General features: G+C 71.3%; 51 protein-coding genes and 4 tRNA genes (2 of these 55 only partly in view). 20 read left to right on the top strand and 35 right to left on the bottom strand.

What is annotated here, in order from left to right:
• The 3 genes from NRP21_RS04865 to NRP21_RS04855 form a co-directional block, all read left to right on the top strand.
• On the top strand, positions 1-408 hold the end of the coding sequence (locus NRP21_RS04865) for an MFS transporter (protein WP_257715046.1). Its footprint begins 864 nt before the window's first position; the window shows 408 of its 1,272 coding nt (coding positions 865-1,272); its start codon lies beyond the left edge, outside the window; its stop codon occupies positions 406-408.
• A gap of 77 nt (positions 409-485) precedes the next feature.
• The gene (locus tag NRP21_RS04860) at positions 486-836 is read left to right on the top strand and encodes a RidA family protein (protein ID WP_209372814.1); all 351 of its coding nucleotides are present in this window, start codon (positions 486-488) and stop codon (positions 834-836) included.
• A 332-nt stretch (positions 837-1,168) separates the two neighbouring features.
• The gene (locus NRP21_RS04855; protein WP_257715045.1) at positions 1,169-1,900 is read left to right on the top strand and encodes a CHAP domain-containing protein; all 732 of its coding nucleotides are present in this window, start codon (positions 1,169-1,171) and stop codon (positions 1,898-1,900) included.
• A 165-nt stretch (positions 1,901-2,065) separates the two neighbouring features.
• Here the strand turns inward: NRP21_RS04855 and NRP21_RS04850 are convergent, their stop codons facing one another.
• Together NRP21_RS04850 and NRP21_RS04845 are read right to left on the bottom strand one after the other, a co-directional pair.
• Positions 2,066-3,436 (bottom strand): PleD family two-component system response regulator, encoded by a 1,371-nt coding sequence (locus NRP21_RS04850; protein ID WP_257715044.1) that lies wholly within the window; start codon positions 3,434-3,436, stop codon positions 2,066-2,068.
• 326 nt (positions 3,437-3,762) lie between these two features.
• Positions 3,763-4,947 carry a pyridoxal-phosphate-dependent aminotransferase family protein gene (locus NRP21_RS04845; RefSeq protein WP_257715043.1) on the bottom strand — a complete coding sequence of 395 codons (1,185 nt, stop codon included), beginning with the start codon at positions 4,945-4,947 and terminating at the stop codon, positions 3,763-3,765.
• A gap of 137 nt (positions 4,948-5,084) precedes the next feature.
• Between NRP21_RS04845 and NRP21_RS04840 the strand changes: the two genes are divergently transcribed.
• The 6 genes from NRP21_RS04840 (at position 5,085) to NRP21_RS04815 (ending at position 13,385) form a co-directional block, all read left to right on the top strand.
• Positions 5,085-8,006, top strand: coding sequence for an FAD-binding and (Fe-S)-binding domain-containing protein (locus NRP21_RS04840; protein ID WP_257715042.1), 2,922 nt, complete (start codon positions 5,085-5,087; stop codon positions 8,004-8,006).
• Positions 8,003-8,581, top strand: a complete 579-nt coding sequence (locus NRP21_RS04835; protein ID WP_257715041.1) for a DUF924 family protein — start codon at positions 8,003-8,005, stop codon at positions 8,579-8,581. The genes NRP21_RS04840 and NRP21_RS04835 overlap by 4 nt, the downstream gene beginning before the upstream one ends.
• Before the next feature lie 149 nt (positions 8,582-8,730).
• Complete coding sequence (locus tag NRP21_RS04830; RefSeq protein WP_257715040.1) at positions 8,731-9,861, top strand: OmpA family protein; 1,131 nt, start codon at positions 8,731-8,733, stop codon at positions 9,859-9,861.
• Positions 9,862-10,086: 225 nt separating this feature from the next.
• The gene (locus NRP21_RS04825) at positions 10,087-11,232 is read left to right on the top strand and encodes an OmpA family protein (protein ID WP_257715039.1); all 1,146 of its coding nucleotides are present in this window, start codon (positions 10,087-10,089) and stop codon (positions 11,230-11,232) included.
• A gap of 92 nt (positions 11,233-11,324) precedes the next feature.
• Positions 11,325-11,600 (top strand): DUF3253 domain-containing protein, encoded by a 276-nt coding sequence (locus NRP21_RS04820; RefSeq protein ID WP_257715038.1) that lies wholly within the window; start codon positions 11,325-11,327, stop codon positions 11,598-11,600.
• Positions 11,601-11,657: 57 nt separating this feature from the next.
• The gene (locus tag NRP21_RS04815; protein ID WP_257715037.1) at positions 11,658-13,385 is read left to right on the top strand and encodes an ABC transporter ATP-binding protein/permease; all 1,728 of its coding nucleotides are present in this window, start codon (positions 11,658-11,660) and stop codon (positions 13,383-13,385) included.
• Between the two features lie 133 nt (positions 13,386-13,518).
• Here NRP21_RS04815 and bfr read toward each other — a convergent pair whose 3' ends face one another.
• The 5 genes from bfr to cydD all read right to left on the bottom strand — a co-directional run bounded on the left by bfr (position 13,519) and on the right by cydD (position 19,717).
• On the bottom strand, positions 13,519-14,007 hold the full coding sequence (gene bfr / locus NRP21_RS04810; protein ID WP_257715036.1) for a bacterioferritin: 489 nt from the start codon (positions 14,005-14,007) through the stop codon (positions 13,519-13,521).
• An 81-nt stretch (positions 14,008-14,088) separates the two neighbouring features.
• Entirely contained in the window at positions 14,089-14,295 is a 207-nt protein-coding gene (locus NRP21_RS04805; RefSeq protein WP_257715035.1) for a (2Fe-2S)-binding protein, read from the bottom strand.
• 118 nt (positions 14,296-14,413) lie between these two features.
• Complete coding sequence (gene recQ, locus NRP21_RS04800; RefSeq protein ID WP_257715034.1) at positions 14,414-16,243, bottom strand: DNA helicase RecQ; 1,830 nt, start codon at positions 16,241-16,243, stop codon at positions 14,414-14,416.
• A 139-nt stretch (positions 16,244-16,382) separates the two neighbouring features.
• Complete coding sequence (gene cydC, locus NRP21_RS04795; protein WP_257715033.1) at positions 16,383-18,038, bottom strand: thiol reductant ABC exporter subunit CydC; 1,656 nt, start codon at positions 18,036-18,038, stop codon at positions 16,383-16,385.
• Positions 18,035-19,717, bottom strand: coding sequence for a thiol reductant ABC exporter subunit CydD (cydD, locus tag NRP21_RS04790; RefSeq protein WP_257715032.1), 1,683 nt, complete (start codon positions 19,715-19,717; stop codon positions 18,035-18,037). The genes cydC and cydD overlap by 4 nt, the downstream gene beginning before the upstream one ends.
• A gap of 141 nt (positions 19,718-19,858) precedes the next feature.
• On the opposite strand from cydD, the gene NRP21_RS04785 reads away from it, so the two are divergent.
• A complete protein-coding gene (locus NRP21_RS04785; RefSeq protein WP_257715031.1) occupies positions 19,859-20,764 on the top strand; it encodes a polysaccharide deacetylase family protein in 906 nt (301 codons plus the stop codon).
• Here the strand turns inward: NRP21_RS04785 and NRP21_RS04780 are convergent, their stop codons facing one another.
• Both NRP21_RS04780 and NRP21_RS04775 read right to left on the bottom strand, forming a co-directional pair.
• Positions 20,765-21,916: a 2-methylaconitate cis-trans isomerase PrpF family protein gene (locus NRP21_RS04780; RefSeq protein ID WP_257715030.1), complete on the bottom strand. Its 1,152-nt coding sequence runs from the start codon at positions 21,914-21,916 to the stop codon at positions 20,765-20,767. It lies immediately after the preceding gene.
• A gap of 17 nt (positions 21,917-21,933) precedes the next feature.
• A complete protein-coding gene (locus NRP21_RS04775; protein ID WP_257715029.1) occupies positions 21,934-23,052 on the bottom strand; it encodes an S-(hydroxymethyl)glutathione dehydrogenase/class III alcohol dehydrogenase in 1,119 nt (372 codons plus the stop codon).
• Positions 23,053-23,126: 74 nt separating this feature from the next.
• On the opposite strand from NRP21_RS04775, the gene NRP21_RS04770 reads away from it, so the two are divergent.
• Together NRP21_RS04770 and NRP21_RS04765 are read left to right on the top strand one after the other, a co-directional pair.
• Positions 23,127-23,540, top strand: a complete 414-nt coding sequence (locus NRP21_RS04770) for a PaaI family thioesterase (protein WP_257715028.1) — start codon at positions 23,127-23,129, stop codon at positions 23,538-23,540.
• A gap of 239 nt (positions 23,541-23,779) precedes the next feature.
• Positions 23,780-24,286, top strand: coding sequence for a YciE/YciF ferroxidase family protein (locus tag NRP21_RS04765; RefSeq protein ID WP_257715027.1), 507 nt, complete (start codon positions 23,780-23,782; stop codon positions 24,284-24,286).
• A 29-nt stretch (positions 24,287-24,315) separates the two neighbouring features.
• Here NRP21_RS04765 and NRP21_RS04760 read toward each other — a convergent pair.
• From NRP21_RS04760 to NRP21_RS04700, 13 genes are all read right to left on the bottom strand, one after another.
• A tRNA-Arg gene (locus NRP21_RS04760) sits at positions 24,316-24,392 on the bottom strand.
• Between the two features lie 21 nt (positions 24,393-24,413).
• Positions 24,414-24,725 (bottom strand): ETC complex I subunit, encoded by a 312-nt coding sequence (locus NRP21_RS04755; protein ID WP_257715026.1) that lies wholly within the window; start codon positions 24,723-24,725, stop codon positions 24,414-24,416.
• Positions 24,726-24,772: 47 nt separating this feature from the next.
• Positions 24,773-24,846 (bottom strand) — tRNA-Pro (locus NRP21_RS04750).
• A 50-nt stretch (positions 24,847-24,896) separates the two neighbouring features.
• Positions 24,897-26,171: a serine--tRNA ligase gene (gene serS / locus NRP21_RS04745; protein ID WP_257715025.1), complete on the bottom strand. Its 1,275-nt coding sequence runs from the start codon at positions 26,169-26,171 to the stop codon at positions 24,897-24,899.
• A 10-nt stretch (positions 26,172-26,181) separates the two neighbouring features.
• Positions 26,182-26,970, bottom strand: a complete 789-nt coding sequence (tatC, locus tag NRP21_RS04740) for a twin-arginine translocase subunit TatC (protein ID WP_257715024.1) — start codon at positions 26,968-26,970, stop codon at positions 26,182-26,184.
• 21 nt (positions 26,971-26,991) lie between these two features.
• Positions 26,992-27,600, bottom strand: a complete 609-nt coding sequence (gene tatB, locus NRP21_RS04735) for a Sec-independent protein translocase protein TatB (RefSeq protein WP_257715023.1) — start codon at positions 27,598-27,600, stop codon at positions 26,992-26,994.
• Positions 27,601-27,748: 148 nt separating this feature from the next.
• Entirely contained in the window at positions 27,749-28,612 is an 864-nt protein-coding gene (scpB, locus tag NRP21_RS04730) for an SMC-Scp complex subunit ScpB (protein WP_408639594.1), read from the bottom strand.
• Positions 28,602-29,363 (bottom strand): segregation and condensation protein A, encoded by a 762-nt coding sequence (locus NRP21_RS04725; RefSeq protein WP_257715022.1) that lies wholly within the window; start codon positions 29,361-29,363, stop codon positions 28,602-28,604. Before NRP21_RS04725 ends, scpB begins: the two co-directional genes overlap by 11 nt.
• Positions 29,360-30,049, bottom strand: coding sequence for a site-2 protease family protein (locus NRP21_RS04720; RefSeq protein ID WP_257715021.1), 690 nt, complete (start codon positions 30,047-30,049; stop codon positions 29,360-29,362). Before NRP21_RS04720 ends, NRP21_RS04725 begins: the two co-directional genes overlap by 4 nt.
• 31 nt (positions 30,050-30,080) lie before the next feature.
• Entirely contained in the window at positions 30,081-31,094 is a 1,014-nt protein-coding gene (gene nagZ / locus NRP21_RS04715; RefSeq protein ID WP_257715020.1) for a beta-N-acetylhexosaminidase, read from the bottom strand.
• Positions 31,091-32,026, bottom strand: a complete 936-nt coding sequence (locus NRP21_RS04710) for an SPOR domain-containing protein (RefSeq protein WP_257715019.1) — start codon at positions 32,024-32,026, stop codon at positions 31,091-31,093. The genes nagZ and NRP21_RS04710 overlap by 4 nt, the downstream gene beginning before the upstream one ends.
• On the bottom strand, positions 32,023-33,792 hold the full coding sequence (gene argS / locus NRP21_RS04705) for an arginine--tRNA ligase (protein WP_257715018.1): 1,770 nt from the start codon (positions 33,790-33,792) through the stop codon (positions 32,023-32,025). Before argS ends, NRP21_RS04710 begins: the two co-directional genes overlap by 4 nt.
• Before the next feature lie 8 nt (positions 33,793-33,800).
• A complete protein-coding gene (locus tag NRP21_RS04700; protein ID WP_257715017.1) occupies positions 33,801-35,036 on the bottom strand; it encodes a deoxyguanosinetriphosphate triphosphohydrolase in 1,236 nt (411 codons plus the stop codon).
• Between the two features lie 87 nt (positions 35,037-35,123).
• On the opposite strand from NRP21_RS04700, the gene NRP21_RS04695 reads away from it, so the two are divergent.
• Both NRP21_RS04695 and NRP21_RS04690 read left to right on the top strand, forming a co-directional pair.
• Positions 35,124-35,492: a HesB/IscA family protein gene (locus NRP21_RS04695; protein ID WP_408639593.1), complete on the top strand. Its 369-nt coding sequence runs from the start codon at positions 35,124-35,126 to the stop codon at positions 35,490-35,492.
• An 8-nt stretch (positions 35,493-35,500) separates the two neighbouring features.
• Positions 35,501-36,271 carry an exodeoxyribonuclease III gene (locus tag NRP21_RS04690; protein WP_257715016.1) on the top strand — a complete coding sequence of 257 codons (771 nt, stop codon included), beginning with the start codon at positions 35,501-35,503 and terminating at the stop codon, positions 36,269-36,271.
• Positions 36,272-36,289: 18 nt separating this feature from the next.
• Here the strand turns inward: NRP21_RS04690 and NRP21_RS04685 are convergent, their stop codons facing one another.
• The 11 genes from NRP21_RS04685 to NRP21_RS04635 all read right to left on the bottom strand — a co-directional run bounded on the left by NRP21_RS04685 (position 36,290) and on the right by NRP21_RS04635 (position 48,476).
• On the bottom strand, positions 36,290-37,000 hold the full coding sequence (locus NRP21_RS04685; protein ID WP_257715015.1) for a 2OG-Fe dioxygenase family protein: 711 nt from the start codon (positions 36,998-37,000) through the stop codon (positions 36,290-36,292).
• Entirely contained in the window at positions 36,997-37,728 is a 732-nt protein-coding gene (locus tag NRP21_RS04680; protein ID WP_257715014.1) for a pyridoxine 5'-phosphate synthase, read from the bottom strand. The genes NRP21_RS04685 and NRP21_RS04680 overlap by 4 nt, the downstream gene beginning before the upstream one ends.
• Positions 37,725-38,735, bottom strand: coding sequence for a 4-hydroxythreonine-4-phosphate dehydrogenase PdxA (gene pdxA, locus NRP21_RS04675; protein ID WP_257715013.1), 1,011 nt, complete (start codon positions 38,733-38,735; stop codon positions 37,725-37,727). The genes NRP21_RS04680 and pdxA overlap by 4 nt, the downstream gene beginning before the upstream one ends.
• Positions 38,736-38,804: 69 nt before the next feature.
• Positions 38,805-40,529 carry a dihydroxy-acid dehydratase gene (gene ilvD / locus NRP21_RS04670; RefSeq protein WP_257715012.1) on the bottom strand — a complete coding sequence of 575 codons (1,725 nt, stop codon included), beginning with the start codon at positions 40,527-40,529 and terminating at the stop codon, positions 38,805-38,807.
• Between the two features lie 95 nt (positions 40,530-40,624).
• Positions 40,625-41,185: a 3'-5' exonuclease gene (locus NRP21_RS04665; RefSeq protein WP_257715011.1), complete on the bottom strand. Its 561-nt coding sequence runs from the start codon at positions 41,183-41,185 to the stop codon at positions 40,625-40,627.
• Positions 41,182-42,507: an MFS family transporter gene (locus NRP21_RS04660; protein WP_257715010.1), complete on the bottom strand. Its 1,326-nt coding sequence runs from the start codon at positions 42,505-42,507 to the stop codon at positions 41,182-41,184. Before NRP21_RS04660 ends, NRP21_RS04665 begins: the two co-directional genes overlap by 4 nt.
• 143 nt (positions 42,508-42,650) lie before the next feature.
• Positions 42,651-42,836, bottom strand: a complete 186-nt coding sequence (locus NRP21_RS04655) for a hypothetical protein (protein ID WP_257715009.1) — start codon at positions 42,834-42,836, stop codon at positions 42,651-42,653.
• A complete protein-coding gene (locus NRP21_RS04650; RefSeq protein WP_257715103.1) occupies positions 42,836-45,532 on the bottom strand; it encodes a valine--tRNA ligase in 2,697 nt (898 codons plus the stop codon). Before NRP21_RS04650 ends, NRP21_RS04655 begins: the two co-directional genes overlap by 1 nt.
• A 108-nt stretch (positions 45,533-45,640) precedes the next feature.
• Positions 45,641-46,192, bottom strand: coding sequence for a DUF2497 domain-containing protein (locus NRP21_RS04645; RefSeq protein ID WP_257715008.1), 552 nt, complete (start codon positions 46,190-46,192; stop codon positions 45,641-45,643).
• 8 nt (positions 46,193-46,200) lie between these two features.
• Positions 46,201-47,664, bottom strand: a complete 1,464-nt coding sequence (locus NRP21_RS04640; protein ID WP_257715007.1) for a TolC family outer membrane protein — start codon at positions 47,662-47,664, stop codon at positions 46,201-46,203.
• Positions 47,665-47,813: 149 nt separating this feature from the next.
• Positions 47,814-48,476: a protein-L-isoaspartate O-methyltransferase family protein gene (locus NRP21_RS04635; protein ID WP_257715006.1), complete on the bottom strand. Its 663-nt coding sequence runs from the start codon at positions 48,474-48,476 to the stop codon at positions 47,814-47,816.
• Between the two features lie 150 nt (positions 48,477-48,626).
• On the opposite strand from NRP21_RS04635, the gene NRP21_RS04630 reads away from it, so the two are divergent.
• Together NRP21_RS04630 and NRP21_RS04625 are read left to right on the top strand one after the other, a co-directional pair.
• A tRNA-Cys gene (locus NRP21_RS04630) sits at positions 48,627-48,700 on the top strand.
• A gap of 110 nt (positions 48,701-48,810) precedes the next feature.
• Positions 48,811-48,886, top strand: a tRNA-Asn gene (locus NRP21_RS04625).
• A gap of 59 nt (positions 48,887-48,945) precedes the next feature.
• Here NRP21_RS04625 and phnF read toward each other — a convergent pair.
• Positions 48,946-49,692, bottom strand: a complete 747-nt coding sequence (phnF, locus tag NRP21_RS04620; RefSeq protein ID WP_257715005.1) for a phosphonate metabolism transcriptional regulator PhnF — start codon at positions 49,690-49,692, stop codon at positions 48,946-48,948.
• Between the two features lie 99 nt (positions 49,693-49,791).
• On the opposite strand from phnF, the gene NRP21_RS04615 reads away from it, so the two are divergent.
• The 4 genes from NRP21_RS04615 to NRP21_RS04600 all read left to right on the top strand — a co-directional run bounded on the left by NRP21_RS04615 (position 49,792) and on the right by NRP21_RS04600 (position 54,211).
• On the top strand, positions 49,792-50,931 hold the full coding sequence (locus NRP21_RS04615) for an alpha-D-ribose 1-methylphosphonate 5-triphosphate diphosphatase (RefSeq protein WP_257715004.1): 1,140 nt from the start codon (positions 49,792-49,794) through the stop codon (positions 50,929-50,931).
• Positions 50,928-51,626 carry a DUF1045 domain-containing protein gene (locus tag NRP21_RS04610; RefSeq protein ID WP_257715003.1) on the top strand — a complete coding sequence of 233 codons (699 nt, stop codon included), beginning with the start codon at positions 50,928-50,930 and terminating at the stop codon, positions 51,624-51,626. Before NRP21_RS04615 ends, NRP21_RS04610 begins: the two co-directional genes overlap by 4 nt.
• Positions 51,627-51,720: 94 nt before the next feature.
• Positions 51,721-52,500, top strand: coding sequence for an HpcH/HpaI aldolase/citrate lyase family protein (locus NRP21_RS04605; RefSeq protein ID WP_257715002.1), 780 nt, complete (start codon positions 51,721-51,723; stop codon positions 52,498-52,500).
• 121 nt (positions 52,501-52,621) lie between these two features.
• Positions 52,622-54,211, top strand: a complete 1,590-nt coding sequence (locus NRP21_RS04600) for an ABC transporter substrate-binding protein (RefSeq protein ID WP_257715001.1) — start codon at positions 52,622-52,624, stop codon at positions 54,209-54,211.
• A 187-nt stretch (positions 54,212-54,398) separates the two neighbouring features.
• Here NRP21_RS04600 and NRP21_RS04595 read toward each other — a convergent pair whose 3' ends face one another.
• A protein-coding gene (locus NRP21_RS04595) for a thiamine pyrophosphate-dependent enzyme (protein WP_257715000.1) crosses the window boundary here: on the bottom strand, positions 54,399-55,943 show its 3' portion. 144 nt of this gene lie beyond the right edge of the window; only the last 1,545 of its 1,689 coding nucleotides appear in the window; the start codon falls outside the window, past its right edge; the stop codon is at positions 54,399-54,401.

The raw sequence follows: 55,943 nt of genomic DNA, 5'->3' as shown, positions 1-55,943 counted from the left end.
TCCCGCGGGCGGCTGACGGGAACGACGCGGATCGCGGTCTTCGCCATCCTCGCCCAGGCCGTGGCCACCGGCCTCTTCGTCTCGACCGGCTACTTCCCCTTCGCGCTGCTCTGCGGGGCCGCCATCGGGGCCAGCGCCTCGGCGCACGGCATCTCCGTGCAGGTCCTCGCGCAGACTGCGGCCTCCCCGGCCATGCGGGGGCGGATCATGTCGCTCTGGGCGCTTGTCTCCCGCGCCTGCCCGGCTATCGGGGCGCTGGCCCTCGGAACGGCCGGCGAGGCCTTCGGGCTACGCCTGCCCACCTTCGCCGCCGTCATGCTCGCGCTGGCCGTCTTTGCCTGGGGCCTCTCGCGCATGCGCCGGATCTCCGCGGCGCTGGAGCGGCCGGAGGCACGCCCGGCGGAGTGAGGCCGGAGGGCCGGCGCTTCCGCCCCGGCTGATCCCGCTCTAGATGTCCAGCGCCATACCGGCCGAGAGGAACCTCTATGAGCGCGATCATCCGCAAGGGTGCCAACCCCGTCCTGTCCAACACCGTGGAGTACCACGGCTTCGTCTACGTCGCCGGCGTGACCGCGGACGACCTGTCCCAGGACGTTTCCGGCCAGACCCAGCAGATCCTGGCCAAGATCGACGCCGCGCTGGAGGAGCACGGCACCGACAAGACCCGCCTGCTTCAGGCCCAGGTATGGCTGAAGGACATCCGGGACCGTGACGCGCTGAACAAGCTCTGGGTGAACTGGCTGCCCCAGGGCGGCGCCCCCGTGCGCGCCTGCGTGGAGGCCAACATGGCCGATCCGCGCCATCTCGTTGAGATCATGGTCACGGCCTGCCGCTGAAGCCGCCTGGCGGAGGCCCGGAATCCCCCGGTGCCTCCGCCGCACGCCTGTGTCGCCCATGCCGCAACACTGTGGCATCGTTTGCAGACAGACCGTTTTCTAGGAAAACCGTCCCTATCGCCTCCGCCCGAGACCCCGGGGATGGCCGAATCACACCTCGTTGCGCCGCGAAACATAGGTAAGCGTTGTCCCGGTTTCCTGCCTGCGGGTAACACCTCCGTGACGACGCCATCACGGCGGGGCCGGATCACCGGCCTGGGGGACAAGGCTTGATCCTGGGGGTTCACATGCAGGCAAGAAGCGCTGCCGCCGCGATTATCGCGGTTTGCGGGATGATGCTGGCTCCGGAGCTGAGCTCGACCGCCGAGGCCGCTTCCCCGCAGCGGGGTGGTGCCAAGCACGTGTCCGCCCGCAGCACCCCCGCCACCGTCAACCGCGCCGTCGCCGTGCGCGCGGTCCGCGGCACCTCCGCCAAGGCCGCTACCCGCCACGGGGGCCGCAGCGAGGCCACGCGCGAGTACGCCACCTACGGCGGCTATATTTCCTGCGTGCCCTATGCTCGCATGGTGACCGGCATGAACGTCAGCGGGAATGGCGGCACTTGGTGGAACAACGCTGCGGGCAGCTACGCCCGCGGCAACCGGCCGGAGGCCGGCTCCGTCCTCGTCTTCCGCTCCTCGGGCGGCATGCGCTCCGGCCACGTCGCCGTGGTGGAGCGGCAGGTGAGCGCGCGGGAGATCACGATCCACCACGCGAACTGGGAAGGGCCGGGCATCCGCAAGGGCACCGTGACGCGGAATATCTCCGTCATCGACGTTTCCGGCGCGAACGACTGGACGGCGGTGCGGGTACAGGTCGGTCACGACTCCAGCACCTATGGCCGGACCTACGCAACCTACGGCTTCATCTTCAACCGGCCGGATGGCGCCCCGGCGCCGCGCGGGCCGATCATGGTCCGCAACGGTAGCGGGATGCAGGAGGTGGCGGAGGCGCCGGCCCCCAGCTCGCACCTGCGCTTCATCAACACCTCGGTCGGCGGCCTGGGGGTCGAGGGCAGCCGCTGAGGCACCCCTTCCGGGAAACCGGACGGGTCTCTGGGAAGGGGTGGCGGATAGGGGGTCCGCCACCCCTTTCGTGATTCCTGCGCTGGTGCTTCTGCCGGCTTGGATGGGCAGCGGCGAGCCGGGAGAGAGATGCAGTAGGCCCGGGGACAGTGCAGCCGGGCGCTCTCAGGCCTCGTGCCGCGCCCAGTCCTCGGCCTCGGCGATCTCCACACGGTTCCGGCCATTCGCCTTGGCGCGGTAGAGGGCCACGTCCGCGGCCGCTGCCAGCTCGTCGACGTTGCAGTCGGGTATGCCAACGGCCACGCCGATGCTGATCGTCACCTGCAGGGCCTTGTCGCCGGCGGTGACGGGCGTCTCGCACACGGCGGCCCTCAGGCGCTCGGCCACCATGCTGGCATCATCGGCCGGCTGTGGCGCCATGGCGACGAGGAACTCCTCCCCGCCGAACCGGGCCACCACGTCCACGGCCCGCACGTGCAGGCGCAACCGCTCGGCCACTTCCTTCAGCACCACGTCGCCGACCGCGTGGCCGTAGGTGTCGTTCACGGACTTGAAGCGGTCCACGTCGATCAGGAGCACGGTCGCGCCGCCGGCGCGCAGCAACCCTTCGAGGTGGCGCACGACGTAGCGGCGGTTCCGCAGCCCCGTCAGGCTGTCCGTCACCGCCATCTCCAGGCTGCGCTGCAGGTCGGCGCGCAGCCGCTCCTGGTAGCGCTTGCGGCGGATCTGGTTGCGGGCGCGGGCACGTAGCTCGTTCGCGTCCACCGGGCGCAGCACGTGGTCGTTGGCGCCCAGGTCGAAGCCGCGCAGCACTTGGTTCCGCTGATCGGTATCAGCCACCAGCAGCACGGGTACCTCCCGCATGGAGGACTGGGCGCGCATGCGCGAGGCCAGGCGCAGCCCCTCCCCGTCATCCAGCCAGAGGCTGAGCACGGCGAGGTCGAAGTCCTCGTGCAGCAGCCGGTCCCAGGCGATGTTCACGTCCGCCGCCCGCGTCACCACCACCCCATCCTGCGCGAGGATGGAGGAGAGCGCGATTGCTTCCGAGTTATCCTCCGTGGCCAGCAGCGCGCGGGCGCCGGCGACACTGCGCGAGGGGTCCGGCATCGGCTCGAAGCCCAGGTCCCGTGCCGTCTCGGCGCGCAGGCGGAAGGCGTCCAGCACCTGCTTCGTCCGCAGCAGCGCGCGCAGCCGCGCGAAGAGCGTGGCGTGATCCACCGGCTTGGAGAGGAAGTCGTCCGCCCCGGCCTCCAGCCCTCTGACCCGCTCTGTCTGGTCAACCAGGGCGGTGATCATCACCACGGGGATATGGGCCGTGGTGGGGGAGGCCTTGAGGAGCTTGCACACCTCGTAGCCGTCCATGCCCGGCATCATCACGTCCAGCAGGATGACGTCGGGGCCCCAGGACTGGGCCAGGCGCAACGCCTCGGTCCCGGAACTGGCGAGCGACACCTCGTAGTACTCGGCGTTCAGCCGGGCTTCGAGGAGCTTCAGGTTCGCGGCGATGTCGTCGACGACCAGGACTCGCGCGGTCATGACGCCGATCCTTCCCTACCGGGCCCGGCCATCCCCTCGAACCCCGTCAGGAGCAAGCGGTGAATCATTGCTTCAGCGGCTGGACCATGGGTTCGGAGCCATCGATGTCCAGAAGACTCCTGCCGTTTGACCTACTGAGGCGACACCCTGTTCTGCCCGGCCCTGTCGCGCAAGCCATCCCCGCCAATAAAGGAGCCGGGCGACATCTTCGCCACGTTTGGCGCAATTCGGAAGATCCGCCAGGCGCACCCGACACTCCCTCGCCGATACATCCGGCAACAACTGCGCGGCGGGTGAAAGGTTGTCGCCCGCCGCGCCGGGGTTGTTCAGGCGTTGCCGGAGAGCAGGTCCATAGCGGCCTTCACCCCTCCCGCATCGTGCGGCACCCCGGCCACGCGCAGGCCCATCTCCACCCCGCCCAGCGTGCCGAGGAGGGAGAGGTCGTTCAGCGCGCCGAGATGGCCGATGCGGAACACCCGGTCGTTCAGCCGACCGAGCCCGTTCCCGAGCGACATATCGAACCTCTCCAGGATGGCCGCCCGCAACGCGTTCGCCGAATGCCCCTCCGGCACGCGCACGGCCGTCAGCACGGGGGAGAAGTGGCGGGGGTCCTCGCACTGGATCTCGAGCCCCCAGGCCCGCACGGCACGGCGGGTGGCCTCCGCGTGGCGCTCGTGCCGGGCGAAGACGTTCGCCAGCCCCTCGTTCATCAGCAGGTCCAGCGCGGTGTCCAGCGCGTAGAGCATGTTGGTGGCCGGGGTATAGGGGAAGTAGCCCGTGGCGTTGGAGGCCAGCATCGACTTCCAGTCCCAGTAGGCGCGGGGCAGCCGCGCCGTCTCGCTCGCGCGCAGGGCCTTTTCCGACACGGCGTTGAAGGAGATGCCGGGCGGCAGCATCAGTCCCTTCTGGCTGCCGGAGATCGTCACGTCCACGCCCCACGCATCGTGCCGGAACTCCACGGAGCCGAGGGAGGAGATCGTGTCCACCATCAGCAGGGCCGGGTGGCCGGCCGCGTCCATGGCGCGGCGCACCTCGTCGATGCGGGAGGTGCAGCCCGTGCTCGTCTCGTTGTGGACGACGCAGACGGCCTTGATCTCGTGCCCCTTGTCCGCCCGCAGCGCGGCCTCGATCGCCGGCACGTCCGCGGCGCGGCGCCAGTCCGTCTCAAGCAGGCGCGGCTTCAGGCCCAGGCGCCCGGCCAGCTCCTGCCAGAGGTGGGCGAACCAGCCCGTCTCGCACATCAGCACCGTGTCGCCGGGCGAGAGGGTGTTCACCAGCGCGGCCTCCCAGGCGCCGGTTCCGGAGGCCGGGAAGATGATCACGGGCTGGGTGGTGCCGAAGACCGGCCCCAGCTTCTCCAGCACCTTCTTGCCCAGCAGGCCGAAATCCGGGCCGCGATGGTCCATGGTGGGATTGTCGAGCGCCCGCAGCACGCGGTCCGGCACGTTGCTCGGGCCGGGGATCTGCAGGAAATGCCGGCCGTTCTCGGTCCGGGTGGTGAAATAGGCCATGGGCGCCCTCCGCTCTTCCCGGCGGTCTAGCCGCCTGCCCCGCGCCGCGCCAATGAGTTCGGCGCGTTCGATTGATGAGCATTATGGATGCGACGCGCCCGCCCAGCGCCGCTAGTTTGCCGGCAGGAGACGCCCGCATGAATGCCATCACCCGTTCCCGCATCACGCCCGGCGACAGCCGCCTGGCCGCCCGACTGAAGCGGGAGACCGAGGGCGAGGTGCTGTTCGGCGCTGGGGACCGGGGCCGCTACGCGACCGATGCAAGCATCTACCAGGTGGAACCCATCGGCGTGCTGATCCCCCGCACGGTGGAGGACGTGGCCGCCGCCATGGCGATCTGCCGGGAGGAGGGCGTGCCGGTGCTGCCCCGCGGCGGCGGCACCAGCCAGTGCGGGCAGACGGTGAACCGGGCGCTGGTGCTGGATTGCAGCAAGCACCTGCGGAACGTCACCTCGGTGGACGCGGCGGGGATGCGGGCAGCGGTGCAGCCGGGCATCGCCCTCGGGGCGCTGAACGACGCGCTGAAGAAGGACGGGCTGTTCTTTCCCGTCGATCCCTCCACCTGGGCGCGCTGCACGATCGGCGGGATGGCGGCCAACAACTCCTGCGGCTCCAAGTCGATCCGCTACGGGCTGATGGCGGACAACGTGACGGCCATCGATGCCATCCTGCCGGGCGGAGAGCGCTTTACCTTCGGGGAGCTGCCGGACAACCTCGGCGAGGGCGTGCCGGGGACGGCGGCCGAGCTGGTCAACCGCCTGCGCGCCCTGGGCGCGGCGGAGGCGGCGGAGATCGCGGCGCGCTTCCCGAAGGTACTCCGTAAGGTCGGCGGCTATGACCTTGAATCTCTTACCCCGGAAGCTCGCGCGAATGGCCGTGGCAACCTCGCCCGCATCCTCGTCGGCAGCGAGGGCACCCTCGCCTTCTCCGCCGGGCTCGAGCTGAAGCTCTGGCCGATCAAGCCGCGCAAGGCGCTAGGCATCTGCCAGTTCCCGACCTTCCGCGCGGCGATGGCGGCCTCGCAGCACCTCGTCACCCTCGACCCGGAGGCGGTGGAGCTGGTGGACAGGACGATGATCGACCTCGGCCGCTCCATCGACATCTACCGGCCCACCATCGACCGCATGGTCCGGGGCGAGCCGGACAGCCTGCTGATCGTTGAATTCCACGGGCATGAGGATGCGGTGCTCGCGCGCGGCTTGAAGCGGCTGGACGAGATGATGGCCGATCTGGGCTACCCCGGCGCCGTCGTGGAATGCATCGATCCCGGCTTCCAGGCCGCGGTGGCCGAGGTGCGCGAGGCCGGGCTCAACATCATGATGTCCATGAAGGGTGACGGTAAGCCGGTCTCCTTCATCGAGGATACGGCCGTGCCGCTGGAGGATCTGGCCGACTACACGGAGCGGCTGAACGAGGTTTTCGAGCGCCACGGCACCAAGGGCACCTGGTACGCCCATGCCAGCGTGGGCTGCCTGCATGTCCGCCCCGTGCTGAACATGAAGGACGGCGGCGACGTCAGGCGGATGCGCCAGATCGCCGAGGAGTGCTTCGCCCTGGTGCGCGAGTACAAGGGCAGCCATTCCGGCGAGCACGGGGACGGCATCGTCCGCTCCGAGTTCCACGAGGAGATGTACGGCCCGCGCATCGTGCGCGCCTTCGAGGCGGTGAAGGACGCCTTCGACCCGGCAGGCATGATGAACCCCGGCCGCGTGGTGCGCCCGCCGCGGATGGATGATCGCAGCCTCTTCCGCTACCCGCCTGAATATGCAGCAGATCCTGCCGTAGCGCCGGTGCTGGACTGGTCGGCCTGGCCGGGCCTGCAGGGCGGTTTCCTCGGCGCCGTGGAGATGTGCAACAACAACGGCACTTGCCGGAAGTTCGACGCCAACGTCATGTGCCCATCCTTCCGCGCCACGCGGAACGAGCGGGACCTGACGCGCGGCCGCGCCAACACGCTGCGCCTAGCGCTGACGGGGCAGCTCGGGCCGGACGCCCTGGCCTCGGACGAGGTGGCGGAAGCGATGTCCCTCTGCGTCTCATGCAAGGCCTGCCGGCGGGAGTGCCCGACGGGCGTGGACATGGCGAAGATGAAGATCGAGGCGCAGCACGCCCGCGCGCGGAAGCACGGCGTCTCGGCGAAAGACCGGTTGATCGCTTCCCTGCCGCACTGGGCCCCGCTGGCGTCGCGGGCCCCCTGGCTGGCCAATGCGCGGGAATGGGTGCCCGGCGCGCGGACGATCGGGGAGCGTGCGCTGGGCTTCGCGCGGGATCGCGCCCTGCCCCGCTTCGCCCGCCGCCCCTATCGGGACGGAGATGTCGAGGCGCCGGGCCCGCGCGGCGATGTCATCCTCTTCGGTGACACCTTCAACCGCTACTTCGAGCCGGAGAACCTGCACGCCGCTCGCCGCGTGCTGCGCGCGGCCGGATACCGCGCCGTGGCACCGCGGGCCGAGGATGGGGCGCGCCCTCTCTGCTGCGGGCGCACTTGGCTGGCCGCCGGCATGGTGGAGGAGGCGCGGGCGGAGGCGCGGCGGACGATGGAGGCGCTCTCCGGCTCGGACCTGCCTGTTGTCGGCCTGGAACCCTCCTGCCTCCTGACCTTGCGGGACGAGTTCCGCTCCCTTCTCCCGGGTGAGGCGGCGGACCGGCTCGCGGGACGCGCGATGCTGCTGTCCGAGTTCCTGGTGCGGGAGGGGGCGGAGCTCCCCCTGAGGGCTGTGGCTCCGGCCGCGCACATCCACGGCCACTGCCACCAGAAGTCCTTCGGCGCCTTTCCTGACGCGGTGAAGGCGCTACGCGCGGTGCCTGGGCTGGCGGTGAAGCCCATCACCTCGTCCTGCTGCGGCATGGCCGGGGCCTTCGGCTACGACGCGAGGCGGGTCGAGGTCTCGAAGGCGATGGGTGAGCTCTCCCTCGCGCCGGCCGTACGCGCGGCGGGGCAGGACGAGCTGATCGTGGCCGACGGCACCTCCTGCCGGCATCAGATCGCCGAGTTGACGGGGCGCACCGCCCTGCATAGCGCCCGAGTGCTAGAGATGGCGCTGGAGGCGGATGCGTGAGTGATTCGGTGCGGGCCGGACTGCTGGAGTTCTGGTTCGGCGGCGAGCCCGACCTGTACCGGGAAGCCTGGTTCCGTAAGGACCCGGCTTTCGACGCCGTGCTGCGCGAGCGCTTCGGCGCGGCGGCCGCAGAAGCTGCCAGGGGTGGGCACGCGGACTTGGCCGAGACGCCGGAGGGGGCGGTCGCACTCTGCCTGCTGCTCGACCAGCTCCCGCGCAACTTAAATCGCGGCTCCCCCCTGGCCTTCGCGGCCGATGCGAGGGCGCGGGAGGTTGCGCGGGAAGCAGTGCTGCGCCGGCGGCACGACCTCCGCCTGCCGGCCATGCAGCGGATCTTCCTCTATCTGCCGTTCGAGCATTCGGAGGCGATGGCGGACCAGGACCTCTCCGTCGCGCTGTTCGAGGGCTTACGCGACGACTCGAGAGCCGCGGCGCCGGGTGGCGTCATCGATTACGCTTGGCGTCATCGCGCAGTGATCGCGCGATTCGGCCGATTTCCCCACCGAAATGCCGTGTTGGGCCGCGCCAGCGGCGCTGAAGAGGAGGCTTTCGTCGCCTCCGGTGGTGGATTCTAGCGTGTCCGTGATGAAAACTGTGGTGTCTTCGCCACAGTGATTTTCATGTTGCACAACAGGGGATGAAGCCGCCTCTGGTGCGGTGCATCATCATGGCATGAAACGCCGCGCCAACGGCGTCCCCATCCTCTTTAAGGAAATCAGCCCTGATGCCCCGCCTCCGTTCCGCCCTCCTGGCGACGACCATGTTCGCTCTGCCGCTCGCGGCGCAGGCGCAGCCCATCACCGGCCTCTATATCGGCGCTGGCGGCGGCTATAACTATCTGCAGGGCACCGAGGACTCGCTGCGCGGCAACGCACGCGCCTCCGCGCTGGCCGCTGGCATCTCCCCCAAGACCGAGCTCAACTGGGAGAACGGCTGGGTCGGCGCCGCCTCCATCGGCTGGGGCTTCGGCAACGGCATCCGCGCCGAGGTCGAGGGCTTCTACCGCGAGAACGACCTGCACGGCATCTACGCCGCCGGCCTTTCCAGCCGCCGCAACGACGGCAAGGTCTGGCAGGCGGGCGCCATGGCGAACGTGATCTACGACATGGACCTCCGGATGTTCGGCTGGGCCAACCCGATCTTCACGCCGTACATCGGCGGCGGCATCGGCTGGTCGCACGTGAACGTGGACAATGTCCGGGCCGATTTCCGCCCGACCCGCTCGCAGGTCGTGGGCTCCGACGGTGAGGACGACGTCTTCGCCTTCCAGGGCATCGCCGGCGCCTCCTTCCCGCTGGGTGTGCCCGGCCTGAGCCTGACGGCCGAGTACCGCTTCTTCGGCACGACGAAGCCTGAGATCAGCGGCACCCAGCGCCAGACGATCACCGGCGCCGTCACGCGCGCCAGCGGCAGCTTCGAGAACTTCAACCACAGCGCCATGCTGGGCCTGCGCTACGCGTTCAACCAGCCGCGCCCGGTTCCCGCCCCCGTCGCTGCCCAGGCTCCCGCCGCGGCTCCGGCCCCGGCCCGCACCTACCTGGTGTTCTTCGACTTTGACCGCGCCGACCTGACGGACCGCGCCCGCCAGATCATCTCCGAGGCCGCGCAGGCCGTGTCCTCCACGGGCACGACCCGCATCGAGGTGGCCGGCCACGCCGACCGCTCCGGCACGCCGCAGTACAACCAGCGCCTCTCCATGCGCCGCGCCGAGGCCGTCGCTGCCGAGCTGACGCGCCGTGGCGTGCCGCGTTCGGCCATGTCGATCCAGGCCTTCGGCGAGAGCCGCCCGCTGGTCCCGACCGCCGACGGCGTGCGCGAGCCGCAGAACCGCCGCGTCGAGATCGTGCTGCGCTAAGCAGCCCGATCCCGTCACGGGACATGAGAGGGGGCGGGACCGGAAGGTCCCGCCCCTTCTTCTTTGGCGAGGTCCAGTTAAGAAGCTTAACAAAGCTGTGGCTTGCGCGCCACAGTCCGACCTTCTGACGTGGCTGTGTGTTGAGACCCCAAACCGCCGGGCGCATTTCGCCTTCCTGACGTGCCGCACCTGATCGCGGCCCGCCACCATACGAAGGATGAAGTTATGTCGTTCCGTAAGGCCCTTCTGGCCGCCACCATCCTCGCCGTGCCGGCCTCTGCCATGGCCCAGACCGGCGCCCCGCCTGTCACCGGCCTCTACATCGCTGGCGGTGGCGGCGCGAACTGGCTGATGGATCGCACCCTTGAAGGCCGTGGCGGCAACCGCGGCTACTTCAACAGCCTGCCCACCACCTCCTACGGTGAGTCCCGCCAGAACACGGGCTGGGTTGGCGCCCTGTCGCTGGGCTGGGGCTTCGGCAACGGCGTCCGCGCTGAGGTTGAGGGCAACTACCGCGAGAACAACGTCGACAAGTTCGGCGGCTTCGGCGGCCCCGGCCGCACCAGCGCCTTCAACCGCATCGACGGCGACATCCGCCAGTACGGCGTGATGGGCAACGTCTTCTACGACTTCGCCTTCCCCGGCCTGCCCGTGCAGCCCTACATCGGCGCCGGCGCCGGCTACATCTGGACGGAGTATGACGGCGTGCGCGCCACCCGCGCCCAGGCCGGCGGCAGCACCATCCGCATCGACGACACGGATGGCCGCTTCGCCTACCAGGGCATCGCGGGCCTCGCCTTCCCGATCTCCGCCGTGCCGGGCCTGACCACGACGCTCGAGTACCGCTACATGGGCACGCTCTCGCCGCGCCTTGAGGGCCGGATCACGAACCCGGCGGGCGCGACCATCGCGCGCGGCACCTTCAAGGCCGACGAGGCCGAGAACCACTCGGTGATGCTGGGCCTGCGCTACGCTTTCAACCAGCCGCGCCCGGCGCCGGCCCCGATCGTCGCGCCCGCCCCGGCGGCCGCGCCGGCCCCGGCCCGCACCTACCTGGTGTTCTTCGACTTTGACCGCGCCGACCTGACGGACCGTGCCCGCCAGATCATCTCCGAGGCCGCGCAGGCCGTGTCCTCCACGGGCACGACCCGCATCGAGGTGGCCGGCCACGCCGACCGCTCCGGTACGCCGCAGTACAACCAGCGCCTCTCCATGCGCCGCGCCGAGGCCGTCGCTGCCGAGCTGACGCGCCGTGGCGTGCCGCGTTCGGCCATGTCGATCCAGGCCTTCGGCGAGAGCCGCCCGCTGGTCCCGACCGCCGACGGCGTGCGCGAGCCGCAGAACCGCCGCGTCGAGATCGTGCTGCGCTAAGCAGCCCGATCCCGTCACGGGACATGAGAGGGGGCGGGACCGGAAGGTCCCGCCCCTTTCTTTTGCGGGGCATTCCGGCCTAACCCTCGGGGATGACCGCACGGCCAGACCCCACTGCCCTTCAGGCCGAGATCCTCCGGCAGGTCACGGCCTGCGGACCGGGGCGCAGCATCTCGCCCAACGACGTCGCGCGCGCCCTGGCGCCCGAGGCATGGCAGCCGCTGCTCGGCCCGGTTCGCAAGGCCGCCATGGCCCTTGCGGCGGAAGGGAAGCTCGAGGTGCTGCGGAAGGGCAAGCCTGCCGAGCCCGAGGCGATGCGCGGCGTCCTCCGCCTGCGTCTTCCCGGAACGAGCGCCGCGCCGGATTGACCCGGCACGGCGCTGGACGACACTCACCGGCCGAAACCCTGGCCGGATCCTCCGCGCATGCGCCACACCCTTGCTGCCCTAGGCGATGCCTGGGCCCTCTCCCGCCCCTTCTGGAACGGGGAACATCGCTGGGCCGCGCGCGGGCTCCTGGCCGTCGTCGTGGTGCTCAACCTCGCGCTGGTGGCGATGAACGTGATCCTCACCTACTGGCAGCGCGGCTTCTACAACACGCTGGAGACGAAGGACTGGGAGAGCTTCATCCACCTCCTCCTGCTCGGCGCGCCAACTGATGACTTCGCCTTCATGCCGGGGTTCAGCATCATCGCGACGCTCTACATCCTCGTCGCGGTTTATGCGCTCTACCTGAAGCAGGCGCTGCAGATCCGCTGGCGCACCTGGCTTACGAACGACCTGCTGCGCCGCTGGATGGGCCACCGCGCCTATTATCGGCTCTCCATCCGCGACAGCGGGGCGGACAACCCGGACCAGCGCATCTCGGACGATGCGCGGCTCTTCGTGGAGAGCAACCTCACCCTCGGCCTCGGCCTGATGCGGGCGGTGGTTACCCTGCTTTCCTTCATCGTCGTGCTCTGGAACCTCTCGGACGGCATCACTGTCTTCGGCGTGCAGATCCCGGGCTACCTCGTCTGGGTCGCGCTCGCCTACTCGCTGATCGGGACCTGGATCACGCACCTGATCGGCCGCAAGCTGATCCCGCTCAACTTCCTGCAGGAGAAGGTGGAGGCGGATTTCCGCTACGCCCTGGTCCGCGTGAGGGAGAACGTCGAGGGCATCGCGCTGTACCGCGGCGAGGACGAGGAGCGGCGGGGGCTCTACGACCGCTTCGGGGCCGTGATCGGAAACTGGCGGGCCATCATGACCGCGACGAAGCACGTCTCCTTCTTCACCGCCGGCTTCTCCCAGGTGGCGAGCATCTTCCCGCTCGTCGTGGCGGCTCCGAACTTCTTTGCCGGACGCATCCCACTGGGCGCTCTGATCCAGACGTCGTCGGCCTTCGGGTCGGTCCAGGAATCGCTATCCTGGTTCGTCAGCAACTACACGGATCTGGCCGCCTGGCGCGCGACCGTGCAGCGCCTCACCGGCTTCGAGGCAGCGATCGCGGAGGCGGAGGCCACAGTCCATAGCGGCCCGTCCATGGCCACCGCGGGAGCCGGGCTGGAGGCGACCGCGCTGGAACTGCACCTGCCGGATGGCCGCGAGCTGCTGAAGGACGCCGCGCTCTCCGTCGCGCCGGGGGAGGCGGTGCTCGTCACCGGCCCCTCGGGCAGCGGCAAGTCCACGCTCTTTCGCGCCTTGGCCGGCCTCTGGCCATTCGGTAGCGGCCGCATCGCCGTGCCGGAGGGGAAGCCGGCCCTGTTCCTGCCGCAGCGCCCCTACCTGCCGATCGGAACGCTGCGCCGCAGCCTGGCCTACCCCGCCGCGGCGGCGGAGTTCGACGACACGGCCCTTCGCAATGCACTCACCGATGTCGGCCTCGGCCGCCTCATCCCGCAACTCGATATTACGGCGGCCTGGGACCGCGTGCTGTCCGGCGGCGAGCAGCAGCGCCTCGCCGTAGCCCGAGCCCTGCTCCACCGCCCGGCCTGGCTCTTCCTCGACGAGGCCACGGCCAGTGTAGACGCGGAGGCGGAACAGCACCTCTATACCCTGCTGCGGGAGCGGCTGCCGGGGACGGCGATTGTCTCGATCGCCCATCGGCCGGCGGTGGCCGCCTATCACGACCGGGTGGTGCGGGTGGAAGGGCACCGGCTCGTGCCGGCGTGAGTGGGCCCCCAGGGAGGGGGGGGAGAAGACCCCCCTACCCCACGGCGTCCCAGTGCTCACTTTCCTGACGGCTGCCGCGGAACTCGCGGCGCGCCAGCCAGCGGAGTCGGGAGGCGGAGCCTCCCGGCCCGGGTCAGTGCTCCTGGTCGGGCGCCGGATCGGAGTTGAGAAGGGTGTACCGCTCCTCGCCGATCTTGCCGATCAGGGTGAACTGGGCGTGCAGGAAGTCCTGGTGCTTCTCCTCATCCTCCAGGATCTTGATGAGAAGGTCGCGGGAGACGTAGTCGCGCACCGCCTCGCAATGGGCGATGCCCTCCTTGAGATCGGCGATGGCCTTCTGCTCAAGCCGCTCGTCGCACTCCAGGATCTCCTTCACGGACTGGCCGATCAGGATCTGGTTCAGGCGCTGAACGTTGGGCAGGCCGTCGAGGAAGAGGATGCGCTTGATGAGCCAGTCGGCGTGGCGCATCTCCTCGATGGATTCCTCGTACTCGTGCTTGCCCAGGCGCGTGACGCCCCAGTGATTCAGGGTGCGGGCGTGCAGGAAGTACTGGTTGATCGCCGTCAGCTCGTTGGTGAGCTGGATGTTCAGGTACTCGATAACCTTCGGGTCGCCGCTCATGGCTCGGGCCTCCAATTTCTGGAGTCGAGATGCGACCTTGCGAGTTTCCGGTCAAGTCTTTGTTTTTATTAGTCCTTGCGACTAATTCGCGATTGGGCCGGGCTCCTGCGGCGCACTCTCATCCACGCCCCGGCTCTCCCTCAGCATGCACAGGATGCTCATGGTGCAGGTGCCGCACTGGGCCCTGCAATTACAGGCGGAATAGACGTCGCGGGTGCGCTCGGCACCGGAATCGATAGCGGACTGGATGTGCTTGTCGGTCAGGCCATTGCAGATGCAGACATACATGCCGTGCAGTGCTCCCCCTCGCCGCTTGCGAGCCAGGGGGTTCTACCAAACGCGACCTGAGATGCAAGTAATTCTCATCGCCATTCGCGTTAACAGGCCGTCATAGGGCAGCAGTCCCCTACCCCGCCTCGCGCAGCACCCGCAGCACGTCCAGCCCGTAGCGGTCCAGCTTGGAGGCGCCCACGCCATGCACCTCGGCCAGTTGGTCCAGGGTGCGCGGCCCCTGGGCGGCGATCTCGGCCAGGGTGCGGTCGGGGAAGATGACGTAGGCCGGCACGGACTGCCGTGTGGCCTCCTCCTTCCGCCAGGCGCGCAATGCGTCAAAGACGCCCGCCTCCATCGGGGCGTCGGTAAAGGGCACGGCCGAGGGAGCGGCGCGGGTTCTGCCACGGCGGGAGGCGCGCGCGGCCTCGCGCAGGGCGCGCTCCTGGAGGAAGACCGGCTGCTCGCCGCGCAGGATCGGGCGGGCGGCCTCAGTGGCGTGGTAGATGGGCAGGCTCGTGTCGCTCGCCATCTCCAGCGCCCCATGCGCCAGCAGGTGGCGCGCGATGTTCTTCCAGGCGCCCTCCGCCACATCCCGGCCGATGCCGAAGACCGAGAGCTTGTCGTGTCCGAGGGAGACGATCCGGTCCAGCGGCTTGCCCCGCAGCACGTCCACCACATAGCCCAGCCCGAAGCGCCCGCCGGTGCGATGCACGGCGGAGAGCAGCTTGCGGGCCGCCTCCGTCGCGTCCACCAGCTTGGGCGGGTTGAGGCAGGCGTCGCAGTTGCCGCAATCCTCAGGTAGGTCGTCCCCGAAGCAGCGCAGCAGCAGGCGGCGGCGGCAGGTGGCGCTCTCCACGATGGCGACCAGCCGGTCCAGCCGCTCGTGGTCCAGGCGTTTCTGCGTGTCGGCGGCTGGGCTCTCCGCGATGCGGCGGCGGGCGACCGCGATATCTTCTGCGCCGTAGAGAAGCAGGGCGCGGGCGGCGGCGCCGTCGCGCCCGGCGCGGCCGATCTCCTGGTACCAGCTCTCCGGCCCGCCCGGCAGCGCCAGGTGCGCCACCCAGCGCACGTCCGGGCGGTCGATGCCCATGCCGAAGGCGATGGTGGCGGCCATCACCACGGGATCCCCGGAGGAGAAGCGGCGCTCCGCCGCGCGGCGGTCGGCGGCGTCCATCCCGGCGTGGTAGTGGAGGGCATCGTAGCCGTCGCGCTTCAGCCGGGCGGCGGTGCGCTCCGTCTCGGCGCGGCTGGGGCAGTAAATGATGCCGGCACCGCGCCCGTCATCGGCCTCGTCCATGAAGGCGGCGATCTGGGCGGCGGCGTTGTCGCGCGGCGCCACCTCGATGCGAATATTCGGCCGGTCGAAGCTGCCGCGGAACACGGGCGCGTCCGTCAGCGAGAGCCGCTCCCGGATGTCGTCCACGGTCCGGGCATCGGCGGTGGCCGTCAGCGCCACGCGCGGCACCTCGGGGAACCGCTCGGCCAGCATCGTTAGGCCGCGGTATTCCGGGCGGAAATTGTGGCCCCAGGCGGAGATGCAGTGCGCCTCGTCCACCGCGAAGAGGGAGATGTCCCGCCGGGCCAGCCGCTCCGCCGTGCCCTCCACGGCAAGGCGCTCCGGCGAGACGTAGAGGAGCTTCAGCTTGCCGTTGGAGAGGTCCAGCGAGACGCGGCGGCGCTCCTCCTCGTCCAGGCCGGAGTGCAGCGCGGCGGCGGCCACGCCCTGCTGGCGCAGGGCGGCCACCTGATCCTCCATCAGCGCGATCAGGGGCGAGACGACGACCCCCAGCCCCGGGCGGCAAAGGGCCGGCACCTGGTAGCAGAGCGACTTGCCACCGCCCGTGGGCATGAGGACGAGGCCGGAGCCGCCGCCTACCACATGCTCCACGATCTCGGCCTGCCGGCCGCGGAAATCCGTGAAGCCGAAGACGTCGTGCAGAACGGCGCGCGGGTTTGCGGTCATGCCGCCCCCTCAGCGGCGGGCGGGCAGGCGGTCGGGATCGCGGGGGATGCGGCTGGGCAGGCGGGGCGAGGCATGGTGCGGCGATCAGATGGTGCGGCGGGAGCGCGTGTAGCAGGGGCCGGACCCGCAACGAAGCGCCTCACGCCATGGCGGGCAAGGCCTGGCGGCCGGCGAGGCGCAGGATGCGCGTCGGCCGCTCCACCCCGATCAGGCGATGGGTGATGAGAATGGCGCTTCGGCCACCGAGGGCCGTGTCCAGCGTCTCCAGGAAGGCGCGCTCCGTTGCCGCGTCCAGCCCGGCCGTGGGTTCGTCCAGGATGATGACGGAGGCCGGGGAGAGCAGCGCCCGCGCGAGCGCGATCCGCCGGGCCTGCCCGCCGGAGAAGCGGGCGCCGGCCTCCCCGCAGCGCGTCTCGAGCCCTTCGGGCAGGGCACGAACCAGATCCGCGATGCGCGCCTTCTCGAGCGAGGCCCAGAGCGCGTCGTCCGTCGCCTCAGGCGAGGCGAGGCGGAGATTGGCGGCGATGCTGTCGTCGAAGAGCGTCGCCTCCTGCGTGAGGCAGGCGATGCGGGACCGGACGGTATCGGCCGAGAGGGTGGCGTAGTCGGCGCCGCCCAGGGTGATGTTGCCGGCCTGCGGCGCGGCAAGCTTCAGCAGCAGCGCGGCCAGGGTGGACTTGCCCGAGCCGGAGGGCCCGAGAAGGGCGATCCGCGCCCCCTCCGGCAGGTCGAGCGAGAGCCCGTCGAAGACGGGCATCCGGTCCGGCGCCCAGGCGAAGCGCAGGTCCCGCACGCTGATGGCGTGGCCGGCGGGCATGGCCGAGACGGGCGGGTCCGGCACGGGCACGGGCTGGTCCGCCGCCTCCAGCAGGCGCCGGGCCCCGGCCCCTGCCAGCGCAAGGGCGGCGCCGGCGCGCGGCAGGGCGCCCAGCGCGTCCGTCGCGGCCAGGACAAGAAAGAGGGCCACCACCACCGCGGCAGCCGCGGCGCTGCCCTGGGCCAGGCCCCAGGCCAGGGCACCGAGCAGCGCCGACTGGGTGAGCAGCGTGCCCGTGGCCGCGCCGAGCGAGCCCGCGCGGGTCACGCGCCGGCGCGCGGCGTCCATCCCGGCCGCGGCACTCTCCACTCGGGCGAGGGCGCGGCCCTCGGCACCTGCCGCGAGGATGTCCTCCATGGCCGTCAGCGGCTCGGCAGCCTCGGCACGCAGGGTTCCCGTGGCATTGGCCAACCCCGCAGCGGCACGGGCGGCGAACGGGGCAACGAGCACGGGAAGCAGCAGGGCGAGCGCGAGCGGCAGGGCGACGATCACAGCGAGGGCCGGCGAGAGGCCGCCGAGGATGATCGCTACGGCGAGGACCACCGAGGCAGCGGCTGCCATGGGCACCAGGGCGCGGAGATAGAGGCCGTCCAGCGCCTCCACGTCCGTCACCAGCCGACCGAGCAGGTCACCGGAGCGGGTGAGGCCGGGGCCGGCGGAAAGCCGGCCGGCAAGGCGGCGGAAAAACCAGCTTCGCGTATCCGCAAGGGCGCGGAAGGTCGCTTCATGGGTCGCCATGCGCTCCCCCCAGCGCAGCAGGGGGCGCAGGAGGATCAGGGGGCGCAGCAGGATCAGCGCCCCAGCACCGGCAGCCAGCGTGCCCGTCGCCAGGCCGCTCGAGACGCCGCTTCCGGCCAGGGCCAGCAGCGCCAATCCGGCGAGGGCCGAGGCGCAGGAGACCAGCGCCCCGAAGACCAGCCACCCGGCGCGCGGCCGCCAAAGGCCGAGGACGCGGAGAAGGTCGCGCGCGGGGCTCATGGGGCGGCCGCCCGGCGCGGCGGCACCGCCCGGCCCTCATCCAGTTCCAGCACTTTCGGGAAGCGGGCGCGGAGGGCGGCCGAATGGCTGGCGATCACGGCCGTGCGCCCGGTGCAGAGGCGGCGCAGGCTCTCCAGCACCTCGGCCTCGGTCGCAGGGTCCAGGTGGGCGGTGGGCTCGTCCAGCAGGATCAGCGGCGCGTCGCGCAGGAAGGCCCGGGCCAGGGCCACGCGCAGGCGCTGCCCGCCCGAAAGGCCGTGGCCCCCCTCACCCACCATCGTGTCCAGGCCTTGTGGCAGGCCCTCCGCGAAGCTCATCACCTGCGCTGCGCGGGCAGCGGCTTCCACCGCGGCGTCATCCGCCTCCGGCCGGGCGAGGCGGATGTTCTCCCGCAGGGTAGCGCGCAGCAGAACGGGGCGCTGGGGCAGATAGGCGATCAGGCGCCGCCGCTCGGTGGGTGCCAGGGCCAGGGCGTCCCGCCCGTTCAGCGCGATGCGGCCGGAATTAGGCGCGGCAAAGCCCATTAGCAGCTTCAGGATCGTGGACTTTCCCGCGCCGCTGGGGCCGGAGAGGACGAGGGCCTCGCCGGGAAGGACGCGAAAGGAGATATCCTCCAGCGCCATGGGGCGTGCGGGATCCGGGCGGTGGAAAAGGTGGTCCACCACCAGCGTCACGCTCGGCGGCACCTCTTCCAACCGCAACCCGGCCAACTCCTCGGCGGCCAGAACCGGGGCCAGGGCCGCGGCCGCGCCCTGGGCGGAGAGGCGTTCGTGATAGGCGACGGAGAAGGCCCGGAAGGGCGCGAAGAAGGCAGGCACGAGCAGCAGGCAGAATAGCGCGGCTTGCGGCATGGGGTGCCCCGCCGCCGCCAGCCCGCCGTGGCGCCAGGCCAGGCACCCCAGCACCGCCGCGGCGATCAGCTCCAACGCGCCAGTGGAGAGGAAGGCGAGGCGCAGCACCTTCATCGTGCGCGCGCGCAGCTCCTGCGCCGCCCGGTCCAGGGCCCGTGCCTCGTCCTCCTGCCGGCGGAAGAGCACGAGGGTGGGCAGGCCGCGCATCCGATCCAGGAAGCGGCCGGAAAGCTGCTGCAGGGCATCGAACTGCCGCCGGCTGGCCACGGCGGCGCCGATGCCGGAGAGCGCCATGCCCAGCGGCACCATCAGCCCGGCCGCCATCAGGATCACGCCGCTCAGCGGGTCCGCCAGGGCGGCGGCAAGGGCGACGAGGAGCGGCGCGGCGATGGCCAGGGCGGCGGCGGGCATCCAGCGGGCAAAGTAGCCCTCCATCGCCTCCACCCGGTCCACCGCGAGGGAGGCGCCCTCCCCCGCGGGCCGGCTGCCCGGCCTCTCGGCGAGGAGGCGGGAGAAGAGGCGGTGGCGCAGGGTGGCGCGCGTCGCCTCCCCCGCACGGGCGGCCATGGATTCCTGCGCAACGTTCAGCCCGACCTGCAGCAGGGCCAGGGCGGCGGCGGCGGCCAGCACGTCCCACCCCGCCTCACCGTAGCCCAGCAGGGCGGTGAGCAGCCGCGCCACCATCCAGGCCTGGGCGATCCCGCAGACGGTAGCCGCCAGGCCGAGCAGGACCGGCGGCAGCAGGGCAGCGCGCCCTTCCCGCGCCGCGGCGGCGAGGAGGGCACGGGCCTGGGCCTGCTGGGGGTCTTTGCCGGCGCGTCTGGGCATCGGATGGGGGTTCTACGGCAAAGTGTCACGGCGCGGAATGCGGGACGGCTCCGCGCCGGGCGAATGGGGCACGGGCGATCAAGGTTGGCCGGCGGCACGGGGGCTGCATCCGCGGCTGGGTTCCCTCTGCGAGGCCCCGCGATGCTCCCCACCCATGGCCGGCACGACTACCATCCCTGGCGCGGGCGGCCGCAATGGTCCTGGCCGAACGGGGCGCGGCTGGCCGTGTATCTGGGGGTGAACCTGGAGCACTTCGCCTTCGGCGAGGGGCTGGGGGCGGAGCTCGCCCCCGGTGCGAACAGCGGGGGTGGGCCGCAGCCGGACGTGCTGAACCACGCCTGGCGTGACTACGGGAACCGGGTGGGGGCCTGGCGGCTGATCGAAACCCTGGACGAGCTATCCCTGCCCTGCACGGTGCTGCTTAACAGCGCCATGTACGAGCACGCGCCGGATCTGGTGGCCGCCCACAGGGCGCGAGGCGACGAGATCGCCGGCCACGGCCGCACGAACTCCGAGCGGCAATCGGTGCTGGCCGAGGTGGAGGAGCGGGCGCTGATCGAGGAGGCCACGGCGGCCATCGCGCGGAACGAGGGCGCGCCGCCGCGCGGCTGGCTCTCGCCCTGGATCGCGGAGAGCCGGGTGACGCCCGACCTCCTGGCCGAGGCGGGCTACCGCTACACGCTGAACTGGTGCAGCGACGACCAGCCGATCTGGCACGCCACCCGGGCGGGACGGATCATGGCCATCCCCTACCCGCAGGAGGTGAACGACATCCCCGCCATCATTGCGCGCAAGGACAGCGCCGCCGACTTCGCGGAGATGATCGTGGCGGATTTCGACGAGCGGCTGCGCCAGGTGCGGGACGGGGTGGCACAGGTGATGGGGATCGCGCTGCACCCCTACATCGTCGGCCAGCCCTACCGCATGCGGGCGCTGCGCCGGGCGCTGGCGCATGTCGCGGCGCATCGGGAGAGCGTGTGGATCAGCACGGCGGGCGGCGTGCACGACCACGCCGCCGCGCTGCCGCCGGGAAGCCTACCCGGCTGATCAGGCCGAGGCGGGCACCCAGACCCGCCCGTCGAAGAGGCGGCGTGCCGTGCGGTAGAAGGAGCCGGCGCGGGCGTGCCAGGCGCCAGCGGCATCCAGCCCGACATCGGCGCCGACGGTGAGGATGCCGGAGGGCATGCCGAGCCGGAGCGGCCCCTCCCCCGCGCCGGGGGACAAGCATTCCTGCGCGATGGTGCCGCCGATGCGGGCGGCCACCGCGGTGCAGAGCGAGATCGTCAGCGGCAGGGCGCGGTGCGGCTGGCCGTTGGAGATGATCCGTGCGGCGAGGTCCATGGCCCCGGCGGGCAGGCCGGTTCCCGTGAGGTCCGTGAAGGCAGCGGCGGGGCTGAGGAAGCCGACGAAGGGGATGGCGGCGATGCCGCGCGCCGCCGCCGCATCCGGCGCGATGCCCATCGCCACGGAAGCGGCGATACGGATCGCCTGCAGCCGCGCCATGACGTCGCCGCGCGCCTCAATCGCCTCGGGAAGCTCCGTGCCCTCCAGCCCGATGTCGCTGGCGCGCACGAAGGCGCAGGCGTTGGCCGCATCCACCAGCGAGGCCTCGATGCGGGATCCGTCCTCCAGCGTCAGCACGTCCAGCGGCCGGCCGGTGGGAAGCAGCCGCCCGGTGCTGGCGCCCCCGGGTTCGAGGAAGTCCAGCCGGATCGGCGCGCCCGTGCCGGATACGCCGGGAATGGCAAGGTCGCCGGCGTAGCGGGGCATCCCGCCCGATACGGCGAAATGCGCGTGGATGATCTTCGCGGTGTTCGTGTTGTGGATGCGGACCACCACATCGCCGTCCGGCACACGGACGAGCCCCTCCTCCACGGCGAAGGGGCCGATGGCGGAGGACATGTTGCCGCAGTTCTGCCGCCACTCCACCCGCGCCTCACGGATCTGGACCTGGGCGAAGGTGTAGTCCAGGTCCGCATCCGCCCGCGTGGGCGGGCCGAGGATGCAGGCCTTCGAGAGGGAGGAGACGCCACCGCCCATGCCGTCCAGCTGGCGGCCATAGGGATCGGGGCTGCCGAGGGCGGCAGTGAGGATGGGCTCCCACGCCTCCCGCTCCGGCGGCAGGTCCCGCGCGTGGAACATCAGCGCCTTGCTCGTGCCGCCCCGCATGAAAACTGCGGGGATGGGGCGCTGGTCCATGGTTTCCGGCCCTGCGATCAGAAGGTAACGACGGAGCGGATCGACTTGCCCTCGTGCATCAGGTCGAAGGCGGTGTTGATCTCGTCCAGCGGCATCGTGTGGGTGATCAGGCTGTCGATGTCGATCTTCCCCTCCATGTACCAGTCCACGATCTTCGGCACGTCCGTGCGCCCGCGCGCGCCGCCGAAGGCGGAGCCCTTCCAAACGCGCCCGGTGACGAGCTGGAACGGGCGCGTGCTGATCTCCGTGCCGGAAGGCGCGACGCCGATGATGATGCTCTCGCCCCAGCCGCGGTGGCAGCACTCCAGCGCCTGGCGCATGGTGTTCACGTTGCCCACGCACTCGAAGGAGTAGTCGGCGCCGCCATCCGTCAGGTCCTGGATGGCCTGCACCACCTTGTCGCGGCCGACCTCATCCGGGTTCACGAAGTGGGTCATGCCAAACTTGCGGGCCATCTCCGCCTTGGCGGGGTTCAGGTCCACGCCGATGATCCGGTCTGCGCCAACCATGCGCGCGCCCTGGATCACGTTCAGCCCGATGCCGCCCAGGCCGAAGACGACGACGTTGGAGCCGGGCCGCACCTTCGCCGTGTAGATCACCGCGCCGATGCCGGTGGTGACGCCGCAGCCGATGTAGCAGATCTTATCGAAGGGTGCGTCCTCCCGCACCTTCGCCACCGCGATCTCTGGCAGGACGGTGAAGTTGGAGAAGGTGCTGCAGCCCATGTAGTGCCAGACCGGCTTGTTCGGGTTTTCGCAGGAGAAGCGGCTGGTGCCGTCCGGCATCAGGCCCTGGCCCTGGGTGCCGCGGATCGCCGTGCAAAGGTTGCTGCGCTGGGACAGGCAGGTCTTACAATTCCGGCACTCCGGCGTGTAGAGCGGGATCACGTGGTCGCCGGGCTTCACGCTCGTCACGCCCGCGCCCACCTCGCGCACGATCCCCGCCCCTTCATGCCCGAGGATGCAGGGGAACTTGCCCTCCGAATCCAGGCCGGACAGCGTATAGGCATCGGTGTGGCACACGCCGGTGGCCATGATCTCCAGCAGCACCTCGCCGGGCTTCGGGCCCTCGAGGTCCACGGTCTCGATGGTGAGCGGCTTGTTCGCCTCCCAGGCGACGGCGGCACGGGTCTTCATGGCGCGGCGGCTCCCCTCGCGGATCAGGCGATGCTTCTATCCGGCGCGGGACGGAACCAACAAGGGAGCCACGCGTGACGCCAGAGGAGCTCACAGCCCGGGTGCGGGAGGGCGTGCCACTGGCCGGGGCGCTTGGCATCGAGGTGCTGCGCGGCGATGCGGCCTCGGCTCTGCTGCGCCTGCCGCCCTCCCCGCTCTCGCTCCGTCCCGGCGCGACAGCCTCCGGCCCTGCCCTGCTGACCCTGGCGGACGTGGCGATCTGGGTGCCGGAGCTGCTGGCGACCGGGGCCGCGGACCTGACCCGCACCGCCAACCTGCAGATCGCCTTGCTCCGCCCCGCCGGGGACAAGGGCGTGCTCGCGGAGGTGCGGATCGTCCGCCGCGGCCGGACGAGCCTCTACGCCGAGGTCTGGATGCGGGCCGAGGGCGAGGAGAAGCCCTGCGCGCACGTGACCAGCACCTGGATGCGCGCCGCCGCGGGGCCTTGATCACGGCGCGACGGAACACGCCTGTGTGAGCGCGGGGCCGCGCCCGCGCGGCACGCGCCGCCGCCGCCGCAGGTGCCACAACGGTTTGGCGTGTGGTGATGAGGCGCGGACTCAGCCGCTGCCGGCCGGCGCCGCCCCTGCGCGCGCGACGAGGTGCATCGCTGCAACCGCCGCTGCGTTCCGGCCTGCAACTGGAGCCAAACGGCCCCGGGATTCAGCCACTTAACATGGAGCGACCCATGGCCGGCGTGAAAAGCCTCGACGACCTGTTCCTGAGCACGCTGAAGGACATCTACTACGCCGAGCGGCTCGCCCTGAAGGCGCTGCCCAAGATGGCGAAGGCGGCCCAGACGCCGGAGCTGCGCGACGCCTTCATGCTCCACAAGGAGCAGACGACGGGCCAGATCGAGCGCCTGAAGCAGGTGTTCGAGGCGATCGGCAAGCGCCCGCAGGGCGTGACCTGCGAGGCGATGAACGGGCTGAACGCCGAGTTCGAGGAGCTGATCGAGGAAGCGAAGGAGCCCAGCGCCGTGCGCGACGCCGGGATCATCGCCTGCGCCCAGGCCGTGGAGCACTACGAAATGGCCCGCTACGGCGCGCTGCTCGCCTGGTCCAAGGCCACGGGCAAGAAGGAAGTGGCCGAGCTGCTGAAGGCGACGTTGGACGAGGAGAAGCAGACCGACGCGCTGCTGAACAAGATGGCCAATGGCCAGGTCAACAAGATGGCGGCGAAGGAAGCCGCCTGATACGGCCGGAGCAGTTCCAGCCACCCTGGTGGCGCACCCTGAGGGACTTGAACCCCCAACCAACCGGGTAGAAGCCGGTTGCTCTATCCAGTTGAGCTAAGGGTGCTTCACCGGGCGGTCCGGCTCTCTAGTGGGTCCAGTTGGAGAGCCGGTCCGTGCGGAAATTATCGGCATAGGCTTTGGGGCGGATGGCCGGACGCTGGCGCCGGGCCTCCACCTCGTAGGTGATGCCCTCCGACTTGGCGTAGGCCTCCGCATCCTCCAGCGTGTCGAAACGCAGGCGCACCTGGCGGCCGGTGTCGCCGGAGCCGTACCAGCCGGTCTGCGGATCGATCAGCTTCCGCTCGCTGAGGGCGAATTCAAGCACCCACTCATCCGTGCGGCCCTGGCCGGACTGCATGGCGCTCTTGGGCGGCGAGTAGATGCGGGCGAATCTCATGCCAGGCACTCCAGACGGCGGGGCCGCCAAAAGGGGGTCTCGTCAATTCGGGGCGGCGGGATTCGAACCCACGGCCTCCTGTACCCAAAACAGGCGCGCTACCAGGCTGCGCCACACCCCGCGAGACCGCCGCAACCTATGGGGCCGCGGGCCCGGAAGCAATGCCCGGCTTCAAGGGGCCGGGATTGCCGCCATCCCGCCCATGTAGGGGCGCAGCACCGGCGGCACGGTGATGGAGCCATTCGCCTGCTGGTGCGTCTCCATCACCGCGATCAGGGCACGCCCCACCGCGACACCGGAGCCGTTTAGGGTGTGGAGGAACAGGTTCCCCTTCCCCTCCTTCGGCTTCATGCGGGCGTTCATCCGGCGGGCCTGGAAGTCCCGGCAGTTGGAGCAGGAGGAGATCTCCCGCCACGCCCCCTGCCCGGGCAGCCACACCTCCAGGTCGAAGGTCTTGGAGGCGCCGAAACCCGTATCCCCCGCGCAGAGGAGGATCCTGCGCCAGACGAGGCCCAGCTCCGTTAGCACTCGCTCCGCGCAGCGGGTCATCCGCTCGTGCTCGTCGGCGGAGGCGTCCGGGGCGGTGATGGAGACCATCTCCACCTTGCTGAACTGGTGCTGCCGGATCATGCCGCGCGTGTCCCGCCCGGCCGAACCTGCCTCGGACCGGAAGCAGGGGGAGAGGGCGGCCATGCGGATCGGCAGCGCCGCCTCCGGCACGATTTCCTCCCGCACCGTGTTGGTCAGGGGAACCTCGGCCGTGGGGATCAGCCAGCGGTCATCAGTGGTGCGGAACAGATCGTCCGCGAATTTCGGCAGCTGGCCGGTGCCGTACATGGTGGCGTCGTTCACCAGGAGAGGTACCACTGTCTCGGTGTAGCCGTGCTCGTCCAGGTGGAGGTTCAGCATCCACTGGCCGATCGCGCGCTCCAGCCGGGCCAGCGGGCCGCGCAGCACGGTGAAACGGCTGCCCGCCAGCTTCACGGCAGTGGCGAAATCCATTCCCCCGAGCGCCTCGCCCAGCTCGAAGTGCTGCTTCGGGGTGAAGGGGAGCTCTGGCACCTCGCCGTGTTGGCTCAGCACCACGTTGGACGACTCGTCCGCCCCGTCCGGCACGTCGGCGTCCAGGATGTTGGGCAGCGCCTCAAGGATTCGGGTCTGGGCGGCCTCGGCGGCCTTGGCCTCGGCGTCCAGCCCTTCCATCCGGGCGCGGAGCTCGGTCGCCTCCGCTTCCAGCGCGGCGGTGTCGGCGCCGGCCTTCTTTCCCTGCCCGATCTCCCGCGCCAGGGCGTTGCGGCGGGCCTGCGCCTCCTGCGCCGTGGTCTGGGCAGCGCGGCGGCCGGAATCGAGGTCCAGCAGCTCGGCCGAGGCAGGCGGCAGGCCCCGGCGGGCGAGCGCGGCGTCGAACGCGGCCGGATCGGCGCGGACGGCCCGGATATCGTGCATGAGGGTCGCCTTACGTGACGGGAGGCTTGGGCTTCGGCGTCATCCAGACGGCGGCCAGGATGGACAGCTCGTAGAGCAGGATCAGCGGCACGGCGAGGCCGATCTGGCTGATGATGTCCGGCGGCGTCATCACCGCCGCGGCCACGAACATGCCGACGATGGCGTAGCGCCGGCCCTTGCGGAGCTGCTCCACGCTGACGATGCCCACCCGTGCCATAAGGGTGAGCAGGACGGGCAGCTGGAAGGCGATCCCGAAGGCCAGGATCATGTGCATGACGAGGGACAGGTACTCGGAGACTTTCGCCTCGAGCTGCACGGGAAGGCCGCCGCCGCCGGTGGGCGTCTCGAATGAGATGAAGAACTTCCAGGCGAGCGGGAAGATGAAGTAGTAGGCCAGTGACGCCCCGGCGACGAAGAGTACCGGCGAGGCGATGAGGAAGGGCGTGATGACCTTCTTCTCGCTCTTGTACAGGCCGGGCGCGATGAACAGCCAGAGCTGCGTCGCCCACATCGGGAAGCTGAAGAAGACCGCACCGAAGAAGGCCACCTTCAAATAGGTGAAGAAGGCCTCGTAGAGCGCGGTGAAGATCATCCGCCGCTCGCCACCGCCTTGCTGCACCAGGATCTCGGCGAGTGGCCGGGCCAGGAAACCGTAGATCTGGGTGGAGAAGTAGTAGCAGAACGCAAAGGCGATCCCGAAGGCGCCGATCGACCACAGGAGCCGCGTACGCAGCTCAAGCAGGTGGTCGATCAACGGCATGGGCTTGTCGTCGATCGTATCTTCCGGGTCGCGGGACACTGGCGGTCGGGCTTTTCTTCGTCAGGCGGTGTGGGCGGCGGGGCGCGGCGGCGTCTCCGCCCCAGGTGCCGGATGGGCGGCCGGGGTCGTCGCGGGCGCCGGCTCCGGGATGGGGGAGAAGCCGGAAGCCTCGGCCGAATGGCCCGTGGCAGGGCTCGCGGTCGTCGCGGGCTGCGGCGTCGGGGCAGGCGGGGTGGCGTCGGGCGTATCCGCCGCGGCCTCGGCGGCCGTCACCTCCGGCGCGGGCGCGGTCGCGTCGGTGGGCGGCGGAGCGTCGGGCAGCGTCGCCTCGGTGCCCGCGGCCGGGGCAATGTCGGAGGTCGGCGGCGGCGGGGCGCGGAAGGGGTCCTCCCGCATCGTGCGCGTCAGCGATCCGTCCTCGTCCACCGCCTTCTCGATGGTGGACTTCAGGTCGAAGTTGCGGATGTCGCGGATCTGGTCGCGCACGTCCTCCAGCTTCGCCTCGCGCACCACCTCGTCCAGGTGGCCCTGGAACTCGCCGGCCATGCGGCGCAGCTTCTGGATGCCGCGGGCGACGCCGCGGACGGCGTCGGGAAGGTCCTTTGGACCGATCACCACCACCGCGACGACGGCGATGAGGGCGATCTCGGACCAGGCGAGGTCGAACATGTCTCTCCGATCACCCGGGGCGGGATTCCGGTGGTACCGGACCCTCGCGGGGGTCGCCTCCGTTAGCAGAACTCGCCCGCACGACAAATGGGGCGGGCAACCGAAGATGGGCCCGCGCGGGCCAGGATGGAAGCCGAGACGCGCTCGGTTACGAAGCCGGCTGCCCCGCCTGTGCCTCCGGGGCGTCCCCGGCCGGCTGATCACCGCCCTTATCGGCCTGTTCCTCCCCGACCTCGCCGGCCTGTTCGTCCCCACCGCTGTCGGTCCGCGGCGCGACGGGTTCCGGCCCCGGCGCGGGCATCGGAAGGCCGGGGTCCGGCATCAACTCCTCCCGCTTCGGCAGGTCCCGGAGCGAGGCGAGGCCGAACTGCTCCAGGAACTTGGGCGTGGTGGCCCAAAGGGTCGGGCGCCCTGGCGCCTCCTTCTTGCCGCGCGGGGCGATCAGCGCGTTCTCAAGCAGGATCTCCAGCGTGGTCTGGGAAAGCGCCGTGCCGCGGAACTCCTCGATCTCGCCCCGCGTCACCGGCTGATGCCAGGCGATGATGGCGAGGGCCTCCATCGCCACGCGCGGAAGGCGGCGCGGCACCTCGACGACACGCGTGAGGACCGGCGCGAGGTCCTCCGCGGTGCGGAAGGCGTAGCCGCCAGCCACGTTCACCAGCGTCACTCCCCTCCCCTCATAGGCGGCCGCCAGGGCGGCCAGGGTCTCGGCCGCGCCCACGCCCGGCGGCAGCAAGGGCGCGAGCCGGGCGGCGGTGACCGGGGTGGCAGAGGCGAAAACCATCGCTTCCGCCAGGCGAAGGGCCTCGGGCGGCACCGCGGCGGGCGGCTCCGCATCATCTCCAACCGCCTCGGCATGCGGCCGGCGATCGCCCGCCTCGCCGGATCGGTCGGGAAGCGGGTCTGGCAGGTCCGCCTCATGCGATTCAGCGGGTGCGGGTTCCGGTTCCGGGGGGGTGGGCAGCCCGGCTTCGGGCGACTCGGGCTGGGGCAGATCGGGATCAGGCGACATCGGCGGTCTCGGTGGCGCCGGGGCGCAGGAGGATAGGAGCGAAGGGTGCGTCCTGCCGAAGCTCGGCCATACCGGTCTTCGCCATCTCCAGCCCGGCGATAAGGGTGCTGGCCAGGGCGGCGCGGCGCTCCACCGGGTCCATCTCGGCCTCGGGCAGGAAGCGGGAGAGCTCGGCCCAGCCGGGCGTTGCCCCCACCAGCCCGCGCAGCCGGGTCAGCGCGTCCTGCACCGTCCACAGCCTGCGCGGGCGGGGCCGGTAGGGCCGTCGCGCGGCGGCACGGCGCAGGATGTCCTGGTAGGCGCGCAGCAATCCCGGGAGATCGGCCGCGAGCGCGGAGCGGTCCTCCAGCACCAGGTTCTCCGGCGCGCCGCGGCCCATCACGTCGCGGCCTAGGAACGGGCGGCGGAGAAGCCAGGCAGAGGCCTCGCGCATCCTCTCCAGCTCCCGCAGCCGGTCGGCCAGGGCCTCGGCCAGGGCTTCCGCGTCCTCCTCCCCGGCCGGGTCGTCGGGCAGGAGGAGGCGGGACTTCAGCCAGGCGAGCCAGGCGGCCATCACCAGCCAGTCCGCCGCGATCTCCAGCCGCACCCGCCGCGCGCCCTCGATCACCGCGAGGTACTGGTCCACGAGGGAGAGGATGGAGATCTTCGCGATATCCACCTTCTGCGCCCGCGCGAGGTCGAGCAGCAGGTCCAGCGGACCCTCAAACCCCTCCAGCGTGACGACGAGGGCAGGCTCGGCCGCGGCGCTCATCCCGAGTGCCCGGTGAGGTCGAGGATGCCGCGCGCCACGGGGAAGACCACCCGCCCGACGAGGCTGCGGAGCGGGTCCAGCCCCGGCACCAGCATTGGGAGGAGGAAGATCAGGCCGAGGACGATGAACAGCCCGAACCGCTCCAGCCGCAGATAGGGCACGCCGATGGCCGGCGGCAGCAGCCCCCCGACGATGCGGCCGCCATCCAGCGGCGGGATGGGCAGCAGGTTGAAGGCGGCGAGCACGAGGTTGCCGATGAGGGAGAGGATCAGGAAGCTCTCGATCCAGTCCATCAGGTTGTCGGTCCCCGGCCCCTGCAGCGGGTGCAGCAGGATCGCGGCGGCGAAGGCGATGGCCACGTTCATCGCCGGCCCCGCCGCGGCCACCAGCACCATGCCGAAGCGCGGGTTCCGGAGGCGCCGGATATCGACCGGGACCGGCTTCGCCCAGCCGAACATCACTTCCACCCGCCCGACGGCGAGCAGCTGGGAGACGAGCAGAAGGCCGGGGACGAGCAGAGTCCCCACCGGGTCCACGTGCCGCAGTGGGTTGAGCGAGAGGCGGCCCATCCGCGCCGCCGTGTCGTCGCCCAGCGCCCGGGCGGCGTAGCCGTGGGCGGCCTCGTGCAGGGTGATGGCGAGGATCGCGGCGAGCGCGGCCGCCGCGAAATCCGGGAGCCAGTCCATGTGGGGGTCCGTCCGGGGCTACGCCGTGCCGTCAGGCGTCGGTCAGGGCGTGGGGGGCGGCGGGCGCGGGACGACCGGCCGCCGCAGCCCGGGCCGGCGGGCGGGCCGCGAGCGCCGCCTGCCGCGCTAGCGCCATCCGCTCCGCCGCACGGGGCGACAGGGCCGGGCAGTCCCGCAGCAGGGCCGCCGTGTCCGCGAGCACCCCGTTGCAGTGGAGCACGAGGTCGCAGCCGGCCGCGAGCGACATTGCCGCCAGGTTCCCGCTGAAGCCGCCCAAAGCGCCCATCACCAGGTCATCTGAGACCAGCACCCCCTCGAAGCCGATCTCGCCGCGGATGGTGCGGCCGATCACCTCGGCGGAAAGGGTGGCGGGCAGCGCGGGGTCCAGCGCCTCATAGGTGACATGCGCCGTCATCGCCCAGAGATGCCGCCCGGCGTCGCGGGCGCAGACGGCGCGGAAGGGAGCGATGTCCGCCTCCAACGCCGCACGGTCCGCCTCCACGCGGGGAAGCGACTCGTGGCTGTCCGCCGTGGCCCGGCCATGCCCGGGGATGTGCTTGATCACGGGGATGCAGCCGGCGGCCATCAGCCCTTCGATCCATGCCTCTCCCAGCCGGGCCACCTCGACCGGATCGGAGGAGAAGGCGCGGTCGCCGATGACGTCGTGCGCGCCGGGCAGGCGCAGGTCCAGGCAGGGGGCGCAGACCACGTCCAGGCCCATGGCGGCGCAGTGCGCGCCGAGAAGGGCGGCATTGGCGGCAGCCCTCGCCTCGGGGCCTCCCTCGAAGCTCGCGGCCGGTGGGTAGGAGGGCCAGTAGGGTGGGCGAAGCCGGGCCACCCTCCCCCCCTCCTGGTCCACCAGGATCGGTGCCACCTCTCCCAGGATCTCCCGCACGGTGGCGGTGAGGTTGGAGAGCTGGGAGGGGTTGTTCACGTTCCGGCGGAACAGGATCACGCCGGCGGGCGGGGTCGCGCGCAGCAGCGCGGCCTCCTCGGGCGTGAGCGAAAGGCCGGAGAGGCCGATGACGGCCGCGCGCGCCCTCATCCGCCGATCACGGCACAGGGCGCGCCCTTGGCCTTGGCCGAGGTGCAGAGGGCCTGCGCCGCCTTGTCGTCCGGCAGCCCGCCCGTGCGGATGCGCCACATGGGCGGCAGGTCTCCCCGGTCCACGCGGGTGATGACGGGCTGGCGGCCCGCCAACTCGGGGATGCGGCCCTGCAGCCGCGCCCACTCGCCCTGCGCCGCCTCCTCCGAGGTGACGGCGCCGAGTTGGACGACGAAGCGTCCGCCACGGACGGGCGCGTTGGCCGGCATGGGCGGCGGGGTGATTGGCGGCGCGGCCGGGGCCTGCTGCTGTGCGGGCTGCGCCTGGGGCGCTGGCTGAGGCGGCGGCGCGGGCATGCGGGCGGCAAGCTGCTGGCCGACGCTGGGATTGACTAGCGGTGGCCTGGACGGCGCTGCCTCCGGCGCGGGCTGGGTAGCCGAGGGCTGGGCAACCGCTGGCTGAGCCTGGGCTTGGTGCGCGACCCTGGCCTGCTCAGCCTGCTGCGCGGCGGCAGCCCGGGCCTGTTCAGCCTGCTGTGCGGCGGCGGCCCGGGCCTGTTCAGCCTGTTGGACCTGCTGGGCGCGGATGGCGGCCTGCCGCAGCGCGTTCACGTCCGGCCGCTCCGCCTCCGGCGTCAGCCGGGCGGTGGTGCCCGCCGTCGCGCCGCCGCGGCGCTGGCTCTCGAAGATGCGCTCGTCCTGGTTCGCCACGCGCAGCCCGCCCGGATCGTCCGGCTTCACGCGGATGGGCCGGGCATCGGCCTCGATGGTCGGCACGGTGCGGTTCACGGCGCGGGAGATCCCCCAGACCACGCCGCCCCCCACCGCTGCCGCGCCCAGCACTGCGCCCGAGAGGGCCAGCATGCGCCAGGGAACCTGAAAGCCAGCCCTCTGCGGGCGGACCCGATAGCTCGGAACCGTAAATTCGCTCACCGCATCTCCTCGACGGGCGTCACCCCCATCACCGCGAGGCCCGAGCGGATGACCGTGGCCGTCGCGGCGACGAGGGCAAGCCTCGCGCGCGTGGCCTCGGGCTCATCCTCCCGGATGAAACGCAAGGTCGTGTCCTCGCGCCCCTTGTTCCAAAGTAGATGAAAGTCGGCGGCCAAGTCATGGAGAAAGAACGCGATCCGGTGAGGTTCCCGCGCCAGGGCGGCGCCCTCCACCGTGCGGGGCCAGGCGCTGAGGCGGCGGATCAGGGCCATCTCGGTTGGGTCGTCCAGCGCCTCCAGCGGCGCCCCGGCCAGATCGGCCGACGCCGGGTCCCCGGCCTGGCGTAGGACGGAGCGGCAACGGGCATGGGCGTACTGCACGTAGAAGACCGGGTTGTCCCGGCTCTGCTGAACCACCGCGTCCAGGTCGAACTCCATTTGGGCGTCGGCCTTGCGGGTCAGCATGGTGAAGCGCACGGCGTCGCGCCCCACCTCGTCGATCAGGTCGCGCAGGGTGACGTAGGTGCCGGCGCGCTTGGACATCCGCACGGGCTGGCCGCCCTTCACCACCTTGACGATCTGCGCCAGCACCACGTCGAAGGAGACGGGCTTGTCGGCGGAGAGCGCGGCGACGGCGGCCTTCATGCGCGGCACGTAGCCGCCATGGTCGGCGCCCCAGACCTGCACCAGCTCATCGAAGCCGCGCGCGATCTTGTCGGCGTGGTTGCCGATGTCGTTCGCGAAGTAGGTGTTGCTGCCGTCGCTCTTGCGGAGCGGGCGGTCCACGTCGTCGCCGAACTCGGTGGAGCGGAACAGGGTCTGCTCGCGCGGCTCCCAGTCGTCCGGCAGCTTGCCCTTGGGCGGCTCCAGCACGCCCTCGTAGACCAGCCCGCGGGAGGCGAGCGCGGCAATGGCCTTGTCAGCCTCCCCGCTCCTCACCAGTGCCGCCTCGCTGATGAAGACGTCGTGGGTCACGCCCAGCGCGGCGAGGTCGTCGCGGATCTCGTCCATCATCGCGGCCACGGTGAACTCGCGCACCGTGTCCAGCCACAGGGAGGGATCGGCCGGCACGCCACCCGGCGCCAGCGCGTCGCCGTGCTTCTGCTGCAGCGCCTGCCCGACCGGCACCAGATACTCGCCGCGGTACTGCAGCCCGCCGGGGATGCCCGCCGCGAACTCCTCCTCCGTCATCGGGGTGCCGAGGGCCTGGAGGTAGCGCCAGTAGGCTGCCCAGGCGAGCGCCTGCACCTGCGCGCCGGCGTCGTTGATGTAGTACTCCTTCGTGACGTCCCAGCCCGCCTTCTTCAGCAGGTTTGCCAGCGCATCGCCCACCACCGCGCCGCGGCAGTGCCCGACATGCATCGGGCCGGTGGGATTGGCCGAGACGTACTCCACGTCCACCTTCCGCGCGGCCCCCGTGGCCCCGTCGCCGAAGGCCTCGCCCGCCCGCAGGATGGCGGGAACCTGCGCCCGCAGCGCCTCCTCCGTCAGCCGCAGGTTCACGAAGCCCGGGCCGGCGGGCGCGGCCGCCGCGATGCCCTCCCGCCCGATCAGGCGCGCGGCCAGGTCCTGCGCCACCTTCTGCGGGGCCATGCGGGCGGGCTTGGCCACCAGCAGCGCGGCGTTGGTCGCCATGTCGCCGTGGGATGGGTCGCGCGGCGGCTCGACAAGCACGCGGGCGAGGACGGCCTCGTCCAGCCCGGGGATCAGGGCGCGGAGTTCGGTCACGACCGCCTCGCGGATCGTGCGGAAGATGTCGTCTGTCATGGGTCTGGTCAGCCGGGAGTGTGGGGGTCCGTCAGGCGACGGTATTCTTCGAGGGCGAACTTGTCGGTCATGCCCGCCAGCCAGTCGCAGACCGTGCGGGCGGCGAGGGGGGATCCCGCCTCGCCCGCGCGCTCCGCCCAGGAGGGGGGCAGCATGTCCGGCTGGCCGTGCAGCAGTGAGAACATCACCTGCAGCACGCGCTTCGACTTCAGTGTGGTGCGGTTCACCCGCCAGTGGCGGTACATGCGGCCGAAGAGGAAATCGCGCGTTTCCTGGTTCAGGGCGCGCATGCGGTCGGAGAAGAAGACCACCGGGCGATCAGCGCGCCGGATGTCAGACACGTCCTTCGGCCCCAGCGCGGCGATGCGGCGCTTCGCCTCCTCGGTCACGTCCACGATCATCAGGTTGATCACGCGCCGGATGATCTCGCTGCCCAGCCGGTCCAGCGGGGTGTCGGCGGGCACGGCCGCCATGGCCAGGTCCCGCGCCTCGGCCACCAGCGGCAGGCGGCAGGCCTCCTCCAGGGTGAAGAGACCGGCGCGCAGCCCGTCATCCAGGTCGTGGTTGTTGTAGGCGATGTCGTCCGCGATGGCCGCGGCCTGGGCCTCGGCGCTGGCGTGGCAGTGCAGCTCCAGATCGTGGCGGGCGGAGTATTCCGCGATGTAGGGCGGCGGGCGGCGCAGGGGGCCGTTGTGCTTCGCCAGCCCCTCCAGCGTCTCCCAGGTCAGATTCAGTCCATCGAAGCCGGCGTAGCGGTGCTCTAGCAGCGTCACGGCCTTCAGGGACTGGGCATTGTGATCGTAGCCGCCAAACGGTCGCATCACCCCGTTCAGCGCCTCCTCCCCCGCATGGCCGAAGGGGGGATGGCCGAGGTCGTGGGCCAGGGCCAGGGCTTCCGCCAGGTCCTCGTCCAGATGGAGCTGGCGCGCGATGGAGCGCGCGATCTGCGCCGCCTCGATGGAGTGGGTCAGCCGCGTCCGGAAGGCGTCGCCCTCGTGGTAGATGAAGACCTGGGTCTTGTACTGCAGCCGCCGGAAGGCGGTGGAGTGGATGATCCGGTCCCGGTCTCGCTGATAAGGGGACCGCCCCCCTCCCCCATCCTCCGGGTAGAGGCGCCCGCGCGAGGCGCCGGGCTTGACCGCCCACGGCGCCAGGTCCGGTCGCGCAAGGTCCGGCCGCGCGAGGTCGGGGCGGGCCTGCTCCTGCGGGTCGCGCGCGGCGGCTGGGGGGTTGGGGGCGTCCATGGCGTGTGGCGGGCCGTAGCACCCGCCCCGCGCGGGCGGCAAGGCTGGCGCGCGTTGGAGAAGCCGGGTGGAACGCCTATCTTAGGGGTGAATCGCCAGTTCCCCGAGGTTTCCATGCCGGACGGCAGCCACCAGCCCGCCCCTTTCTCCGTTACCCCGTCCGCCCTGGCGCAGGTGGTCGAGATCGCGGCCGCCCAGGGCCGCCCAGCCGCCGGGCTGCGCTTGGCCGTCGAGGCCGGGGGCTGTTCCGGCTTCCAGTACAAGTTCGACCTGGCCGACGCACCCGATGCCGAGGACCTGGTGGTCGAGGGGCGGGTCTTCATCGACCCCGTCTCCTTGGACCTGCTGCGCGGGGCGGAACTGGACTGGGCGGATGAGCTGATCGGCGCCCATTTCCGTGTGCGCAACCCCGTCGCGGCCTCCGGCTGCGGCTGCGGCGTCTCCTTCTCGGTCTGAACGCCCCTTTGCGACTCTGCACCTTCAACGTGAACTCGGCGCGGAAGCGGATGCCGCATCTGCGCCGGCTGATCGAGCGGCACTCGCCCGACCTCATCTTCCTCCAGGAACTGAAATGCCGGACGGAGGAGTTCCCGGGCATGGAGGTGGCCGACCTGGGCTACCGAGTCCATGCCGTGGGCCAGCCTGGCGGGCGGAACGGGGTGGCGGTGGTGGCCCGGATTCCCTTCGAGGTGGTGGACGAGGCGCTGCCGGACGGGGATGACGACACCCACGCCCGGTTCGTGGAGGTGCGCGCGGCTGGAGCGAACATCGCCGGCATCTACCTGCCCAACGGCAACTCGGGAGGCGATGCGGGCTACGCCTACAAGCTGGCCTGGATGGCGCGGCTGCGGGCACGTGTGGCTGAGCGGTTGGACGCCTTCACCCCCTATGCCGTGCTGGGCGACTTCAACGTATGCCCGACGGACGCGGACTTCTCCCCCGGCGCCCTGCCACCCACGGACGCCCTGGTGCGGTCGGAGAGCCGCGCCGCCTTCCGCGCCATCACCCATCTCGGCATGACAGACGCGCTGCGGGCCCTGCACCCAGGCGATGCGCCCTGGACCTACTGGGACTACGGCCCGGCCTTCGAGGCGAACCGGGGGCTTCGGATCGACCATGCCCTGCTCAGCGCCGAGCTGGCGGAGCGGCTGGCGGGGGCTTTCGTGGACCTCGCGGCGCGATCGGAGGAAACGCCCTCCGACCACGCGCCGGTGCTGTTCGACCTCGCGGACTAGACCATCCGGCCCGGCCGGTCAGGTCTTCCGGAAGGTCAGCACGAGCACGTCCCGGTGGCCGGGGTGGGAGGGATCGATCGGGCGGATGGGGGTGACCCCGTGCTTCACCCGGTTGTCGTCCAGCAGCACGGCGTCGCAGGGCTCTGAGAGGGTGAAGCTCGCGGCCTCGCGGCCGTCAATCTCGATGCCGGTCACGCCGCCCTCCACGTTCTCGCGGCCGATCATCATCACCATGACGTAGTCCACCCCGTCCGAGTGCATCCCCTCCGGAGTGGGCTTGCCCGCCTCGTCCGGCCGGGCCTCGATGCGGAACTGATGGACCTCCACTTTCCAAGTAGCGCCGGGGGCGAGGCGGTCGAAAACGGCCCTTGCACCCTCCAGCAGGGCCCGCAAGGCCGGCCCCTCCCCGATGGGCTGGGCCACGGGCTCGAACCAGCGGTCGATGCCGCCGTTCAGCGTGTTGAAGCGGGTGGCCTGGAAATGCGGGCCGTGCGGCGCGCGGGCGAGCGGCGTGCCGGGGGCCGCCGTGTAGATGGCGTGGCGGCGCAGGCGGTAGCGGCCGCCATCGGCCATGTAGGTGTCCGGGCGCAGATCGTCCCAGCTGGCGGCGAACCCGGCCCAGGCGGGGCCGGAGAGGGCAGCGCCGGCCGGATCGAAGCTGCGGCGAGCCTCGGCGCCAGAGAGGGAGACGTAGCCGGTCTCGGCGATGGTGCTCTCCGGCCCGCTCATGGCCTTGCCGCCTCCATGACTTGCCGCATGCGGGCCACGGCCGGGCCAATGCCATCGAACAGCGCCTGGCCCATGAGGAAGTGCCCGATGTTGAGCTCCACCACCTCGGGGATGGCGGCGAGGAGGGGCGCGGTCTCGTAGTCCAGCCCGTGCCCGGCGTGGCATTCCAGGCCGAGCGCCGCAACTTGCCCCGCTGCCGCCCGCAGCCGGGCAAGTTCCGCGTCCCGCGCCGCGCCGGGCGCCGCCTCGCAGAAGGTGCCGGTGTGCAGTTCGACGGCTTTCGCACCGAGGCGGGCGGCCGCCTCGATCTGGCGCGCATCGGGATCCAGGAACAGGGAGACGCGGATCCCCGCTTCCACGAGGGCGCCGACCACCGGCCGCAGCGCTTCCACCTGCCCGGCGGCGTCCAACCCGCCCTCCGTCGTCAGCTCCGCCCGCTTCTCCGGCACCAGGCAGCAGGCATGGGGAAGCAGGAACAGGGCAATGGCCTGCATCTCCGCCGTGGCGGCCATCTCAAGGTTGATGGGGGCGGTGATGCCGGCCTTCATGGCCGTGCAGTCGGCGTCCCGGATGTGCCGCCGGTCCTCCCGCAGGTGGATGGTGATGCTGTCCGCCCCGTTCGCCAGCGCCAGCCGCGCGGCGGCGACGGGATCGGGATGCACCCCGCCCCGGGCGTTCCGGAGGGTGGCGACGTGATCGACGTTGATGCCGAGGCGGATGGGGATCATGCGGCGGCCTTCGGAAAGCGGCGCGCGGCCATGTCGGCCGCGAGGCGGAGGGCGGCGATAAGGCTGCCCGGATCGGCGATGCCCTGCCCGGCTATGCCGAAGGCGGTGCCGTGGTCCGGCGAGGTGCGGATGATCGGCAGGCCCAGCGTCACGTTCACGCCGCCATCCATGTCCAGCGTCTTGATCGGGATCAGCGCCTGGTCGTGGTAGAGGCAGAGGGCGGCGTCGTAGCCAGTGCGGGCGCGGGCGGTGAACATCGTGTCCGGCGGAAGGGGGCCGACGGCATCCACGCCCTCGGCGCGCAACGCCTGGATGGCGGGAAGGACGAGCCGCGGCTCCTCGTCCCCCATCGCGCCCTCCTCGCCCGCATGGGGGTTCAGCCCGGCCACGGCGATACGCGGGCTCCCGATGCCGAAGCCCTCCCGCAGGCCGCGGTGCAGGGCGAGGCCGGTGCGGATGATCTCCGCCGTGCTCAGCGTATCCAGCGCGCGGCGGAGCGAGACGTGGATGGTGACGGGCACGACCCGCAGCATGGGCGAGGCGAGCAGCATCACCGGCGGTTCGGCGGTGCCGGTAAGGGCGCCGAGGAACTCGGTGTGGCCGGGGAAGGCGAAACCGGTGCGGTAGAGCGTGGCCTTGCTGATGGGATTGGTGACGACTCCCCCCACCTGCCCTGCCACCGCCATGGCGACTGCCCGCTCGATCGAGCCGAGCACCGCCGGGGCGTTGGCCGGGTCCGGCGTGCCGGGGACGGAGGGCGAAGGCAGGCGGATCGTCATCACGGGAAGGCGGTCGGTGAAGACCGCCGCCGCCTCCTCCGGGCCGGAGACGGGCGCGACCGGCACGTCCCAGCCGAGCCGCGCGGCCAGGGCGGAGAGCCGCGCCGGGTCATCCAGCGCCAGGAAGGCGGGGCCTGAGGCGCGCAGCCGCGCCCAGGCAGCCAGGGTCAGTTCCCCACCGATCCCGGCAGGGTCCCCCATCGTCAGGGCGAGAGGCGGCGTGCTCATCCCTGGGAGACTGGCACGGCGCGGCCCTCTGCCGCACCGCGCCGCCGGATCATGGCTGCCCCGTGCCGATCAAATGTCGGCGTAGACGTGGGTCTCCGCCTCGCCGCCGGGATGGGTGACGGCGCCGAGATGGGCCGGGCCGACGAGCTGAGCGTATTTCCACAGCGCGCCGGAGTTGTAGTCCGTCTTGCGCGGCTTCCACTCGGCCTTGCGCCGGGCCAGCTCCTCATCGGAGAGGTCCACGTCGATCGTGCCCTTGCCGGCGTCGATCACGATGCGGTCGCCATCCTTCAGCAGCGCGATCGGCCCGCCCACCGCCGCCTCAGGCCCGACATGCCCGATGCAGAAGCCGCGGGTGGCGCCGGAGAAGCGGCCATCGGTGATCAGGGCTACATCCGCCCCCGCACCCTGGCCGTAGAGGGCGGCCGTGGTGGAGAGCATCTCCCGCATGCCCGGGCCGCCCTTCGGCCCCTCGTAGCGGATGATGATCACGTCGCCCTTCTTGTAGGCACGGGCCTCCACGGCCGCGAAGGCGTCCTCCTCGCGGTCGAAGCAGAGTGCCGTGCCCTCGAAGCGCAGCTCCTTCATGCCGGCGATTTTCACAATGGCGCCGTCCGGGGCGAGGTTGCCCTTCAGCCCGACCACGCCGCCCGTCTCGGAAAGCGGGTTGGAAACGGGGCGGATCACGTCCTGGTCCTTCGGGAAGATCACCTCACGGTGGTTCTCCGCGAGCGTCTTGCCGGTCACCGTCATGCAGTCGCCCCGCAGAAGCCCGGCCTCCAGCAGCGCCTTTACGATTACGGGGATGCCGCCGACCTTGTAGACGTCGAAGGCCACGTAGCGGCCGCCGGGCTTCAGGTCGCCGATATAGGGCGCCTTCCGCATGATCTCCGCCACGTCGTGCAGGGTGAACTTGATCCCCGCCTCATGCGCCATGGCCGGCAGGTGCAGGCCGGCATTGGTGGAGCCGCCGGTGGCGCCCACGATCAGGGCGGCGTTGTAGAGGCTGTCCATGGTGACGATGTCGCGCGGGCGGATGTTCTTCCGCAGCAGGTTCATCACCGCGCGGCCAGATTCCACCGCCCACTTGTCGCGGTCCTCATAGGGCGCCGGGGCGCCGGCGGAACCGGGGAGCGCGAGGCCGATCGCCTCCGACACGGTGGCCATGGTGTTGGCGGTGAACTGGCCGCCGCAGGCGCCGGCGCTGGGGCAGGCCACGCATTCCAGCTCGTGCAGCTCCTCGTCGGACATGCGGCCGGCGGCGTGCATGCCCACAGCCTCGAACACGTCCACGACCGTCACGTCCTTGCCCTTGAAGTGGCCGGGCAGGATGGAGCCGCCATACATGAACACGCTGGGCACGTTCAGGCGCAGCATCGCCATCATCATGCCGGGCAAGGACTTGTCGCAGCCGGCCAGCCCGACCATCGCGTCGTAGCAGTGGCCGCGCATGGTCAGCTCCACCGTGTCGGCGATGGCGTCGCGGCTGGCGAGGGACGACTTCATGCCCTGGTGACCCATGGCGATGCCGTCCGTCACCGTGATGGTGGTGAACTCGCGGGGCGACCCGTGGGCCTGCTTCACGCCGGTCTTGACGCTCTGCGCCTGGCGGTTGAGCGCGATGTTGCAGGGGGCGGCCTCGTTCCAGCAGGTGGCGACGCCCACCAGCGGCTGGGCGATCTCCTCCTCCGTCATGCCCATGGCGTAGTAGTAGGAGCGATGCGGGGCGCGCTCCGGCCCCACGGTCACGTGGCGGCTGGGAAGGCGGGACTTGTCCCAGGTGTTGTCCGGCATATCCATTGTCCTCTGGGGCATTTTCCTCTCGCGCCGGGCTGTATCGCGCAACGAACCGCCTGCCGCAACGGCGCGGCGCGCAATGCAGCCCTTCCCTAGCCCTTCAGCCCGGCAATCGCCTCGTCCATCCGGCGCCGGGTCTCGCGCCACAGGGCAAGCTCCCGCCGGGAGTCCTCCATGGCTCGGTGAGCAGGGGTTCCGTTCTCGGCCCGCTCTGTCATCTGCCCGAGGATCGAGACCAAGACGCCGCTGTGCTCCGCCGGGTCCAACCCTGCCGCCTTCAGCGCGGAAAGGGCTGCCCCCTGGCGAGCCTCCTCCGTGTCCCGCAGCCGCAGGGCGTGCCGGGGCAGGCCGGCGGCGCGGAGGAGGAGGCTGAGCCAGTGCCCGTCCCAGGAAGGTGCGGAAACATAGAGGTCGTGGCCGGTCAGCACCGCCACCATCCGCCGCGCTACGGCCTCGTGCGGCTCGCCCTCGCGCTCAAGGCGTTCCCGGCTGATGCCGTGAATCGCCTCGGCACCCTCGTCCCACTCCTCCCAGCCCGGGGCGGGGCGGATGAGGTGGTTCTCCTCCGTCCCATCCTCGGCCGCCCAGCCGACTTCGATGGGGTAGCCGTGCTTGCCCAGCCCGCTCGCCTCGAAGTCGAGAAAGACGATCAACGGATCACCCCTTCCGCCTCTTCCCGTGCCAGGTGGCCGTGCACCCGCGTGTCGCGCATGGAGATGGCCGCGAGCAGAGAAAGGACGCAGAGGCCGGAGACATACCAGAAGAAGCTGCTCTCCATTCCCTGCGCCTTGAACCACAGCGCCACGTACTCCGCGGTGCCGCCGAAGAGAGAATTCGCGATGGCGTAGCCAAGCCCCACGCCAAGCGCCCGGATTTCCGCCGGGAAGAGCTCCGCCTTCACCACGCCGGAGATCGACGTGTAGAGGCTGACCACCGCAAGAGCGCCGAGGATGATGGCGAAAGCGCTGACGGAGGAGGTGACGCCCGCCAGCATCGTCAGCAGCGGGACCGTCATGACTGCCCCGCCCAGCCCGAAGAGGATCAGGCAGATCCGGCGCCCCACGCGGTCCGAGATCGCTCCGAAGAGCGGCTGCAGGCACATGTAGCAGAAAAGAACGAAGGTCATGGTCACGCTCGCCCGCTCCGCGGAGAAGCCGGAGGTGTTGACCAGGAACTTCTGCATGTACGTCGTGTAAGTATAGAAGGCGAGGCTGCCGCCCGAGGTCAGCAGGATGACCTGCAGCAGCGGCTTGGGGTGCCGCAGCAGAAGCGCGATCGTCCCCGTGCCCTCCTTGGACCGGCTGGCCTTTGTGGTCGTCTCATGCAGCGCGCGGCGCAGGAAGAGGGCGACGATGGCGGCCGCCGCCCCGATGAAGAACGGAATGCGCCAGGCCCAGGCGCGGATCTCCTCGGCCGGGAAGATGCCCTGCAGGATCACCAGCACCAAGAGCGCCAGCAGCTGGCCGCCGATGAGCGTGACGTACTGGAAGGAGGCGAAGAAGCCCCGGTGCTTCTGGGCCGCCACCTCGCTCATGTAAGTGGCGCTGGTCCCGTACTCCCCGCCCACGGAGAGGCCCTGGATCAGCCGCGCCACCACCAGCAGCACGGGGGCCGCCACGCCGATGCTGGCATAGGTGGGCAGCACCGCGATCATCAGCGAGCCGAAGCACATCATGAGCACGGAGATCATCATGGAGGTGCGGCGGCCGAAGCGGTCCCCGATGGTGCCGAATAGCCAGCCGCCGATGGGGCGCATCAGGAACCCCACCGCGAAGACAGCGGCCGAGTTCAGCAGCTGCGTGGTGCTGTCGCCCGACGGGAAGAAGGCAGGCGCGAAGTAGAGCGCCGTCGCGGCATAGACGTAGAAATCGTACCACTCGACGAGGTTGCCGGAGGAGCCGCCGACGATGGCCCAGACCCGCCTGCGGGTGTCGGCCCTCTCCTCCGCCGGGCTGAGGGTGGTCGCGTCGGGCATGGGAACCTCGCCAGATCAGGGATTGTCACCGAGGTAATGCGCCCCGTGGCGCCTCGTGACAGAAGTCCCGGACCCTGGCTGGGTTGCGGAGAAAGCGCGGCTGGCCCGTCCGGGATGGCGGCCACCCCGGACGAGAAACCGCCTCAGCGGTACAGCACGTAGCGGTAGACGTAGAAGCCCGAGAGCAGCACGGCGACGATGCAGCCGATCATCACCGCCTGCCGGTCGGTGATCGGTGGCTCCCGGTTCAGCTGCGGCAGGCGGGACCGGCACCACAGGATGGGCACGGCCACCAGCACTGCTAGCGCGAAGAAGTCGAAGAAGCGCATCAGGCCGCGATTCGGGACAGGGCCGCGGCCAACCGCGCCGCCTCGGCCTCGGCGCCAGCGAGGCGCTCGCGCGTCTCCTCCACCACCTCTTCTTTCGCGCGGCTGGTGAAGTCCGGGTTCGCCAGCTTCTGCGCGATCTTCCGGGCCTCGGCCTCCACCTTCGCGTGCTCCTTGGAGAGCCGCGCGCGCTCCGCGGCGAGGTCCACCACGCCCTCGAGGGGCAGCATGACCGTCGCCTCGCCCACCACGGCCTGGGCCACGCCGGCGGGGGCCGGGCCCTCATGGGAGGCCACCTCGGTCGCGCGGGCCATGCGGCGGATCGGCTCGATCCAGCGCGCCGCACGGGCCATGGTCTCGCCGGAGGCACCCTGGACCAGCAGCGGGACGGTGACGGAGGGCGGCACGTTCACCTCCGCCCGCACCGTGCGGACCTCGGAGATGAAGCCCACCAGCCAGTTCAGCTCCGCCCGCGCGGCGTCCGCTCCCATCACGGCCACGGGCTCGGGCCAGGAGGTGCGGATGAGGCTGCCCTCCGGCCCGTAGCCGAAGCGGTCCCACAGCTCTTCGGTGACATAGGGCATCACCGGATGGGCCAGCCGAAGGATCAGCCCCAGCACGTGCTGGGCGGCACCCTTCGCCTCATCCTTCTCCACCCCGTCCGGCCCGGTCAGGGCCGGCTTGGCCAGCTCCAGGAACCAGTCGCAGAAGCTGCCCCAGGTGAAGCGGTAGAGGGCGGCCGCGTAGTCATCCAGCCGGTACGCTTCCAGCGCGGCCGTCGCCTCGGCGATGGCCGCGTTACCCGCATCGATGATCCAGCGCGCCAGCGGCGTGGAGGCCTTCATCGGGTCGAAGGAGCGGTCCGGCGCGATCCCGTTCATCTCGCAGAAGCGGGCGGCGTTCCACAGCTTGGTGACGAAGGCGCGGTTGCTCTCCACCTTTTGCCGGCCGAGCCGCACATCCCGGCCCGGGCCCGCGAAGGAGGCCAGGGTGAAGCGCAGGGCATCGGCGCCATAGGCATCCGCCAGCTCCAGCGGGTCCATGACGTTGCCCTTGGACTTGGACATCTTCTGGCCGCGCTCGTCCCGCACCAGCCCGTGGATGTTCACGGTCTTGAACGGCACCTCGCCCATGAAGTGGATGCCCAGCATCATCATCCGGGCGACCCAGAAGAAGATGATGTCGAAGCCCGTCACCAGCACATCGCCGGGGTAGTAGCGGGCCAGTTCCGGCGTCTGCCGCGGCCAGCCGAGCGTGGAGAAGGGCCAGAGGCCGGAGGAGAACCAGGTGTCCAGCACGTCGGGGTCGCGCGTCAGTTCCCGGTCGTCGCCATAGCGGGCGCGGGCGGCGGCCAGGGCCTCCGCCTCGGTGCGCTCGACGAAGATATGACCATCGGGCCCGTACCAGGCCGGAATCTGGTGCCCCCACCAGAGCTGGCGGGAGACGCACCAGGGCTGGATGTCGCGCATCCAGGCGAAGAAGGTGTTCTCCCACTGCTTCGGCACGAACTGGGTCTTGCCGGTCTCCACCGCCTCGACGGCCGGCTTCGCGAGCGTCGCGGCGTCCACGTACCACTGCCAGGTCAGGCGCGGCTCGATGGGCACGCCGGAGCGGTCGCCATGCGGCACGGCGTGGGTGTGCGGCTCGATTTTCTCGATCAGCTCCAGCCGCTCCAGTTCCGCCAGGATCGCCTTGCGGGCCTCGAAGCGCTCCATCCCCGCCAGGGTGGCCAGGAAGGCGGGATCGGCCACGCCGGGCTCGGCGCGGGTCTCGCCCTCGATCTCTGCCAGGGTCATGCGGCCCTCGGCGTCCAGCACGCTCGGGGAGGGCAGGTCGTGGCGGCGGCCGACCTCGAAGTCGTTGAAGTCGTGCGCCGGCGTGATCTTCACCGCGCCCGAGCCCTTCTCCGGGTCCGAATAGGCATCGGCCACCACGGGGATGCGGCGGCCGACCAGGGGCAGGACAACGTGCTTGCCCACCAGGTCGCGGAAGCGGTCATCCTCCGGGTTCACGGCGACGGCCGTGTCGCCCAGCATCGTCTCGGGCCGCGTGGTCGCCACCACGAGGAAGCGGCCGGGCTGCCCCTCCACGGGGTAGCGCAGGTGCCAGAGGCTGCCCTTCACCTCCTTGCTCTCCACCTCCAGGTCGGAGATGGCGGTCTGGAACTTCACGTCCCAGTTCACCAGGCGGCGGTCGCGGTAGAGCAGCCCCTGGCGGTGCAGGGTCACGAAGACCTCCCGCACGGCCTCGGACAGGCCCTCATCCATGGTGAAGCGCTCGCGCGACCAGTCGAGGCTGGCGCCCATGCGGCGAAGCTGGCGGGTGATGGTTCCGCCGCTCTCGCCCTTCCACTGCCAGACCCGGTCGAGGAAGGCCTCGCGCCCCATCTCCCGCCGGTCCTTGCCCTCGGCGGCCAGCAGGCGCTCCACCACCATCTGGGTGGCGATGCCGGCATGGTCCGTGCCGGGCTGCCACAGCGCGTCCCGGCCCTGCATGCGGCGGAAGCGGATGAGCGTGTCCTGGATCGTGACGTCCAGCGCGTGGCCGACATGGAGGCTGCCCGTGACGTTGGGCGGCGGGATCATGATGGTGAAGGGTGCGGCGCCGGAGGCCGGGTTGGCCGTGAAGGCCCCCGATTCCTCCCAGCCCTGGTAGAGGCGCGGCTCGAAGCCGGCGGGCGAGAGCGTCTTGTCGAGCATGGCGGAGGCTTGGCGGACCGCCGCCCCCCGCGTCAAGGCCCGATCACCGCCCCCCTGCCCTGCCCGCCCTGCTTAGCCCGGACCAGGCCTGCCCAGTAGCCCCACCGCTCAGCCGAGGGAACGGTTGACCACCCGCTCGATCTCCGCACGGACCAGCCGCTCCACCATTGCGGGCAGGTGGGCGTCCATCCACTCCTTCAGCAGCGGCCGCATCTCCTCCCGGACCACGTCCTCGATCGAGGGGCCGCCGCGATGGACAGGGGCGGCGCGCTCGGCGGCTACCGTGCGGGCGAGCTGCCCGATCAGGGCGGCCGTGGCGGCGGCGGTGGCAGGCGCCACCAGTCCCTCGGACAACGCGTCCGGCAGCGGAGCGGGCATCGGCAGGGGCGTTAGGGCGGGCGGTTCCACTGGCTGCGGCTCGGGAGCGGGCTCGGGTGGAGGGGGATCCGGGAGCCGGGCCTCGGCCGGCACCGACACCAGCATCGCCTCGGTCAGCTCCAGCGGCGGCGGCTCGGGCTCCCGCCCGGCCTCCCTCGCCTGCGGTGCGGGCGAGGCCTCGGCGGCCGGCGCGGCCTCCTCCTCGTTCAGGATCTTGCGGATGGAGGCAAGGATGTCCTCCATCGACGGATCCTGGCCGGGTGGGGTGGCAGCGCCGGACATGCGGGATCCTACTGCTGGACGGGCTGGGGCGCGGTGTAGTCGCCGAGGCCGGCCCAGCGGTCGCGCACCGCCTTGTAGTAGGACTCCATGTCATAGAGCGCGACCGGCAAGCGCAGGTCCCGCGCCGTCAGCCGCCCCACGGCCTGGGCCAGGGAGTGGCTGGCCGTCACCACGTTCGCCAGCGCCCGCACGAGTGAGACGCGGGCGTTCAGCAGCTCCTGCTCGGCGTTCAGCACGTCGAGCGTGGTGCGGCTGCCCACCACCGCCTCGCGCTGCACGCCGTCCAGCGCGATCTCGGCGGCGCGGATCTGGGCGCGCACGCTGTCCACGGTGGCGCGGGCGCTCTGCAGCGTCTCCCAGGCCTGGACGGCCTGGGCAGAGGCGGTGCGGCGCTGGTCGTCCACCACCTGCCGCAACCGGGCGGCATCCTGGCGGGCCTGTCGCACCACCGCGTACTCGGCGCCGCCCTGGTAGATCGGCACGGTCACCGTGGCCACGACCTGCTCGCCCGTGCTGCGGAAGCCCGGCAGCGTCTGATTGTCGCTGCGAAGGGCCTGGGCCTGGAGACTGGCCTGCGGCAGCAGGGCGCCGAGCTGCACGTCGATGAAATCGCGGGCCGCCGCCTCGTCGAACAGGGCGGCTACGACGGCGGGGTTGTTCAGCGCCGCCACCTGGGACGCGTCCTGGTTGGTGCGGGCCGCGGGCGACAGGGGCTGGGGCGCGGTCAGCCGGGTCGGGGCACCGCCGATCACGCGCTGGAACACGGCGCGGGAGTTCTGGAGCTGCCCCTCCGAATCGGCGCGGGAGGCGCGAGCGCCTGCCAGGCGGCTCTCGGCCTGGGCCACGTCCGTGCGCGTGATCTCGCCGACCCGGAAGCGCTCGTTGGTCGCGTCCAGCTGGCGCTGCAGGACCTGCGCGTTGTTCAGGTTGAGGCGAACCTCCTCCTGGAAGCGAATGACGTTGACATAGGCCGTGACGGCGTCCTGCAGCACCTGCTGCTCGGTGGCCAGCAGGCGTGCGCGCTGGGCCATCACCTGGTTCTCCGCCCGGCGCGTGGCGGCCACGGTGCGGCCGCCGCGATAGAGCGGCTGGGTGACGGTTGCCTGGACGGAGGCGATCCCGCGCTCCGTGTCGGTGTTCACGCCCACACGCTGGCCGAATACGTTGGTGGAGCGCTGGCGGGTGTTGCCGACGCCATACCCCGCGCTGCCGGTGACGGTGACCGTGGGGCGCCAGCCGGCGAGGGCCTGCGGCACGTTCTCGTCCACCACGCGCAGCTGGGCGCGGGCCGTGGCCAGGGTGGGGTTGTTCGCATAGGTCTGGGCCAGCGCCTCCTGCAGCGTCTGGCCACGGGCCAGGGCCGGCGCGGCCAGCACGGCGAGGCCGAGCACGGGCGCGAGCCAGGGGCGTGCGCCGCGTCCCGGTGCCGCGGCGACAGGATCCTGATGGCGCAGGACTTGTCTGCTGATCATCGGCTGTTTTCCCTCATGGCCGCCCACGCCCCGCCGGGCGCAGGGCTGCCACCCTGTCCTGGTTCCCTTCAACCAGCCCCTTGCTCTCGGCGGGGCCAGGATGGCGGAGGAACCCTTTCCGCATCCTGAACCCCGCGGGGCCGCACGCTTCAGGCCAGTACGAAACCCGGCTTCGGCGCGAAAGCCGGGATGGCCGTGCCGCGAAGGTCGAACGCTTCCTCGATCCGCAGCCCGGCGCCCGCGCGGCGGCCGACGATGGCGGTGCCCGTCTCGCCCGGCGCTAGGCGGATGGCGACGACTCGCCCACCCTCCGTCAGCTGCTCGATCAGGGTGTCGGGCACGGCGGGAATCCCGCCCTCCACGAAGATCAGGTCGTAGGGCCCGCCGGCCGGGAAGCCGGCCGTGGCCGCGCCCGCTTCCTGACGCAGCGCACCCGGCGGGAGACGGGAAGCCGCGATGGCTGCCCTGCCCGACTCGGCGAGGGAAGCGTCCTCTTCCACCGCGATCACCTGCGCACCCATGTGCGCCAGCACCGCCGCGGCGTAGCCCGCCCCGGCGGATGGTACCAGGACGCGCTCCCCGGCCCGCGGCGCCGCGAGCTGCAGCAGCCGCGCGAGGGTCATCGGCTGCATCAGCGCGCGCCCCTTGCCCAGCTGCAGATCCTCGTCCGCCAGGGCCCGTGCCCGCAGCGCCTCCGGCACGAACAGCTCCCTCGGGATCTCCTGCATCGCCAGGAAGATCCGGGGATCCGTGACCCGGTTGGGCTTAACCTGCCCGTCAACCATGCGCCTGCGCGCCTCGGCGAAGTCCATGCCGCCCGCTGCCCCATCAACTGAACCGGTCGGTTTTATAGGCGCGTCGTCCCCGGGTTGGAAGCGCGCTCACGGTGCCGCGCGCGGCGGCCTTCGGACGGATGCGGGTTGACCCGCCGCGTCCGGGAGGCGATATGCGGCGGGCGTGCCGGCCTGATGGCAGAATGGTGATGCAACGGACTGCAAATCCGTGAATGTGGGTTCGATTCCCGCTCAGGCCTCCATCGCCTTCCCTCCCGCGGGTTTTTCCCCGGGACCCCCTTGCGGGACCGGGAAGGAGGCGGTATCCGGCGCGCCCCGCTGCCCCTCACCAGGGGGTGGAGAACGGGTCTGATCCCCGATAGCTCAGCTGGTAGAGCACGCGACTGTTAATCGCTAGGTCGTTGGTTCGAGTCCAACTCGGGGAGCCATTGAGAGGGGGGAGGTGCCGGAGGGCGCCTCCCCCTTCGCCGTTGAGGGCAGCGCTCCGTCAGCGCACCGTCCCGGGCGCCTCCTCCACCAGCACCTGCACTCGCCCGGCCGCGTAGCAGGCAAGGGTGAAATCCACGGGCCTTCCCTCCATGTCGAGGTTCAGCGCCTCGCTCGCCAGCACGGGCCGGGCGCGGGATTGGCGCAGCCGCCCGGCCTCCTCGCCGGTCGGCAGGCGGGCGGTGATCCGGGTGCTCGCCCGGCGGTAGTCCGGCACGCCGCAGGCGGCGAGCGCGGCTGTGATGGAGGGTGCGGAGCGCAGCGCGGCCTCGGCGCGCGCGAATCGCGGCAGGGGCAGGTGGTGGGTCCCGAGCACCAGCGGCCGTCCGTCGGCCAGGCCCAGGCGCTCCACCCGCAACACGGGCTGGCCGCGCCCGATCTCCAGCGCCGCCGCCACGGTCGGCGCCGCCGGCATGACGGCGACCCGCAGGATCCGGCTAGCCGGTTCGCGGCGCTGGGCGCGGATGGTCTCGAAAAGGCGGGTGCGACCGTGCAGCGGGTAGTCCATGACCTCGCCGGCGACGAAGCTGCCCCTGCCCTGCTCCGTGCTGATCAGCCCGCGCCGGGCGAGCGAGTCCAGCGCCCGGCGGACGGTGTGGCGGTTCACCCCGAAGCGGGCGGCCAGAACCCCCTCGCTCGGCAGCCTGTCCTCCGGCGCGTGCTCCCCGGCCGCGATGGCGGCCTCCAGCGCGGCCGCGATCTGCCGCCACAGGACGATGCCGCCCGCCCTGACCACAACATCCGCCATCCCGCCCTCCGCGCACGATCCTGCGCGCGGGAGGCCTGTCTAGACAAGTTGGGCCGCCCATGGGGTTGCCCTGGCGCGCGGCTCGGGCAGAAGGAGGACATGAACGACGAGACGATCCTGACCAACGCCCGGCTGGTGCTGCCCGATCGGGTGCAGGAGGGCACGCTGCTGCTGCGAGACGGGCTGATCGCCCATGTCGCGCCCGGCCGCAGCAACGCCCCGGGCGCGATCGACCTGGAGGGCGACTACCTGATTCCCGGCGTCGTGGACGTGCACACGGACAACCTGGAGCGCCAGGTGCTGCCGCGCAGCATGGCCCGCTGGCCCTCGGTCTCGGCCTTCCTTTCCCATGACGGGCAGGTGGCGGTCGCGGGCGTGACGACGGTGCTGGACGCGCTCTGCCTCGGCGATCTCGGCTTCGACGAGAGCCGGCTTCAGACCGCGCGCGACGGCATCCGCGACCTCGGCGCCCTCACCGCCGCCGGAGTGCTGAAGACCGAGCATTTCCTGCACCTGCGCTGCGAGCTGCCGGCCATCGACATGCTGGAGATGCTGGAGGAGTTCCACGCCGACCCGCATCTCCGCATGGTCAGCCTGATGGACCATACCCCCGGCGTGGGCCAGTACGTGGACGCCGCGCACTACAAGAAGATGCGCGTGAAGGCCGGGCGCAAGCCGGAGGAGGTGGACGACCGCATCGCCGTCCTCACGGCCCAGCGGGAACGATATGCCGAGCGGCATCGGAGCGCCGTGCTCTCCCTCTTCGAGGGGCGCGGGATCCCGGTGGCCATGCACGATGACTGGGATCCGGCGGTCGTGGCGCGCAACGCGGCCGACGGGATCGAGATCAGCGAATTTCCCGTGAATTTGGAGGCGGCCCGTGCGGCCAAGGCGCACGGCATGGCGGTGATCGCGGGCGCGCCGAACCTCGTGCGCGGTGGCAGCCATTCCGGCAACGTCGCCGTGGCGGACTTGGCGAGGGAAGGGCTGGTGGACATCATCGCCTCCGACTACGTGCCGCCCGCGATGATCGAGGCCGCGTGGAAGTTGACGGAGGTGGCGGGGATGGGCCTCCCCGCCGCGGTCGCAACGGTCACGGACAACCCCGCCCGTGCCCTTCACCTGAATGACCGCGGGCGGATCGCGTCGGGGCTACGGGCCGACCTGGTGCGCGTGCGCGAGTTCGGAACCATGCCGGTGGTGCAGGCCGTGTGGCGCGGCGGGGCGCGCATCGCGTGAGCGGCGAGCGTCAGGGCGGCCCGGCGCGCGCCGCCCTCTACTGGGCGCCGGAACTCGATGACCCGCTGCACGGGCTGGGCAGCACCTGGCTGGGGCGGGACGCGGAGACGGGCGCGCCGCTTTCCCAGCCGCAGCTTCCCGGCCTGGATCTGCCGGCGCTGACCGCCGACCCGCGCGGCTACGGGCTGCACGCCACGCTGAAGCCGCCCTTCCGGCTCGCCGGCCTCTATGCGGCGATGCGGGAGGAGGCCGCGGCGCTGGCCGCGGGCACGGCGCCCTTCGACCTGCCACCCCTGGAGCTGGCTTCCTTCGGCGGCTTCTTGGCGCTGCGGGAATCGGCCCCCTGCCCTGCCCTGCAGGGGCTGGCGGATGCCTGCGTGGCGACCCTGGACGTCCATCGCGCCCCGCCCACCGGGGAGGAGATCGCCCGCCGCCGTCCGGAGAGGCTGGATCCGGCCGGGCGCTACAACCTGCACCGCTGGGGCTATCCGCAGGTCTTCGGCGCATGGCGGTTCCACGTGACCCTGACCCAGCGCCTCACGCCGGACCAGGACGCGGTGATCCGCCCGGCGCTGCTGGCCCATCTGGGCGAGGTTTCCGCGCGGCCGCGCCGCGTGACCTCCCTGTGCCTTTTCACCCAGGCCGCGCCCGGCGCACCCTTCCTGATCGCGGAGCGGCTGCCTCTGGGCGCCTGAACCCCTTCCTCCGGGCAGGGCGGGCCGGCAAGAGTGGCGGGGGAGGAGGCGCGGTGCGGGCATGCACCGCGGGCGCCCGTTTGGAGACCGCATCATGCTGATCGCCCCGCTCTTCGTTCCCGGCCACCGGCCGGAGCGCTTCGCCAAGGCGGCCGCCGCTGGCGCCGACGCCGTCATCATCGACCTGGAGGACGCGGTCCCGCCCGAGGAGAAAGCAGCGGCCCGCGCGAACGCGGCCGCCGCGCGGCTGGATGGCATCCCCGTGTACGTCCGGATCAACCCGGCCGGCACGCGCTGGTACTCGGAGGATGTGGCGGCGCTGGCCGATGCCGACCTCGCGGGGATCCTGCTGCCGAAGGCGGAAAGCCCGGCCACCATCGACGCCATGCGCCGCCTGATCGGCGTTCTCGACGTGATCCCGCTCATCGAATCGGCCCGCGGCCTGGCCGCGGTGCGGGAGATCGCGGCGGGCGGCGCCGCCGCGCTGGCCTTCGGCTCGCTCGACTTCGCCGCGGACCTCGGCTGCGCCCATACCCGGCAAGCGCTGCTCGCGGCCCGCTCGGAACTGGTTCTGGCCTCCCGCCTCGCCGGCATCGGCGCGCCGCTGGACGGAGTGACCGCCCGGATCAACGAGGACGCGCTGGCTGAGGACGATGCGCGCCACGCGGCGGAGTTAGGCTTCGGTGGCAAGCTCGTCATCCATCCCCGCCAGGTGGCGCCGGTGCTGCGCGGCTTCGCGCCGGGGCCCGGCGAAGTGGAGTGGGCACGCAGGGTGATGGATGCGGGCGGCGGCGGCGCGGTCTCCGTCGACGGGATGATGATCGACGCGCCGGTGCGGATGCGCGCGGAGCGCATCCTCGCCCGCGCGCGCTGACCGGGCCCCCGCCGGCGCCCGGGACGCGCGGCGCCAGGCACGCGGAACGCCCTGGCCTTCGCATGGCGGGCGTGGTGATCTTCCGCAGGGGGAAAGCGTCGCCGATTAGAGGAGATCGCGGATGCATCGCCGCACGCTGATGAAGGCCACCGGCCTTGCCCTTTCCACCGCCTCCGCGCCGTCCATCGTGCGCGCGCAATCCGCAAGCACGCTGCGCTTCATCCCGCAGCAGGACCTGATCGTCCTCGATCCCGTCACCACCACGGCCTACATCAGCCGCAACCATGGTTACATGGTCTACGACACGCTTTACGGGATGAACGAGAAGTACCAGCCCGTGCCGCAGATGGTGGAAGGCCACCGGATCGACGAGGACGGCAAGCTCTGGACCCTGACGCTGCGCGAGGGCCTGCGCTTCCACGATGGCGAGAAGGTGCTGGCGCGGGACTGCGTGGCCTCCATCAGGCGCTGGGCCGCGCGCGACCCGATGGGCGGCGCGCTGATGGCCACGACGGAGGAGCTCTCCGCGCCGGATGACCGCACGATCCGCTTCCGCCTGAAGAAGCCCTTCCCGCTGCTGCCGCTGGCCCTGGGCAAGGCCGCCACCCCCGTTTGCGCCATGATGCCAGCGCGGCTGGCCGAGACGGATCCCTTCCGGCCCGTGACGGAGATCACCGGCAGCGGCCCCTTCCGCTTCAAGGCGGATGAGCGCGTGCCGGGATCCCTGAACGTCTACACGAAGTTCGAGGGCTACGTGCCGCGCCCGAGCGGCACGCCAACCTGGACCGCCGGGCCGAAGGTGGTGAACTTCGACCGGGTAGAGTGGCACACCATCCCCGATCCCTCGACCGCCACGACGGCGCTGATCAGCGGCGAGCGGGACTGGCTGGAATACGCCTATCACGACCAGCTGCCGCTGATGCGGCGGAACCGCAGCGTGAAGGTCTCCGTTTCCGACCCCACGGGCTTCGTCTCGATGATGCAGGTGAACCATCTGCAGGCGCCGTTCAACAACCCGGCGATCCGGCGCGCCCTCTGGGGCGCCATCGACCAGACCTCGGCCGTGCAGGCGGTGGTCGGGCCGACCGATCCCTCCATGTATCACGTGCCGCTCGGCTTCTTCTGCCCTAACACCCCGCTGGCGACCGATGCCGGGCTGGAGCCGCTGAACGGCAAGCGCGACCTGGCCAAGGTGAAGCGCGACCTCGCCGCGGCCGGCTACAAGGGCGAGACGGTGCTGCTGATGATCCCCTCCAACTCGCAGGCGCTGATCGCGCACGGCGCGGTGATGGAGGACATGTTCCGGCAGGTCGGCATGAACGTAGAGACCTACACGGTCGAGTTCAACGCCATGCTCCAACGGCGGAACCGCAAGGGGCCGGTCTCTGATGGCGGGTGGAGCGCCTTCGTCACCACCTGGGTGGGCGCGGACTGGCTGCATCCCGGCAGCCACTTCGCCCTGCGCGGCGCGGGCGAGGCGGGATACGCGGGCTGGGCGACGATCCCGCGTATCGAGGAGTTGCGGAACAGCTGGTTCGATGCGGCGGACGAGGCCGCGCAGAAGGCGATCTGCCGGGACATGCAGCTCGAGGCGATGAAGGAGGTGCCCTTCTACCCGCTCGGCCAGCACCTGCAGCCGACGGCGTGGCGCAGCGACATCACCGGCGTGCTGCCGGGCTTCGCGACATTCTGGAACGTGAAGCGGGCCTGATGCCCTCGCTCCGGGCGGGGGGGGGGGGGCGCCCCCCCCCCCCCCCCCCCGGGGGGGGGGCCCCCCCCCCCCCCCCCCCCCCGCCCGCCCGGTTACGGGGCCCTTAGCCCCGCGGGCGGGGGGGGCCTGGGGCCCCGCCCGGCAATCCAGGAAGCTTGGGCGGGCCAGAAGGCCCGCCCGGCGGCGATCAGGCCTTCGCGGCCGCAGCCCGGATCTGCGTGACGGTCTGGCGGTTGGTGATCTGCTCCGCGCTCATCCGCACCTCGATGATCGCGGGCTTTCCACTGGCGCGGGCGCGCTGATAGGCCGGCACCAGTTCGTCGGTCGCCGTCACCACCTCGCCATGTCCACCGAAGGCCTCGACGAAGCGCGCGAAATCCGGGTTCTTCAGCAGCGTGCCGGAGACGCGGCCGGGATAGTGGCGCTCCTGGTACATGCGAATGGTGCCGTACTGGCCGTTGTTCACCACGATGACGATCGGCGCGACTTCGGCCTGGAAAGCGGTCGCGATCTCCTGCCCGGTCATCAGGAAGCCGCCGTCGCCGACGAAGCTGATCACCTGACGGCCGCGATAGGTGATGGCGGCGCCGATGCCGGAGGGCACGGAATAGCCCATGGCGCCGTTGGTCGGTCCGAGGAACTCCTGCTTCTCCCGCACGGACATGAAGCGCTGCGGCCAGGTGGCGAAGTTGCCGGCATCCACGGTGAAGATCGTGTCCTCCGGCAGCTCCTTCTCCAGCGCCTGCAGGGCGCGGGCGAAGTTCAGCGGGCCCTCGTATTCCGGCGCGGCGACGCTCGCCTCCCGCCCGGCACGGAGCTTCTTCGTCCACTCGCCCCAGGGGCGCGGCTTGCCGGGAGCGGCGGCCTTAAGTGCAACGGCGAAGGCGTTGAGGTCGGCCGTGATGCCCAGCAGGGGGCGGAAGACGCGGCCGATCTCGGCGGGATCGGGGTGGACCTGCACGATCGGGCTCGTCTCGCCCTCGGGGAAGAGGGTGTAGCCCTGGCTCGTCGCCTCGCCGAGCCGCGTGCCCACCGCGATGACGAGGTCCGATTCCTTCACGCGCGCGACGAGTCCCGGATCGGAGCCGACGCCGAGGTCGCCCACGAAATTGGCCGAGGTGCCGTCGAAAAGGCCGAGGCGACGGAAGCCCACGGCCACGGGCAGGTCATGGGCGAGGGCGAAGTCGCGGATCGCCGCCTTGCCTTCGTCCGACCACCCGGTGCCGCCGAGGACCAGCACGGGCTGCTTCGCGCCGTCCAGCAGTTCCAACAGGCGCGGGATGGCGTGCGGTGCCGGGAAGGCCGGCAGGGTCGGCGCGGGGCCGATGTCCTTCACCTCCACCACCTGCTTCTGCATCTCCTCGCTGATCGCCACCACCACGGGGCCGGGGCGGCCGCTGCGGGCCACGTCGAAGGCGCGGGCCATCAGCTCGGGGATGCGGCGGGCGTCGTCGATCTGCGTCACCCACTTGGCGAGCGGGGAGAACATCCGGCGGTAGTCCACCTCCTGGAAGGTGTCCCGGTCCGTCTCGGCAAAGGGGATCTGGCCGACGATGAGGACGAGAGGCGTGCTGTCCTGCATCGCCACGTGCACGCCGATGCTGGCGTGGCAGGCGCCGGGGCCGCGGGTAACGATGGCGACGCCGGGATTGCCCGTCAGCTTGCCATGGGCCTCGGCCATGTGCACCGCGCCCGCTTCGAAGCGGCAGGTGGTCAGCTCGATCCGGTTCTG

This window comes from Roseomonas populi (assembly GCF_024594815.1).
Taxonomy (GTDB): Bacteria; Pseudomonadota; Alphaproteobacteria; order Acetobacterales; family Acetobacteraceae; genus Roseomonas; species Roseomonas populi.
Note: the sequence above shows the minus strand (reverse complement) of the source record. Positions and strands in the feature narration are given on the sequence as shown.

Bases quoted from the DNA above. Each gene is read 5' to 3' on its own strand.
- NRP21_RS04860 (WP_209372814.1), top strand. From the start codon at position 486: ATGAGCGCGATCATCCGCAAGGGTGCCAACCCCGTCCTGTCCAACACC.
- NRP21_RS04855 (WP_257715045.1), top strand. From the start codon at position 1,169: ATGATGCTGGCTCCGGAGCTGAGCTCGACCGCCGAGGCCGCTTCCCCG.
- NRP21_RS04850 (WP_257715044.1), bottom strand. From the start codon at position 3,436: ATGACCGCGCGAGTCCTGGTCGTCGACGACATCGCCGCGAACCTGAAG.
- NRP21_RS04845 (WP_257715043.1), bottom strand. From the start codon at position 4,947: ATGGCCTATTTCACCACCCGGACCGAGAACGGCCGGCATTTCCTGCAG.
- NRP21_RS04840 (WP_257715042.1), top strand. From the start codon at position 5,085: ATGAATGCCATCACCCGTTCCCGCATCACGCCCGGCGACAGCCGCCTG.
- NRP21_RS04830 (WP_257715040.1), top strand. From the start codon at position 8,731: ATGCCCCGCCTCCGTTCCGCCCTCCTGGCGACGACCATGTTCGCTCTG.
- NRP21_RS04825 (WP_257715039.1), top strand. From the start codon at position 10,087: ATGTCGTTCCGTAAGGCCCTTCTGGCCGCCACCATCCTCGCCGTGCCG.
- NRP21_RS04820 (WP_257715038.1), top strand. From the start codon at position 11,325: ATGACCGCACGGCCAGACCCCACTGCCCTTCAGGCCGAGATCCTCCGG.
- NRP21_RS04815 (WP_257715037.1), top strand. From the start codon at position 11,658: ATGCGCCACACCCTTGCTGCCCTAGGCGATGCCTGGGCCCTCTCCCGC.
- bfr (WP_257715036.1), bottom strand. From the start codon at position 14,007: ATGAGCGGCGACCCGAAGGTTATCGAGTACCTGAACATCCAGCTCACC.
- NRP21_RS04805 (WP_257715035.1), bottom strand. From the start codon at position 14,295: ATGTATGTCTGCATCTGCAATGGCCTGACCGACAAGCACATCCAGTCC.
- recQ (WP_257715034.1), bottom strand. From the start codon at position 16,243: ATGACCGCAAACCCGCGCGCCGTTCTGCACGACGTCTTCGGCTTCACG.
- cydC (WP_257715033.1), bottom strand. From the start codon at position 18,038: ATGAGCCCCGCGCGCGACCTTCTCCGCGTCCTCGGCCTTTGGCGGCCG.
- cydD (WP_257715032.1), bottom strand. From the start codon at position 19,717: ATGCCCAGACGCGCCGGCAAAGACCCCCAGCAGGCCCAGGCCCGTGCC.
- NRP21_RS04785 (WP_257715031.1), top strand. From the start codon at position 19,859: ATGCTCCCCACCCATGGCCGGCACGACTACCATCCCTGGCGCGGGCGG.
- NRP21_RS04780 (WP_257715030.1), bottom strand. From the start codon at position 21,916: ATGGACCAGCGCCCCATCCCCGCAGTTTTCATGCGGGGCGGCACGAGC.
- NRP21_RS04775 (WP_257715029.1), bottom strand. From the start codon at position 23,052: ATGAAGACCCGTGCCGCCGTCGCCTGGGAGGCGAACAAGCCGCTCACC.
- NRP21_RS04765 (WP_257715027.1), top strand. From the start codon at position 23,780: ATGGCCGGCGTGAAAAGCCTCGACGACCTGTTCCTGAGCACGCTGAAG.
- NRP21_RS04755 (WP_257715026.1), bottom strand. From the start codon at position 24,725: ATGAGATTCGCCCGCATCTACTCGCCGCCCAAGAGCGCCATGCAGTCC.
- serS (WP_257715025.1), bottom strand. From the start codon at position 26,171: ATGCACGATATCCGGGCCGTCCGCGCCGATCCGGCCGCGTTCGACGCC.
- tatB (WP_257715023.1), bottom strand. From the start codon at position 27,600: ATGTTCGACCTCGCCTGGTCCGAGATCGCCCTCATCGCCGTCGTCGCG.
- scpB (WP_408639594.1), bottom strand. From the start codon at position 28,612: ATGTCGCCTGATCCCGATCTGCCCCAGCCCGAGTCGCCCGAAGCCGGG.
- NRP21_RS04725 (WP_257715022.1), bottom strand. From the start codon at position 29,363: ATGAGCGCCGCGGCCGAGCCTGCCCTCGTCGTCACGCTGGAGGGGTTT.
- NRP21_RS04720 (WP_257715021.1), bottom strand. From the start codon at position 30,049: ATGGACTGGCTCCCGGATTTCGCGGCGGCCGCGCTCGCCGCGATCCTC.
- nagZ (WP_257715020.1), bottom strand. From the start codon at position 31,094: ATGAGGGCGCGCGCGGCCGTCATCGGCCTCTCCGGCCTTTCGCTCACG.
- argS (WP_257715018.1), bottom strand. From the start codon at position 33,792: ATGACAGACGACATCTTCCGCACGATCCGCGAGGCGGTCGTGACCGAA.
- NRP21_RS04700 (WP_257715017.1), bottom strand. From the start codon at position 35,036: ATGGACGCCCCCAACCCCCCAGCCGCCGCGCGCGACCCGCAGGAGCAG.
- NRP21_RS04685 (WP_257715015.1), bottom strand. From the start codon at position 37,000: ATGAGCGGGCCGGAGAGCACCATCGCCGAGACCGGCTACGTCTCCCTC.
- NRP21_RS04680 (WP_257715014.1), bottom strand. From the start codon at position 37,728: ATGATCCCCATCCGCCTCGGCATCAACGTCGATCACGTCGCCACCCTC.
- pdxA (WP_257715013.1), bottom strand. From the start codon at position 38,735: ATGAGCACGCCGCCTCTCGCCCTGACGATGGGGGACCCTGCCGGGATC.
- ilvD (WP_257715012.1), bottom strand. From the start codon at position 40,529: ATGCCGGACAACACCTGGGACAAGTCCCGCCTTCCCAGCCGCCACGTG.
- NRP21_RS04660 (WP_257715010.1), bottom strand. From the start codon at position 42,507: ATGCCCGACGCGACCACCCTCAGCCCGGCGGAGGAGAGGGCCGACACC.
- NRP21_RS04655 (WP_257715009.1), bottom strand. From the start codon at position 42,836: ATGCGCTTCTTCGACTTCTTCGCGCTAGCAGTGCTGGTGGCCGTGCCC.
- NRP21_RS04650 (WP_257715103.1), bottom strand. From the start codon at position 45,532: ATGCTCGACAAGACGCTCTCGCCCGCCGGCTTCGAGCCGCGCCTCTAC.
- NRP21_RS04645 (WP_257715008.1), bottom strand. From the start codon at position 46,192: ATGTCCGGCGCTGCCACCCCACCCGGCCAGGATCCGTCGATGGAGGAC.
- NRP21_RS04640 (WP_257715007.1), bottom strand. From the start codon at position 47,664: ATGATCAGCAGACAAGTCCTGCGCCATCAGGATCCTGTCGCCGCGGCA.
- NRP21_RS04635 (WP_257715006.1), bottom strand. From the start codon at position 48,476: ATGGACTTCGCCGAGGCGCGCAGGCGCATGGTTGACGGGCAGGTTAAG.
- phnF (WP_257715005.1), bottom strand. From the start codon at position 49,692: ATGGCGGATGTTGTGGTCAGGGCGGGCGGCATCGTCCTGTGGCGGCAG.
- NRP21_RS04615 (WP_257715004.1), top strand. From the start codon at position 49,792: ATGAACGACGAGACGATCCTGACCAACGCCCGGCTGGTGCTGCCCGAT.
- NRP21_RS04605 (WP_257715002.1), top strand. From the start codon at position 51,721: ATGCTGATCGCCCCGCTCTTCGTTCCCGGCCACCGGCCGGAGCGCTTC.
- NRP21_RS04600 (WP_257715001.1), top strand. From the start codon at position 52,622: ATGCATCGCCGCACGCTGATGAAGGCCACCGGCCTTGCCCTTTCCACC.